Raw genomic sequence first — 57,671 nt, forward strand, 5'->3', positions numbered from 1 at the left:
CAAAGGTGATCAGCAATAAGCTAGTGCGCTTTAAAATCGCTTCTGACTTAGACGTTGCTAGGTCACCGTAGTGACTACGTTGCTTATTAACAAAGCTTGAAATAGCCGCTGCATGGCTAAACGAAAACACAATAATAGGAATCGATAACCAAAGTGTTTTACTAAAGCTACCTAGCTCAGGCAAAGCTGTATCGGGCATTTGCCAGCTTGGGATTAAATACAAAGACAAAAAGAATAAAATACCCACTAGCGGGTACACTAAAATAGCAAAGGCGCGCAGCATTAAGCGTTCACCGCCCATCATTAAGCCAATCATTAGTGCAACTAAAATACCCGATAAAGCAACGCGTGACGGCGACTCCATCCCTAACTGATTGACCATAAAGCTGTCTACCGTATTGGTTAAACCCACACCGTAAATAAGCAAAATAGGAAAAATTGATAAAAAGTATAATAAGGAGATCAGTCGACCCGCGTTTACGCCAAAGTGTTCTTCTACTACATCGGTAAAATCAGCCTCTTTATTTTTTGATGATAATACAAAACGCGCCAAACCACGGTGCGCTAAAAAGGTCATTGGAAAGGCTAAACACGCCATAATAATCAGTGGCCAAAAACCACCAATACCAATATTAATCGGTAAAAATAAAATACCAGCACCTACTGCGGTGCCAAAAAGGCTCAGTGTCCACTGCGTATCGTGCAGGTTCCATTTTGACTTAGACGTGTGTGCGTCTTGTGCTGGTGCATTTGAAAGCGTTGCACCTTGAGATGTTGTCATGTGTGTATATCCATTATTTATCATAATAATTGCGCCGAAGAATATAGTTTTTAACCACACATTTCATGTGTTTTTATGTCTTGGATATAAATTTGTTGTAGCGTATTAGTTACTGACTGTCACGAATATGAAACAGTGTTTAAAAGCTGCGCAGTTAGTGCAGGAATATGCTGCGAAATGCGTGAATAATCAGCAAAGATGCTATTGAAGGAGGGACATACAATTTGAAAAGTTATTTTCAAGCCAATGTGTACTTGGTATGCATTAACCAGCGAATGGTTGGTAAGGGTATTATGAGAATTGAAAATATTTGGCCACTTTCTTGCCCAGTTAATTGATAACTAACAACTCAAAGCGAGTTTTACCCTGTAATATTGAAGCCATTAATCGGAACTTCATAAGAGATTTTTTCTAAACTCCGTTATACTTTCTACAATTTAATCAGCCAACTGAAGTAAATAGGCCGCTAACTGCAATGAGCAAAGACATTCTTTTCCATACTATTTTTGTGCATGAAACCAGTAAAACATGGGTAGTATTTGTTCATGGCGCAGGGGGGAGTTCGGCAATCTGGTTTCGTCAGCTTAAAGCTTATAAAAAAGAATATAATGTGTTGTTGCTTGATCTTCGTGGTCACGGTAAATCAAATGATCTATTACAAAACTTTGTTGATAATAATTACTCATTTAATAATGTCTCTAAAGACATTATCGATGTGTTAGATCATAACAATATAACCAGCGCACATTTTGTTGGTATTTCATTGGGCACAATTCTTATTCGAAATATTGCAGAAATTGCCCCGCAATATGTTTCTAGTATGGTGCTAGGTGGGGCGGTTACTCGTTTTAATACCCGTAGTAATACATTGGTTTATTTAGGCAATACCTTTAAACACTTGTTGCCTTACATGTGGTTGTATCGTTTATTTGCTTTTATTATGATGCCGAAAAAGCGTCATAAAGAGTCTCGACTTTTGTTTATTCGTGAAGCAAAACGCTTGTGCCAAAAAGAGTTTATAAAATGGTTTAAATTAGCCATGGACGTAAATCCTTTAATGCAGTATTTCAAAGAAAAAGACATTGATATACCCATTCTTTACATTATGGGTAAAGAAGAGCATATGTTCCTTGGCCCGGTTAAAGAAATGGTTAAGCGCCATAAAAATAGCGTATTGCAAACCATTCACCATTGCGGCCATGTTTGTAACGTAGAACGCCCAGACTTATTCAATCAACACTCGCTTGCTTTTATAGCACAGCAAAATCGTTAGGGGTTACCGCTTTTAAAAAGTGTTTAATTCATGGTAGGTAATTAGAAAAACTTATAACCGATATTACTAGCAAACTGGAGCAGGTCATTCTTTTGGACTTTTATCGAAAACTAAAAACAAGGCCTTACTCCATGTCATACTTTTTACACATAGTAGAATACCTCGCTTAAATATAATTGGTAATCATTTACACAGTTTGCTACTAATAGATGTTCACAAAATAAGAACGCGCTCATGTGAACTATAAGGATGTAATTTGAGCAAGTTACTAGAATGCAGGGAAGTGTGTGAGAATATGTTTAGTTTTAATATCATTACTTCTTAATGGGTGCTCTCCAATTTGGGAGGAGCAACACTTATAAAGTGTATTACATTGATGATACCAAAAGGTTAGGTTACAGCCTTGATCAGGGCGCATATATTGGGCGACTCGATGAACTAATAAATATTAAATCTAACGAAAAAAATATTTCGGCTTATGCTTGTCCGAATAAGGTTTGTGCTTTTTACTATATTGATAAAGTCAAAGATAACAAGTTTGCTGAACACAACGAATTTGTTTATGGACCATACACAAAAGCTCAATTTTCAGCGATAACTAAAAAATTAGGGTTACCGACTATAAATTCCATCGCTAACAACGCAATTTAATAAAGGCTAAAAACTTTACTTAGATTTTCACAGGCTACAACACGTCCAAATCTTTTAACTAAAACGCCTATTAAGGTTTATAAATAAAGAACTTAAAGAACAAATAAAGGCGGTCAGTATGGATAAAAAGAAAGCCATTGTTATATTATTCGGTATTTTATGGTTTGTGTTAGGAGCTACTTTTTTCATAGGTTTTGAGTCAGTAGAAAAGTTGTTGTTTTGCGTGTTTGTATTTTTCTTTTGTTATAGATATATCTATGCATTTATATTAAAAAGAAGTATTTATGCACCATATACCGGTGAGGAAATTTCTCCTACTGAAGGTAATTTAATAAAGCGGCTCTTTATGCTGATTATAGGCATCGGTGCGTGTACCTATTTTACTTTCTTTATCTCTTAAAAAGCATACTTGACCAAAAGCCTGAACAAACCCTAATAGAAAAGGTTATATTATCACTTGGTATGTTCATAACCTTGCTGTGTTTTAGTGCACTTTATCATTCGTGGACAAGTTCTTGTTTAGTGCGAAATAGCGAGGATGGTTAACGGGTACTTGTTGGGTTCCACTCAACCCAACCTAAGGTGTTTAGGTTTACATCGAGCTGCTCGTGGCTAACAGCTCGAAACTCTTAGCTTTTATTATTCCACCGCACTCACCACAAAATACGGATTCAAATATTCATCTTTGCTGTTATAGACAAGCGGGCTGCCATCGAGCTTAGTCACTTTTGCACCGGCTATTTCAGCAATGGCATGGCCTGCGCCGGTATCCCATTCACAGGTTGGGCCTAAGCGTGGGTAAATGTCGGCACTGCCCTCGGCGACTAAACACAGTTTGAGTGAGCTGCCTTTTGACACCATTTCAACCTCATCAAAGCGTTTTACAAATTCAGCTAAATCAGGAGAGGGGTGCGAGCGACTGCCTACAACACGTATAAGGCCTTTGTTAGGTTTGGTGGTAACTTTAAGCTCGATGCGCTCATCGCCTTTGTCTTTAAAAGCACCAATGGCTTCGGCGGCTATGTACGATACACCTAGCGCAGGGGCATCAACCACAGCTAAAACTGGTTTGCCGTTTTCGATTAGGGCAATATTAACGGTAAACTCGCCGTTCTTTTTAATAAATTCTTTGGTGCCATCAATTGGGTCAACCAGCCAATAGCTGTTCCATGTTTGGCGTACGTCCCAACCAATATCTGCACTTTCTTCACTCAATACAGGAATGTCTGGAGTGAGCTTTTTGAGCCCTGCACTAATGATTTTATGAGCTGCTAAGTCGGCGTCGGTTACGGGGCTTTCATCAGCTTTGTATTCAACGTTAAAGTCTTTGTTGTAAATACCCATAATCGCGCTTCCCGCTTCGCGAGCGAGAATAAGGGTTTCTTCTAGCAGTTCAGTTTGGTTCATTACATGGGCCTATAGTATATGCTGATGTTTTAGATACGTTATCAGTTGAGCTACCGATTGGTCTAGGGTGTTTTTACTGGTATCTAAAATTATTTCAGGATTAACCGGCGGCTGGTAAGTTGAATCAATCCCAGTAAAGTGTTTAATTTCACCGGCGCGTGCCTTTTTATATAAGCCTTTTGGGTCGCGACTTTCACACACCTCAAGAGGGGTGTCGATGAATACTTCGATAAATTCACCCTCATCAACTAACTCACGAACCATGTCGCGCTCAGCTTTAAAAGGAGATATAAACGCAGTAAGGACTAACAAACCAGCATCAACCATTAGCTTGGCGGTTTCGCCTACGCGGCGGATATTCTCAACGCGATCGGCATCACTAAAACCTAAATCTTTACATAAACCATGGCGTACATTGTCGCCATCAAGTAAATAGGTGTGTGCGCCTTGCTGATTGAGTGCTGCTTCTAGTGCATTCGCAACGGTGCTTTTACCTGAGCCAGAAAAACCAGTAAACCATATAATAGCGCTCTTATGATTTTTTTGTTCACTGCGCTGCATTTTAGTAGTGGCGTAATTATGCCAAACAATATTGTTATCCATTTGCTGTGTCTCTTTATGCTATAAGCGCGGGCATTAAAACGGAAATACCAGCGGGATCAAAGTTAGTACGGTAATTGAATAAATAATAGAAAGCGGTAGCCCCATCATTACATAGTCTTTAAGTCGATAGTTACCTGCGCTATAAACCATCAGGTTAGTTTGATAACCAAAAGGTGAAATAAAGCTGGCTGAAGCGCCAAATGCAACTGCCATAATAAACGGCAAAGGTTCTACGTTAAAGCCAATGGCTAGTGAGTAGGCAACCGGGAACGATAGCGCTGCTGCGGCATTATTGGTGATTAATTCGGTGAATAATACGGTCATTAAAAAGATAGCGATAAACGCGCCATAAGGGCCAAAGTCGCCTAGCACTACAAACATGGCGTCTGATATTTGCCCAGCAAGGCCGGTGCCTATCATCAGCTTAGCTAAACCTATGGCACTGCCCACGACAGCAAGTAACTCAATAGGAAAACGGCGCTTTATTTCGCTTAGCTTAATAGTACCACACAGCATTAGGCCAATAAGAAACACTAACAAGCCTTTAACCAGCGGTACTGCACCTAAAATACTTAATCCCAGCACACCCGCAAAGCTTAACAACACAATATTTGATTGCTTTGTACCGAGGTGGGTTTGTAAATCAAGCCCTGAAATATACACAAACTCGCGTTTTAAGTTAGTTAAGTCATAAAAGCTTTTACCAGGGGCAAGAATTAATGAGTCACCCGCTTGTAATCGCACTTGTCCAAGCCCGCCTTGTAAGCGGTCATGCCCACGGCGAATAGCAATAACGGCTGCATGAAATTGTTCTCTAAAGCGGGCTTCTTTTACCGTTTTGCCAATTAACTTAGACGATTGGCTAACGACAACTTCAACGAGGTGTTCTATGTCTTTTTCGTGTTTGTCGTGCACCACTTTTAAGCCATCAAAGCGAGTAAGCAAAGGTACTGACTTTATGTCGCCCACAAACAGCAGTATGTCGTCTTGTTGAATAATATGTTGGGGGGTCACGGCGCAAATTCGGTTGCCGTCACGAATAATTTCAGCCAAAAACAAGTCTTTTAGATCGCGTAAACCGTTTTCCTCTACAGTACAATTTATTAACTTTGAGCCAGTTTGCACTTTCCCTTCTAAATAAAAAGGCACTACCTCTTGGCTATTTTTACCGTTGTCGGGCAGGCATTTTAGCATCACCAAAATAGTAATTAAGCCCACACTAAGAGCGCCTAAACCCACCAAGGTAAAATCAAAAAAGCCCAGTGGCGCCATGCCCGCATCTACTGCAAAGCCATTTACGATTAAGTTAGTAGAGGTGCCAATAAGCGTAATAGTACCCCCTAAAATCGCGGTGTACGACAAGGGCAGCAATAGCTTTGAGGGAGAGTGGTTTGGGTTATCCTTTATGGCGGTAATTAATGAGGCAACTACCGCGGTATTATTAGTAAACGACGATAAAAAGGCAGTAGACAGCCCTAGTTTAGTTACTGACTTAACTAAACTACCACTGGATAACGATTTGGCTAAGCGCTGAATAAGCGTGGTTTTTTCTATTGCTATCGACACTAAAATTAATAACACTAAAGTAATTAATGATGAGTTAGTGTAATTAACCAGCATGCTTTCTAAATCTATTAACCCGGTTAGGTAGCTGGTGCCTATGGCACTAACAAATAACCATGCAGGATTAATACGGGTGCCAAAAAGGCACCCGACTAAAAGCAACATAATGCCTGTTAAAATGAGCTGTTCTACCATGCTTTAAATGTTCCTAACAGGCGTTCATTAACGTTATAGCTTTGAAATATCAAGTGCTTGCCAATGCGGGAAGTGCTTGCGTACAAGGGCATTAAATTCAACTTCAAAGTCGCTGAATTGTCCTGCATTTTCTTCACTTTTCAGTACCTGTTCTATCATTCCTGCTGCAACCGTTAAATTTGATAAGCGGTCAATAAGAATAAACGAGCCGGTTTCATGATTATGATGGTACTGATCGGCTAAAATAGTCTCGGTTAGCTCCAGTGTCACAATTGCAATTTCGTTTAACTGCAATGAATCTGCACTGCCATGCTCTAGCGTGTTTACATCAATAGTGTGGTCAATTTTTGTGACCGTGGCCGAGGTGTTTTTGCTGCCAAGTTTAAGGTTGTAACTTTTACCGAGCACCAATGGTGACTCGTGCATCCACACAATTTTAGCCTGTAATTGGTTGGTTACTTGAGCTTGCGAATTCGCAGGTACAATAACGTCCCCTCGGCTAATATCTATTTCAGTATTAAGTGTCACTGTAATTGCTTGGCCTGCCTCGGCGGTGTCGAGGTTGCCATCAAAAGTAACAATTTCTTTAATATGTGATTTTTTACCTGAAGGCAGTACCTTCACCTCATCACCTACACGTAATTTACCCGATGTCAGCGTGCCTTGAAAGCCACGGAAGTTTAGATTAGGGCGCACCACGTATTGCACCGGAAGACGCGCTTCAAAACCAGTGTCGATTTCAGCGGCTGGTGAGTCTTCTAACAGCTCAAGCAACGGCTTGTCGGTGTAATAAGGAGTATGTGCAGAGCGGGTTACTACGTTATCGCCTTTAAGTGCCGACATAGGCACAAACTTAATATTTGATACGTTAAGTTGCTTGGCAAATTTTAAATAATCGGCTTTAATTTTTTCATAAACGGTTTCATCAAAATCAACAATATCCATTTTGTTAACCGCAACCACGAACTGCTTAATGCCTAATGAGTCACAAATAAAACTATGACGCTTAGTTTGTACCTGCACGCCATAGCGCGCATCCACTAAAATAATGGCAACATCACTGGTTGAAGCACCGGTAACCATGTTTCGGGTGTACTGCTCATGCCCTGGGGTGTCGGCAATAATAAATTTACGCTTAGCGGTTGAGAAATAACGGTACGCTACGTCAATTGTTATACCTTGCTCACGCTCAGCTTGTAGGCCATCTACTAACAATGCTAAATCAAGCTCTTCACCGGCATTACCGACTTTTTCGTTATCTTTATGAAGTGCGGCTAGCTGATCTTCATAAATTTGGTGACTGTCGTGTAATAGGCGGCCAATTAGGGTTGATTTACCGTCATCCACACTGCCACAAGTCAGCATACGCAACAAGCTTTTATCTTGTTGACGTGCTAGGTAAGCGTCTATACCAATTTCTTTTACTTCATTAAATGTATCGTTATTTAGGTTAGACATTAGAAATACCCCTCACGTTTTTTCTTCTCCATAGAGCCTGCTGAATCATGATCAATCACTCGACCTTCACGTTCAGATGACGATGACAGCAGCATTTCTTCAATAATTTCGGTTAGATTGCTGGCGGTAGATTCCACTGCACCTGTGAGTGGGTAACAGCCTAATGTTCTAAAGCGAACCGACTTCATTTGCGGTACTTCACCTTCATTAAGTGGCATGCGATCGTCATCAACCATAATTAAAGTACCATCGCGCTCTACTACAGGGCGCTCTTTAGCAAGGTAAAGTGGCACCATTTCGATGTTTTCTTGATATATGTATTGCCAAATATCTAGTTCAGTCCAGTTAGACAGTGGGAATACACGAATGCTTTCTCCTGGGTTCACTTGGCTGTTATAGGTATTCCAAAGCTCAGGACGTTGGTTTTTAGGATCCCAGCGATGGTGTTTATCACGAAATGAGTAAACACGCTCTTTAGCCCGTGATTTTTCTTCATCACGACGTGCGCCACCAAATGCGGCATCAAAACCGTATTTATTAAGCGCTTGCTTTAGCCCTTGAGTTTTCATGATATCGGTATGTTTACCCGAACCATGAGTGAACGGGCCTACACCCATTTCGATACCTTCAGGGTTTTTGTGTACGATTAAATCAAAGCCGTACTCTTTAGCTAAACGGTCGCGAAACTCAATCATTTCACGAAACTTCCAGTTGGTGTCTACGTGTAATAACGGAAACGGAATTTTCGCAGGGTAAAATGCTTTACGAGCTAAATGCAAAAGTACCGATGAATCTTTACCGATTGAGTAAAGCATAACTGGGTTCTCAAACTCAGCGGCGACTTCGCGCATGATTTTGATACTTTCAGCTTCAAGTTGCTGAAGGTGAGTTAAAGCCATTGTTGGTCGTCCTACTAAAATGATTAAATTAAAATCTGTTAAACTACGCTACGTCTGTAAGCGGTTGAGCAAAGCTACTGATCTGTGCTTTTTCGCCAAACCAGTTTAATTCTTTATGCAGCGAAGCCACTTCACCAATAATGAGTAATGCCGGTGAAATAATATCATATTGTTCAATTAGCTGTGCTAATTGGTCTAACTGTCCGGTAACTACGCGTTGATTTTTACGTGTGCCGTTTTCAATAATTGCCACTGTTGTTGTTGCTTCTCGCCCATGTTTTAATAGCTCGGCTTGAATATGCGGCGATTTAATCACCCCCATATAAATAGCCAGTGTTTGGTTTTTTTGTGCAAGCGACTGCCAATTAAGCTCTTGGCCTTCCTTTTTACAGTGACCAGTAACAAATTGAATAGCTTGAGCATGATCGCGATGCGTTAAAGGAATACCTGCATAGGCACTACAGCCTGCGGCTGCCGTTATACCTGGCACTATTTGGTAATTTACGTTATTGGCTGCCAGTACTTGTACTTCTTCGCCACCACGACCATAAATAAATGGGTCGCCGCCTTTAATACGACATACTTTTTTACCTTGTTGCGCTAAATCAACTAGCATCTTATTGGTATCTTCTTGAGCTACGCTATGATCGCCTAAGCGCTTACCCACACAAATTAAATCGGCATCGCGGCGTACTAACTCCATGATTTCATCAGAAACTAAGTAATCATATACCACCACGTCGGCTTGTTGCATTAGCTGCAATGCTTTTAGGGTGAGTAGCTCTGGGTCGCCTGGGCCTGCACCGACTACGTATACTTCACCTTCAGGCTCTACTTTGGCATCTAGCATTTGCTCTAGTTGTTGCTCAGCGCTATGGGTATCACCGGTTTGGACTTTACTCACTACTGATGAATCAAACACGCCTTCCCAAAACTGGCGACGATCGGCGAAGTGTTTAAAGCGTTGTTTTACTTTGTGACGAAAACCACCGACTAAGTTGGCGAGAGGGCCAATATGCTGTGGAATAAGTGTTTCGAGCTTTTCACGTAAACGCCTTGCTAATACCGGTGCTGTGCCTGCACTTGAAATCGCAATAGTAATTGGGTTGCGATCAACAATAGAGGGGAAAATAAACGTACATTTAGGTTGATCATCCACCACGTTTACAAACACATTACGGGCATTGGCGAGTTCAAATACCGTATTATTAACTTCATCATTGTCGGTGGCGGCAATAATCAAAATTTTGCCATCAAGATGTGACTCTTCAAAATAGGCATCTATTAAAGTAACTTCATTGTTGTGCGCATGTTCTTTTAATTCATCACAAAACCACGGGGCAACTAAGGTTACTGCAGCACGTGCTTTTAAAAACGCGCGGCATTTTCGCAAGGCAACTTCTCCACCGCCAACAACCAATACTGGTTTGTTGTCGAGTTTGGTAAAGATAGGTAAATATTGCACTGAGTAACGCCCCTAAAAAGATAATAAAGTGTTTAACACAAAGGCAGAATATAGCGGCTATTGATAAGTAAAAAATAATTAAATCTTAGTTGATATACTTAAAAGTTATATAAACTGTGTTTTTTAGGTCTAAATCTTATTTAGTAAGGGTTAGAATGCTGTTTAGTATAAAAAACGCGCTTATAGTGTTTGGTTATGAGCTATAGCAAGATTAAGCTATGATGCTTATATAGTTTAAGATTTTTAAAATTTCATGGGCATAAAATGACAAATAATACTCAAAACGCCATGCTAGTTGTTAGTTTAATGGATTTAACCAGTTTAAACACCGATGATAATCAAGCTAGTATTAATGCATTAGTAAACAGTATTGATCTTAAGTTAGGCATACCCGCTGCAGTTTGTGTGTTTAGTGAATTTGTAGATGATGCAAAAATAGCGCTCGCAAATCGGCTATTGAGTCATGTAAAAGTGGCCACAGTGACTAACTTTCCTACAGGTGATGCGCCACTTAATGAAGTACTTAATGAAACACTAATAGCCATAGAGCGCGGGGCCGATGAAATTGACTTAGTCATTCCTTATAAAGCACTTATAAAAGGCGAAGCCGATACAGTACTGGAATACGTGAGTGAAAGTAAAAAAGCATGTGGTAGTCGCGCTAAACTTAAAGTGATTATTGAAAGCGGTGAGCTAAAAACACCTGCGCTTATTGCTCAAGCAACCGAGCTTGCTATTCAAGGGGGAGCTGATTTTGTAAAAACCAGCACCGGTAAAGTCGCGGTTAACGCCACGCTTGAAGCAACTGAAATTATGCTTAATGCCATCAAAAAGTCATCAAAACCAGTTGGTTTTAAGGCCGCAGGCGGTGTGAAAACGACAGGTGATGCCAATGCTTATTTGCAGCTAACAACTGAGATTATGGGGCATGAATATTTAGCACCAGAGACATTTAGGTTTGGCGCTTCCTCGCTTTTAAATGACGTTTATAAGGTATTGCATGAAGCGCAGCAGTGATGCCGAAAAACAACAGCTAGAGCACGATGCAGCTAAGTTGTTTTTGCGTTGCTATGAGCAGCAAACCGGTATTCATATGCGCCACATTTGGCATAATAAACCAAATAGACCCGATGTAAGTTGTTATCAAGAAAATGAGCAACTCGATATAGAAGTAGCGCATTTATATGCCAGCGAAACCGAAGCAATGGCCGTGTTAGGTCGGCCATTATCAATACATATGCAACGTGATTTAGCTGACATGGCACAACAGCCCAGTGAAAACCGACTGCAATCAGCATTAGGACGATTGCTTAAACAAAAAGCGACTAAGCGTTATTACTCAAAACGTACCTGGTTGCTAATTCGTAACGCTAGCACTATTTGGCATAAGAGCGACTTTGAAGCGGCAATAAAAACAATAGTTTTTCCAAATACCCATCAATTTGAGCAAATATGGTTACTGTGTGATTTTTATCGCGGTGAGTTATTACGAGTAGATTAAAAGCGACTAGGGGATAGCCGCTTTTTTATTTAAATTGAATTGTGTTGCTTAGTTAAATTGAAACATGCTGCCTAAGCTTTCAAGCCCTGATTTTTGAGTTTTAGCTAAACATTTTGTGTCATCTAAAGATTTCTTTGTTGTTTCATCGGCAAGGCCTGTTACTTCTAAGCTCTTTTCTTGTTGATATTCGCGTAGTGCTAATACAGTTTGACGGTCGTATTTTACGTCTTCAGTCTCAAATTCTTCATAATTAGGTTGGTTTTTTAAATAGCCTAAGCAAACCAAGTTCATACGAGACATTGCTAAGTCCATTTTTTCATAATGTGGCATTCTATGATTCGGCACATCAACAGCAGCAGCAGGTGCTGCTTTTTTACTAGCTACCTTTTGCGGTGGTGGTGCTGTATAGCCTGCAGCAAGCGTGTTGTTTTGGTTATAGCGATAATAGGTGTCTGGGATTTTAGTTTCTAAAAACTCAACGGCTTTAATTATTACTTCACGTAGTGCTTTTTCTTTTGGTGTATCTGACCAGCCGCTAAGACTCCCTCCAACCAATGCGCCACCAAAGTTTGTTGCTGCGCTGGTAAAGTTAAAATCTTTACTACCGCCTTCAACACTAGTTGCAGCTAAAATACGTGAAGTGCGCGTATCAATTAACCTTAGGTCAATAGCCATATGCGATCCAGAAAAGCCAGCAGAAACAGAGCTAAACACATCACCAATAAAACCGCCCGAACCAACACTTGCACCTGAACTGTCATCATCAAACTCGGTAACCGCTGCAACGACTACAATCTCAGCGCCTTCAATTTCGCCATATGCAGCCCCAGATTGTGCACTCACTCTGCCTGATACTGCTAAATCTTGCTCCGAAAGCACAGCGTCTAGTGCTTGGCGTTCTAATACAATAAAGCGATTAGTGCCAACAAGTGCGGTGGTAAGTTGATCTGCCATACCTTCACCAATTTCTTTTCGCCACCATCTTGAGTTATTTGACTTATCAGTGAAACGTGCCACGGCGATACGTGCTTTAGGACCATTGTATTTTTGTTTACTTACTTCATTAATGTCAGGTGAATTTTTATTTGAAGTGACATTGGTTGAAGTGCTTTGACATGCGCTTAAGCTCGTTATTAATGCTGTGGCAAGTAGCGTTTTTTGTATGGATGAGAGCATAGTATTTTCCTTAATTTATCTGCTTAATTACATTTGTAGTTATTTTTTAGCAATGGCTAATTAAGGTTAATTTAAATAAATCAGTAGCTTAAAAATAGTACTCAGGCGAAAGCTTTGAGTACAGATGCGAAGCTAATGACTTTTACATGTTTGTGCTTCTCTATATTGTTTAGGTGTCACTGTATATTTGGCTTTAAAGCAACGAGCAAAGTAACTTTGAGAACTAAAGCCGGTGTTATCTGCAACTAAGCCTATAGTTAAGTCGCTATCAGCTAATAATTTTGCTGCATATTCTAGACGGGTATTGCGAATGTAATCACTGGGTGTAACGTCAAAAAGAGCTTTCATTTTTAATTGTAGTGCGCGAGGGCTCAAACACATTGCGCTGGCAAACTCTTCGACGCTAAACAGTTCATTTTGATAATTTTCGCGCAAGATTGTTTTTAAGCGTTCTGTAAATGTGTAATCTTTATTTTGCTCTATTTGCGCATCTAAGGTTACAGCATGTACTTGAGCTGATAACTGTTTAACTAAGTGTTTATTTAACGCATCACGAATACCTAATAAGCCATGAATCCGACTCTTTAATAATGATGCTTCAAAGGGTTTACACAGGTAGTCATCGGCCAGTAAATCAAGCCCTTTTATACGGCTATTACTGTCTGCTTTGGCAGAGAGTAATAAAACAGGAATATGGTTTATCGAAATGTCTGAGCGAATAGCGCTTAGAAGTTGATATCCATCCATCGTTGGCATCATCACGTCACTGAGCACCACATCGGGCATTTGAGTTTGGCACAGCAAAAGCCCTTCTTCTCCATTATTAGCGCTCAGACAGGTATAGTCATCACTAAACAGTGAAACCAGTAACTCACGCATTTCCACGTTATCTTCAACAATGAGTAGTTTTTTGTTGTTTTTTAGCGGCATAGTTTGAGAGGACGATAATTGTTTATCCGTTAATAAGTTACTTGATTCACACAATGGCAAAGTGACTGTGAAGCAACTTCCCTTGTTGATTTTACTAACTAATGAAATTTGCCCACCGTATTGCTCTACAAGCTGCTTAACCAGCGCGAGACCTATACCACTGCCTGTTTGGTTGTGTGCTGCAACACGAGTAAAACGTTCAAAAATAAGCGCTTGCTGGTGTTCTTCGATACCAATACCAGTATCAGATACCGTTATAACAACATTATTGTTTGTGTTAGAAAGCGTTAGATTAACGCTTTCATTTGATGGGGTGTATTTAAGTGCATTGGTCAATAAGTTATCAATAATAGATAAAGCATGTTTAGTTTCTAAATTTATATAATTAGGCTGTTGCGTATTGTCTTTAAAGGAAAAACTAATATTTTTTTGAGCAAACAAAATAGCGAAGTCGTCTACTATTTGTTCTATAAAAGGGCTTATAGAATAAGCGGATACATATTCTATAGTCGCACTTGGGCGCTGACTGAGCTGTAATAGCTCATTAATTAAATTAAGTAGGCGGAGCCCGTTACGCTTGATTATAGAAACTTGATGTTGCGCTTGAGCACCGAGTTGTTGCTGTTGTAAGTTTTCTACTGGCGCTAAAATTAAGCTTAATGGCGTTTTAAGTTCATGGCTAATATTATCTAAAAATTGGGTCTTTAGTTGATTAAGCTTTCTTTCTTGTTGAATGAGTTGCTCTGCGGTTTTAGCTCGATAGCGTGACGCTAAAATTAACCATGTAATAATCAAAACTATTATAAGGTAAGCCGCATACGCCAATTTCGTTTGCCACCAAGGAGGCGTTACTGTCAGCTTTAGCACAGTGTGAACTTTGCTCCATTGCCCGTATTGATCGCTTACTTTTAATTGTAATTGATAATTACCTGCACTTAGCTGCGAATAGTTAACTTGTCGTTGGCTTGCATCGGTATAGATAAATTGCTTATCTAAACCACTTAGCTTGTAAGCATACTGGTATTGATTAGCTGATGAGGCATTATTAACGGCGGAATATTTAAAGCCAATGACCCCTTGGCTAGTTGGAAAAGAGAGTTTTTTAGTATGATTTATTAGTTTTGCTGGCTTTTTTTGATCTGTTAGATAGTTTTTTGTTGAACTTGCTTGGTTATAAATTAATAGCTCAGTTAATACTGGGGTTGGGGCTGAAGTACTCAATAGCAGTTTACTAGGGTAAAACTGATTAAAGCCATTGATTCCGCCAAAAAATAGCTCGCCATCAGCTGCTTGAAAAGCGGCACCTAAAATAAACGAATTATGCTGCACGCCGTCACGAGGTAAAAAATGCTGCATAGCTTGATTCGTGGGATTATAGCGAGTGAGCCCTTGGTTACTGCTTACCCATAAGTGGCCTTTACTATCATCTTTAATAGCAAAAATATTATCGTTCAGTAATCCATCATGTTCGGTAATGTAAGAGATTTTTTGTGTTTTTTTATCAAGGCGGTTTAAACCACCAAAGGTACCCACCCATAGGGTATCGTTATTTTGCAAGTGCAAAGAGGTGACCATATTATGGCTTAAACCAGTCTGCGATGTCTGATCCGAGGGGTAATGAGTAAATGATTCATCCGCCATACTTAGATAGTCTAAACCTGCACGCGTCCCGACCCATAATCCGTTCGCATTGTGATCAAAAAGCAGAGTAAATACGGTATTGTTAGCAAGGCTATTTACTGAGTCGTCGTGCTTGTAATGTTGAACCTCTAAGGTGTCGGGATTAAAGCGTGTTAAACCTTGGTTGCTACCTAGCCATAAATTTCCTTTAGGATCGCTCGTTATCGCATAAACACGATCGCTGCTAAGTTGATGACTTTGCGTTGTATAGGCAATAAAATTATCTTCAGCTGGATTGTATTGCAGTAACCCACCGCCATAGGTACCAATCCAAAGTCGCTGTTGGTTATCTTCATGCAGGCTAAATACATTATTATTAGTAAGGCCGCTTTGCAATTTTGAGTTAACTTTATAGCGCTTAAAGCCAGTGTCGGTTTGTTTGTTTAAGCCATCACGCGTACCAACCCATAACTGACCTTGTGAATCTTTAAGTAGAGCGCGAACAAAATTATGACTAATGGTAGTCTCATCATCGCTCAAATGCTGTTGATGCGAAAATTGATTTTGCTTTTTATCATAACGTTGCAAGCCATAGCCATCAGTACCAATCCAAATGACACCGAACTGATCTTGATAAAGTGACAATAGGTAATCATTAGCAAGCCCATTTTGTTGCTGTTTATTGTGCGGTATGTGCTCAAAGTTATTTTTAGATGTACTTTGCTCTGTTTTATAAAATAAACCTTTTCCATAACTTGTCAGCCACATGGTATCGGTGTCGTCAATTAATATATCGGTGATCCATACATCTGTAAATTGAGCAAACTCCGCAAAAACCTCTGTTGTTGGAATAAATAAGCTAAGGCCTTGTTTGCTTGCTAGTAAAAGCTGCCCTTGTGTATTTAAGTGTAACCGCCATAAATTCTTATGGCTCTTTGCTATGTGTTTAAACGTTTTTAGCTCTGGGTTAAATTTAATTAATCCCTCGTTGGTCGCTAACCAGATATTCTGTTGAGCATCTATTACGATATCTTGTATTACGGTATTAGCTTGCTCGGGGCTATTATAGCTAAATGACTCAACTTCATTATTGACTATATTTAATCGTGTTAACTTTCCATGTTCATGGCCTAACCAAATATTATTTAGGTTATCTGACGCCAGTGACCATATACGGTTATCAGTAATCGCCAACTCAGTTTGCGTAGTAAAAACCTTAAATTGACCGGTTTGAGTATCAAGTAAGTTTAAACCATTACTGGCTGTAGAAAACCAGATAGCATGAGGGCCGCCAGCAAGGCAATCGGTGACCCAGTTTCCTGAAATACTAGCCTCAGTAGGGTGAGACTTGAAGCGTTTAAACTCATAACCATCAAAGCGATTAAGACCGCCTTGTGTGGCAAACCAATGAAACCCTTGCTCATCAGTGATGCTGCATGTAATCGAGTTTTGCGATAATCCTTGCTCACTCGAATATGTATCTAAGTGAATAGGGCGGGCAATAAGCATGCTATGAAACAAGCAAAAAATACTTAAAATGAGGGTTTTGAATAGGGTTTGAAGTAAAGGCACTGGCTTCCTTGTGCGAACAGTATTCCTAAAATTGAAACAATCATAAACTGCTTTTTTAATAATGTTAAGTTTGATTTTTACAGCCGTCAGTGAGATTTTAAGTTATGGGTATCTTTTTACTCTTGTGTTAATGAATTGCGTAAGTATAATAGGCATCCACTTTGCAGGGGCGTAGTTCCAATTGGTAGAACAGCGGTCTCCAAAACCGACGGTTGGGAGTTCGAATCTCTCCGCCCCTGCCAATTTTTTACAAAGTGAGTAAAGTCTAGAACTAAAAATCGGTTTAAGTAAGCTTGTTTTTAAGTTTAGATTTTAATGGATTAACCCTGTCGACGTGCAGGGTTGTTGTGTCTGTAGTTAAGGTAATAATATTATGAGCACGAATATAGAAACACCATCGAGTGGGATGGAGTCAGTAAAGTGGTTAGTAGCAATTGCGCTACTTGCAGGCGCAGTCGTTGGTAACCATATGTTTGCAGATCAGTCTGTATTACTACGTGCTATTGGCGTTGTGGTTGCGATAGCTGCGGGTTTAGCTATTGCTTCGCAAACTTTCAAGGGACGTACATTCCTTGCTTTTGCAAAAGAAGCGCGTATCGAAGTACGCAAGGTAGTTTGGCCGACGCGTCAAGAAACAACGCACACGACATTAATTGTAATGGTTGCAACAGTGATTATGGCATTAATCCTTTGGGGATTAGATGGCATTTTATTCCGCGCTGTAGGCTTTTTAACTGGATTGGAGATCTGATCCCATGTCGGATGAGAATAACGAAAAGAAACTACGTTGGTACGTAGTACAGGCTTTCTCAGGTTATGAGAAGCGTGTTGCTCAAACATTATTAGAGCATATTAAAATCAAAGGTCTAGAAGATAGCTTTGGTGAAGTATTAGTTCCTACTGAAGAAGTCGTAGAGATGCGTGCTGGTCAAAAGCGTAAATCTGAGCGTAAATTCTTCCCAGGTTACGTACTAGTACAAATGGATATGAATGATGCAAGCTGGCACTTAGTAAATAGCACTGAACGTGTTATGGGCTTTATTGGTGGCACATCAGACCGTCCAGCACCTATTAGCACCAAAGAAGCTGATCGTATTCTTAACCGTCTACAAGAGAACGCAGAAGCGCCTAAACCAGCAACATTATTTGAGCCGGGTGAAGTGGTTCGTGTTACTGATGGTCCATTTGCAGACTTTAGTGGTGTGGTTGAAGAAGTTGACTACGAAAAGAGCCGCGTTAAAGTGTCGGTACTTATTTTTGGTCGCTCTACGCCAGTTGAACTTGAATTTGGTCAAGTTGAACAAGATAAGTAATTGATTTAAAGCGTCGCGTTAAAAACTTTTAAATTTTTGGCACGAAGCTTGAAAAAGGCCGCTGATTAACTTATAATCAGCGGCCTTTTTGTATTCAGGGAAAACGTTTGTTTAACTGTTTACTAAAAAGTGAGAAACCAATTTTTAAACTGGGAAGCCGCTAGAGTACGCGTCCTCGCGCGCACAAGGCTAAGACCCACCTAATGAGGTATTTATAATGGCTAAGAAAGTTGAAGCTCTAATCAAGCTACAAGTTGCTGCTGGTATGGCTAACCCTAGTCCTCCAGTAGGTCCAGCACTAGGTCAACACGGTGTAAACATCATGGAATTCTGTAAAGCGTTCAACGCACGTACAGAATCTATCGAAAAAGGCGCTCCAGTTCCTGTAGTGATCTCTGTTTACGGCGACCGTTCATTTACGTTCGACATGAAAACGCCACCGGCTGCTTACTTACTTAAGAAAGCTGCAGGTATCAAATCTGGTTCAGGCCGTCCTAACACTGAGAAAGTAGGCACAGTAACTCGTGCTCAACTTGAAGAAATCGTTGAGACAAAGAAACCAGACCTTACAGCTTCTGATTTAGAAGCTGCGGTTCGCACTATCGCAGGTTCTGCGCGTGCGATGGGCTTGAACGTAGAGGACTAAGATAATGGCTAAATTAACTAAACGTATGCGTACTATCCGCGAAAAAGTGGAAGTAACTAAAGATTACGAAATTAACGAAGCAGTTGCTCTTTTAAAAGAACTAGCGACAGCTAAATTCGTAGAAAGTGTTGACGTTGCTGTTAACCTTGGTATCGATGCTCGTAAATCTGATCAAAACGTTCGTGGTGCAACTGTACTACCTAACGGTACTGGTCGTGACGTTCGTGTTGCTGTATTCACTCAAGGCGCTAATGCAGAAGCTGCAAAAGAAGCCGGTGCTGAATTAGTAGGCATGGAAGATCTTGCTGACCTAGTTAAGAAAGGCGAGATGAATTTTGACGTTGTTGTTGCATCACCAGACGCTATGCGTGTTGTTGGTCAACTAGGTCAAATCTTAGGCCCACGTGGTCTAATGCCAAACCCTAAAACTGGTACTGTAACACCTAACGTTGCAGAAGCAGTTAAAAATGCGAAAGCAGGTCAAGTGCGTTACCGCAATGACAAAAATGGTATCATCCATACTACTATTGGTAAGGTTGATTTCACTGCTGAGCAGTTACAACAAAACCTTGAGGCTCTAATTGTTGCGCTTAAGAAGGCTAAACCTTCTCAAGCTAAAGGTGTTTACTTGAAGAAAGTAACTATCTCTACAACAATGGGCGCAGGTGTTTCTGTTGACCAAGGCACTTTAAGCACAGTTGTTGCTTAATTGAGTGTTTACATGGCGTGAAATTTGTACTATAATTTTGCGCCATTTTGCTGATTAATTTAGTTAATCGCAAAGTAAAGAATTCGGGTTGAAGTCCATAATTTCGAAGCGCCTTCGGGCAACGCGATAAATTGGGCTTCCGTCCAAGACCGTAGGCGGCTTCGGCCTTAATATTACCTACGTAGACGGTGTGAATCCCCAGATAGATTTTTCCTAATCTTCTGGCTCTCGCCGTAAAAAGCATCTCCACCTTTATTGGTGGGGAAGAGTAAAACAGGGAAGCCGATGTACGGTAACCCATTAAACCAGGAGTAACACCCATGGCTTTAAATCTTCAAGGCAAAAAGGCAATTGTTGCTGAAGTCAACGAAGCAGCCACTGGTGCTCTATCTGCAGTAGTTGCAGATTCTCGTGGTGTAACAGTTGGTGCAATCACTGCCCTTCGTAAAGAAGCTCGCGAAGCGGGTGTTTGGATGAAAGTTGTCCGTAACACTCTAGCTAAACGTGCTCTTGAAGGAACAGACTTTGAATGCCTATCTGATTCATTTGTTGGTCCAAGCTTAATCGCTTTCTCATCAGAGCACCCAGGTGCTGCTGCGCGTATCTTTTCAGACTTCGCGAAAAAGAATGAGAAATTTGAGCTTAAAACGGCCGCTTTTGAAGGTAATGTAGTAGATGCAGCTATGCTTGCAACTCTACCTACATACGACGAAGCTGTTGCACGCTTAATGAGCGCTATGAAAGAAGCGTCTGCTGGTAAATTGTGTAAAACAATTGAAGCAGTACGTGTACAGAAAGAAGAGCAAGCTGCTTAATTTTAAGCTGTTTAATCCCTTTCGGTGTAAATTTATTTGGACCTTAGAGTCCGTTAATTATTAGGAAATTTGTAATGTCTGTAACTAAAGACCAAATCCTTGACGCAATTGCTGAAATGTCAGTAATGGACGTTGTTGCTCTAGTTGAAGCAATGGAAGAAAAATTCGGCGTAACTGCTGCAGCTGCTATGGTAGCAGGTCCTGCTGCTGAAGCTGCTGAAGAGAAAACAGAATTTGACGTAATCCTTACTGGCGCTGGCGCTAATAAAGTTGCGGCAATCAAAGCTGTACGTGGCGCAACTGGTCTTGGCTTAAAAGAAGCTAAAGCTCTAGTTGAAGCTGCTCCAACTCCAGTTAAAGAAGGTATCTCTAAGGAAGAAGCTGAAGCTCTTGCTAAAGACCTTACAGAAGCTGGTGCTGAAGTTGAGGTTAAGTAATCTAGCTTTTGCTAGGTTCGCTGCCTGAGAAATCAGGCAAGGGCTGGTGATTATTTAATCACCGGCCTTTTTGCGCTATAGAGCGACTATTCTTATAGCGCAAATAAAATCTGATTTATTCTTTAATTTCAACACTTTATAGTTTGCTAGTGTTGAGGTGGGATTAAGTTGGAACAACAGTTAATGTTGTACATCTTGGCATAGATGCCAGTTAAGTCTGTTCTTACAAGAACAGGTCGGGTCAAAGATCAGCAAGCTGAGGAACCCCATGGCTTACTCTTATTCTGAAAAGAAACGTATCCGTAAGGATTTTGGTAAACGTCCACAAGTTTTGGATATACCTTTCTTACTGTCGACGCAGTTAGAATCGTTTAAAAAATTCTTAGTCCCGGACGCTGATGGCGATCATGGTTTGGAAGCTGCCTTCCGTTCTGTGTTCCCAATTAAAAGCTACTCGGGAAATTCTGAGCTTCAATACGTAAGTTATCGTATTGGTGAGCCAGTATTCGATGTAAAAGAATGTCAAATTCGCGGTGTGACTTATTCTGCTCCACTTCGCGTGAAACTGCGTCTTGTAGTAATGGACAAAGAAGCTCCAGGCACAGTTAAAGACATTAAAGAGCAAGAAGTTTACATGGGCGAAATTCCGCTCATGACCGATACCGGTACTTTTGTAATCAATGGTACAGAGCGTGTTATCGTTTCTCAGCTACACCGTAGCCCTGGTGTATTCTTTGATAACGACCGCGGTAAAACTCACTCGTCAGGTAAAGTGCTTTATAACGCACGTGTAATTCCTTACCGTGGTTCATGGTTAGACTTCGAATTTGATGCAAAAGATAACTTATATGTACGTATTGACCGTCGTCGTAAATTACCGGCGTCTATCATCTTACGTGCACTTGAGTACACGAGTGAAGAAATCCTAGATATCTTCTTCGATACTACTGCGTTTGAAATCGCTGACGGTAAGGTTCTTATGGAACTTGTGCCTTCACGTTTACGTGGTGAAACTGCCGCTTTTGATATCAAGAGCGAAGACGGTGAAGTCCTTGTTGAAAGCGGTCGTCGTGTTACGGCTCGCCACATCAAGAGCATCGAGAAAAAAGGCATTAAGCAATTAGAAGTACCACATGAGTACATCATTGGCCGTGTATTAGCGAAGAACTATGTTGATGAGTCAACAGGTGAAATCATTGCTACTGCAAATGACGAGCTAACGCTTGAAATGATGGCTGAATTGGTTAAAGCCGGTCACACGACCATTGATACACTATACATCAATGAAGTGGACAGCGGCGCTTACATGTCAAATACGTTGAATATTGACTCGTCAAGCAACCGTTTAGAAGCACTAGTAGAAATTTATCGCATGATGCGCCCAGGCGAGCCACCGACGAAAGACGCGGCTGAAGCCTTATTTGAGAACTTATTCTTCTCAGAAGAACGCTATGACTTATCAACAGTAGGTCGTATGAAGTTCAATAGCCGTGTTGGTTACGATTCAGACACAGGCCCTGGCACATTAAGCAAAGAAGACATCGTAGCGGTTATGAAAGTATTGATTGCTATTCGTAACGGTGTTGGCGATGTTGATGATATAGACCACTTAGGCAACCGTCGTATACGTAGTGTTGGCGAAATGGCTGAGAATCAATTCCGTGTAGGTTTAGTACGTGTAGAACGTGCTGTACGTGAGCGTTTAAGCTTAGGTGACCTTGATGCGGTAATGCCACAAGATCTTATTAACGCTAAGCCTATTTCGGCAGCGGTTAAAGAGTTCTTCGGCTCGTCTCAGTTATCACAGTTTATGGACCAAAATAACCCGCTATCAGAAGTAACGCATAAGCGTCGTATTTCTGCATTAGGTCCGGGCGGTCTAACTCGTGAACGCGCTGGCTTTGAAGTACGTGACGTTCACGTAACTCACTACGGTCGCGTATGTCCAATCGAGACTCCTGAGGGTCCAAACATCGGTCTAATTAACTCATTGTCTACGTATGCACGTACCAATGACTACGGTTTCTTAGAAACACCTTACCGCAAAGTGGTAGACGGTGTAGTAACTGATGAAGTTGATTACCTATCAGCCATTGAAGAAGGTCAGTTTGTTATCGCACAGGCGAACTCAAACTTAACTGAAACCAATGAGTTTGTAGATGAACTTATTCCATGTCGTCACAAAGGTGAATCAACCTTTATGGGTCGTATGGACCAGCAATATATGGATGTATCACCACAACAGGTGATCTCTGTAGCGGCAGCACTTATCCCGTTCCTAGAACACGATGATGCTAACCGTGCATTGATGGGTTCAAACATGCAACGTCAAGCAGTACCAACATTGAAAGCGGACAAACCGTTAGTAGGTACAGGTATTGAGTTAACACTAGCAAAAGATTCTGGTGTAACGATTGTTGCTAAACGTGGTGGTGAAGTAATGTATGCCGACGCAAGTCGCATCGTTGTTAATGTACATGAAGAAGAGCGCATCCCTGGTGAAGCGGGCATCGACATCTACAACTTAACCAAGTACACACGTTCTAACCAAAATACATGTATTAACCAAAAGCCGACTTGTATGGTTGGTGAACCGGTTACTCGTGGCGATGTGTTAGCAGATGGTCCTTCGACTGACTTAGGTGACTTAGCCCTTGGTCAAAACCTTCGCGTGGCATTCATGCCATGGAACGGTTACAACTTCGAGGATTCAATCTTACTATCAGAGCGCGTAGTTGAAGAAGATCGTCTAACGACTATCCACATTCAAGAACTACAGTGTATCGCCCGTGATACTAAATTAGGCTCAGAAGAGATCACAGCAGATATCCCGAACGTGGGTGAATCTGCACTAGGCAAGCTTGATGAATCAGGCGTTGTATATATTGGTGCTGAAGTTAAAGGCGGCGATATCCTAGTAGGTAAAGTGACTCCGAAAGGCGAAACGCAATTAACACCAGAAGAGAAGCTACTACGTGCTATCTTCGGTGAAAAAGCGTCTGACGTTAAAGACAGCTCTTTACGTGTACCTAACTCTGTAACTGGTACTGTAATCGACGTACAAGTTTTCACCCGTGATGGCGTTGAAAAAGATAAGCGTGCGTTAGAAGTTGAAGACATGCAGCTTCGCGAAGCGAAGAAAGACTTCAACGAAGAGTTCCGTATTCTAGAAGCTGGTGTTTTAGAGCGTGCTCGCAAGTTACTTGTGGCAGCTGGCTTCGATGAAGACAACTTAGCGTCACTGAATGCTGAAAAGTTGCTAACTCAAAGCCTTGCTGAAGAAGACAAGCAAGCTGAACTTGAGCAACTAGCTGCACAGTACGATGAGCTTAAAGCTGAATACGATAAGAAGTTTGAAAACAAACGTCGTAAAATTACTCAAGGTGATGACTTAGCACCAGGTGTACTTAAAATTGTTAAAGTATACTTAGCTGTTAAACGTCGTATCCAACCGGGTGATAAAATGGCGGGTCGTCACGGTAACAAAGGTGTTATCTCGACTATCGTACCAGTAGAAGATATGCCATACGATGACAAAGGTCGTACGGTAGATATCGTACTAAATCCACTAGGTGTACCATCGCGAATGAACATCGGTCAGATCCTTGAAACACATATGGGTCTAGCTGCACGCGGTATTGGTGAGCGCTTAGAAGAAATGATGAAAGAGCAACGCGAGCTTCATGAGCTACGTGAATTCATCAAACAAGCTTATGAGATCGGTGAATCTCGTCAGGTTGTGGATATCGCTAGTTTCTCTGATGACGAAATTCGTCGTTTAGCTGAAAACTTAAAAGGTGGTTTACCGATTGCTACTCCTGCATTTGATGGCGCGAAAGAAGACGAAATCAAAGACATGCTAGAGCTAGGCGGCTACCCTAGAAGTGGTCAGGTTACACTTTATGATGGCCGTACTGGCGATCAGTTTGAACGTCAAGTAACTGTAGGTTACATGTACATGCTTAAACTTAACCACTTGGTTGATGATAAGATGCACGCGCGTTCTACTGGTTCTTACAGCCTTGTTACTCAGCAGCCGCTGGGTGGTAAAGCACAGTTCGGTGGCCAGCGTTTTGGTGAGATGGAAGTATGGGCACTTGAAGCTTACGGTGCTGCTTACACTCTACAAGAAATGTTAACAGTGAAATCGGATGACGTGAACGGTCGTACTAAGATGTATAAAAACATCGTTGATGGTAACCATAAAATGGAACCAGGTATGCCAGAATCGTTCAACGTATTGTTGAAAGAAATCCGCTCACTGGGTATCAACATCGAGTTGGAAGAAAATTAAGCCAATTAGATGCTGCAGTGAACGCTGCAGCATCTGTTATGGCTGAATAGAATGTAGGGACGAGAACATCCGTCCTCAAGATTAACTCCGACAGGAGAGCTAAGGTGAAAGACTTACTTAAGTTTCTGAAGCAACAAAATAAGACCGAAGAATTCGATGCAATTCGCATTGGTCTTGCTTCACCAGACATGGTTCGTTCATGGTCATACGGTGAAGTAAAGAAACCTGAGACTATTAACTACCGTACTTTCAAGCCTGAGCGCGATGGCTTATTCTGTGCCCGTATTTTCGGCCCAGTGAAAGATTATGAGTGTTTATGTGGTAAATATAAACGCCTTAAACACCGTGGTGTGATCTGTGAAAAGTGTGGCGTTGAAGTAACACTCACTAAAGTGCGTCGTGACCGTATGGGTCATATAGAACTGGCAAGTCCAGTTGCGCATATATGGTTTTTAAAATCATTACCGTCACGTATCGGCTTAATGCTTGATATGACGCTTCGTGATATTGAACGTGTTCTTTACTTCGAATCATTCGTAGTAACTGAGCCTGGTATGACAACGCTTGAGCGTGGTCAGCTATTAGGTGAAGAAGAATACCTAGATGCACTTGAAGAGCACGGCGATGAGTTTGAAGCGAAGATGGGTGCTGAAGCAGTATTAGACTTGCTTCGTGAACTCGATCTTGCTCAATTAATTGCAGAGATGCGTGAAGAGTTACCAACAATTAACTCTGAAACTAAGCGTAAAAAGATCACTAAACGTCTTAAGTTAATGGAATCGTTCCACCAATCAGGTAATAACCCTGAGTGGATGATCATGACAGTACTTCCAGTATTGCCACCTGACTTACGTCCATTAGTACCACTAGACGGTGGCCGCTTTGCGACATCTGATCTAAATGACCTTTACCGTCGTGTTATTAACCGTAATAACCGTCTTAAGCGTCTACTAGATTTAGCTGCACCAGATATTATCGTACGCAACGAAAAACGTATGTTACAAGAAGCGGTTGATGCGCTACTTGATAATGGTCGTCGTGGTCGTGCAATTACAGGTTCTAACAAACGTCCACTTAAATCGCTTGCTGATATGATCAAAGGTAAGCAAGGTCGTTTCCGTCAGAACTTACTTGGTAAGCGTGTAGATTACTCTGGCCGTTCTGTAATCACGGTTGGTCCTACACTTAAGCTTCATCAGTGTGGTCTTCCTAAGAAGATGGCATTAGAGCTTTTCAAACCATTCATCTATGGCAAATTAGAACGTCGCGGCATGGCTACGACAATCAAAGCAGCTAAAAAGATGGTTGAGCGTGAAGTAGCGGAAGTATGGGATGTACTAGACGAAGTAATTCGTGAACATCCAGTATTACTTAACCGTGCACCAACACTTCACCGTTTGGGTATCCAAGCGTTTGAACCTGTGCTTATCGAAGGTAAAGCGATTCATTTGCATCCATTAGTATGTGCGGCTTACAACGCCGACTTCGATGGTGACCAAATGGCGGTACACGTACCGCTAACAATTGAAGCGCAGCTAGAAGCTCGTGCGTTAATGATGTCTACAAACAACATCTTATCGCCTGCTAATGGTGAGCCAATCATCGTTCCTTCACAGGACGTTGTATTAGGTCTTTATTACATGACGCGTGACCGCATTAACGCCAAAGGCGAAGGCACCGTATTTAAAGATCCTAAAGAAGCAGAAAAAGCATACCGTAGTGGTAATGCCGACCTTCACGCAAAAGTGAAAGTACGTATTAGCCAATCAGTAGCTAATGAAGATGGTGTTGTAGAAGATACAATCACTATCATTGATACTACAGTGGGTCGTGCAATTCTGTCTCTTATTTTACCTAAAGGTATGCCGTTTGAGTCAATCAACCAAGCTCTAGGTAAAAAGCAAATTTCTAGCTTACTAAATGAGTGTTACCGTCGTCTTGGTTTAAAAGACACAGTAGTTTTTGCTGACCAAGTTATGTACACCGGTTTCCACTACGCAATGAAGTCAGGTGTTTCAATTGGTATCGATGACTTAGTTATCCCACCAGTTAAAGCATCAATCATTGAAGCAGCAGAAGCTGAAGTAACTGAAATCAACCAACAATTCCAATCAGGTCTTGTAACGGCTGGTGAAAAGTACAACAAAGTTATCGATATTTGGTCACGTGTAAATGAGAACTTATCACGTGAAATGATGGCTAACTTGTCAAAAGACACCGTAGTGAATGCGCAAGGTGAAGAAGAAGAGCAACCGTCATTTAACTCAGTGTTTATGATGGCCGACTCAGGTGCTCGTGGTAGTGCCGCTCAGATCCGTCAGCTAGCAGGTATGCGTGGTCTAATGGCACGTCCAGATGGTTCAATCATCGAGACGCCAATCACGGCTAACTTCCGTGAAGGTCTAAACGTACTTCAGTACTTCATCTCAACGCACGGTGCGCGTAAAGGTCTTGCCGATACAGCACTGAAAACAGCGAACTCGGGTTACCTAACGCGTCGTCTAGTAGACGTTGCACAAGATTTGGTAATCAATGAAGACGATTGTGGCACAGAAGATGGCTTAACAATGAAACCGCTTATTGAAGGTGGTGACGTTGTAGAAGCACTTCGCGAACGTGTACTAGGTCGTGTTGTTGCTGAAGATGTTGTTATTCCAGGTACTAATACAGTACTTGTAGAACGTAACATCATGCTTGACGAAAAACTGTGTGACCTTTTAGAAGAGCACTCAGTTGATGAAGTTCGTGTACGTTCTGTTATCACCTGTGATAACGACTTTGGTGTTTGTGCTAAGTGTTATGGTCGTGACCTAGCACGTGGTCATATCATCAACGCGGGTGAATCAGTTGGTGTTATCGCGGCACAATCAATCGGTGAGCCGGGTACACAGCTTACGATGCGTACATTCCACATCGGTGGTGCGGCATCAAGAGCGTCTGCTGAAAATAATGTACAAGTTAAAACTAACGGTACATTAAAACTTCACAACGCTAAGTATGTATTAAATACAGATGGTAAGATTGTTATTACCTCTCGTTCTACCGAAATCACTATCATTGATAGCTATGGTCGTGAGAAAGAGCGTTATAAAGTACCTTACGGTGCGGTATTAACAGTGCAAGACAATGCAGAAGTTCAAGGTAACGACATTGTTGCTACTTGGGACCCGCATAGTCACCCAATCGTTCTTGAGCATAAATCAAAAGTATCGTTCAGCGATATCGATGATTCAAATACTGAAGCACAGACTGACGAACTAACGGGTTTAACTCGCGTAGTTGTTAAAGATCTTGCTAAAGCGAATGCGAAAGAGCCGAAACTTATCATTGAAAGTGATGAGCGTGGCTTGCAAGAAACACGTCTTCCTTCATTCACTACGATTGAAGTAACAGACGGCGCGACTGCAAATCCTGGTGACGTACTAGCACGTATTCCGCAAGAAGGTTCGAAAACTCGTGATATCACGGGTGGTCTACCACGCGTAGCCGACTTATTTGAAGCGCGTAAGCCGAAAGATCCAGCTATCTTAGCTGAAATCACCGGTACGATTAGTTTCGGTAAAGAGACTAAAGGTAAGAAACGTTTAGTTATTACTCCAGCTGAAGGCGATCATTACGAAGAAATGATTCCTAAGTGGCGTCAACTTAACGTGTTTGAAGGTGAGCAAGTGTCTAAAGGTGAAGTTATCGCCGATGGTCCAGAGTCACCGCATGACATCTTACGCCTACGTGGTGTGACTCATGTTGCTAACTACATTGTTAACGAAGTGCAAGAGGTTTACCGTTTGCAGGGCGTTAAGATCAATGATAAGCACATTGAAACTATTATTCGTCAAATGCTACGTAAATGTATCATTCTAGACGGTGGTGATACTGAGTTCTTAGCTGGTGAGCAAATTGAAGTGGCACGCGTTAATATCGCAAACCGCGACCTTGAAGCTCAAGGTAAGATCCCAGCTAAGTTTGAAATCCAGTTAATGGGTATCACTAAAGCATCACTAGCGACAGAATCTTTCATCTCAGCAGCCTCGTTCCAGGAGACAACTCGTGTCCTAACAGAAGCCGCTGTAAATGGTAAGAGCGATGAGTTACGCGGTCTGAAAGAAAACGTAATTGTGGGTCGATTGATCCCAGCCGGTACCGGTTTTGCGTATCATCAAGATCGTATGGCTCGTCGTAAGCAAAAAGACGTTGTTGAAGAGCAAACGGTAAGTGCAGAAGAGGCGACTCAAGCACTGACTGATGCCTTAAACGCGGATTTATCTGGAAATCAATAAACCGAATCTAATCAATAGATTAGAGTTTAGCAAGGTAGTTATCTACTGCCTTGCGAGCGGTTTAGGTTGACAGGTCAATCTTTGCTCATTAAAATTCCGCCACCCATTTACTTGCACGTTTAATACATGCTCGTAAAACAAGGGCGGATTTTTTATTTTTTTCAGTAGTAATTTTAATTTCAGGAGCTATTTAAATGGCAACTATTAACCAGCTAGTGCGTAAGCCACGTCGTAGCAAGGTTACTAAAAGTAACTCAGCTGCGCTTAAAGCGTGTCCGCAAAAGCGTGGTGTATGTACTCGCGTATATACAACTACACCTAAGAAACCAAACTCGGCGTTACGTAAAGTAGCTCGTGTACGTTTAACTAACGGTTTCGAAGTAACTTCATACATCGGTGGTGAAGGTCATAACCTTCAAGAGCACAGTGTAATCCTAATCCGTGGTGGTCGTGTTAAAGATTTACCAGGTGTGCGTTTCCACACTGTACGTGGTGCACTTGACTGTGCAGGCGTAAGCGACCGTCGTCAAGCTCGTTCTAAATACGGTGCAAAACGCCCTAAAGGCTAATTGTATTCCGTTAGTAAGGCCAAGCACTAAATATTATTAATTATTGTTTTGGGTTATTGTTCCAAAAGGACAAACCTGAATAAACCGGAGATACAAAATGCCTAGAAGACGCGTAATAGGTCAACGTAAAATTCTTCCAGATCCTAAGTTCGGATCGGAACTTCTTGCAAAATTCGTTAACATCGTAATGTTAGACGGCAAGAAATCTACTGCTGAAAAAATCGTTTATGGTGCGCTAGACGTGGCTGCTGAGAAATCAGGCAAGTCGCACCTAGAAATCTTTGAAACTGCACTTGATAACATCCGTCCACAGGTAGAGGTTAAATCTCGCCGTGTTGGTGGTTCAACTTATCAAGTACCAGTTGAAGTACGTCCAGTACGTCGCAACGCATTAGGTATGCGTTGGTTAGTAGACGCTGCACGTAAGCGTGGCGAAAAATCTATGGGCTTACGTTTAGCTCAAGAAATCGTTGACGCTGCTGATAACAAAGGCACTGCGGTTAAGAAACGTGAAGACGTTCACCGTATGGCTGAAGCGAATAAAGCATTCGCTCATTACCGTTGGTAATCTGTCCTTAACCTTTAAGAGGATTTTATGGCACGTACAACTCCACTTGAGCGTTACCGCAATATCGGTATTTGTGCTCACGTAGATGCAGGCAAAACCACCACAACAGAACGTGTTCTGTTCTACACAGGTCTTTCTCATAAGATCGGTGAAGTGCATGATGGCGCTGCAACTATGGATTGGATGGAGCAGGAACAAGAGCGTGGTATCACAATCACTTCTGCTGCAACAACGTGTTTCTGGAAAGGGATGGACGCTCAATTTGACGACCATCGCATCAATATTATTGATACCCCAGGGCACGTAGATTTCACTATCGAAGTAGAGCGTTCTTTACGTGTACTAGATGGTGCGGTAGTTGTTCTTTGTGCTTCATCGGGTGTACAGCCGCAAACTGAGACAGTTTGGCGTCAAGCGAACAAGTACGAAGTTCCGAGAATGATCTTCGTAAATAAAATGGATCGCACGGGCGCTGACTTCTTAACGGTTGTAAGCCAGGTGAAATCTCGTCTTGGAGCAACGCCTGTTCCAGTCCAGCTGCCTATTGGCGCTGAAGACGACTTTAAAGGTGTTATTGACCTTATTAAAATGAAAGCCATTAACTGGAATGATAAAGACCAGGGTATGACTTTCTCTTATGAGGCAATACCGGCAGAACTTCAGGAACTAGCCGAAGAATGGCGCTCTCACTTAGTTGAAAGCGCTGCTGAAGCTACTGAAGAACTAATGGATAAATACTTAGAAGGTGAAGAGTTAAGCGAAGCAGAAATTAAAAATGCTTTGCGTCAACGCACATTAGCGAACGAAATTGTTCCCATGACGTGTGGTAGTGCATTTAAAAACAAAGGTGTTCAAGCTGTGCTTGATTGCGTTGTTGAATATATGCCATCACCAACACAAGTGAAACAAATCCAAGGTATCTTAGAAAATGGTACTGAGGAAGAGCGTCCTGCTGATGATAAAGCGCCGTTTGCTGCTCTTGCATTCAAGATTGCAACAGACCCGTTTGTTGGCACTTTAACCTTTTTCCGTGTTTACTCTGGTACTGTTAAACAGGGTGACGCGGTATATAACCCAGTAAAAAGTAAGCGTGAGCGTCTTGGTCGTATCGTTCAGATGCATTCAAACTCACGTGAAGAGATCAAAGAAGTCCACGCAGGCGACATCGCGGCGGCTATTGGTCTCAAAGACGTAACAACAGGTGAAACACTGTGTGATCCGAACTCTATTATTACGCTTGAGCGTATGGAGTTCCCAGAACCAGTTATCTCTGTTGCGGTTGAGCCTCGCACAATCGCTGACCAGGATAAAATGGGTATCGCGCTAGGAAAACTAGCTGCAGAAGATCCATCTTTCCGCGTACAAACTGACGAAGAATCAGGCCAGACTATTATCTCTGGCATGGGTGAACTTCACCTTGATATCATTGTCGACCGTATGAAACGTGAATTCAGTGTTGAATGTAACGTTGGTAAGCCGCAGGTTGCATACCGAGAAGCTATTCGTTCAACTGTTGAAGTTGAAGGAAAGTTTGTACGTCAATCAGGTGGTCGTGGTCAATATGGTCACGTCTGGCTTAAACTTGAACCGATGGATATTTCGGATGATGAAGCCCCAATTTACGAGTTCGTAAACGAAACCGTAGGTGGCTCAGTGCCGAAAGAATACATCCCTGCGGTAGACAAAGGTATCCAAGAGCAAATGGCTCAAGGTGTACTGGCAGGCTACCCATTACTTGGTGTTAAAGCGACTTTATATGATGGTTCATTCCATGATGTGGATTCGAATGAAATGGCATTTAAAATAGCAGGTTCACTGGCTATGAGACAAGGTGCGCTAGATGCAAACCCTGCACTTTTAGAACCAGTAATGAAGGTTGAAGTACTCACTCCTGAAGCAAACATGGGTGATGTAGTTGGCGACCTAAACCGTCGTCGCGGCATGATCGAAGGCATGGAAGATGCACTTGGTGGCCTTAAGCAAATTAATGCTGTGGTACCACTATCTGAAATGTTCGGTTATGCGACTGCTTTACGATCTGCAACACAGGGCCGTGCCTCATACTCTATGGAGTTTTTGAAGTACGCTGAAGCCTCTAAGCAGGTTGCAGATACAATAATTTCAGCTCGCGCTGTTATATGATTTTAGCTTGTCTGGCTCAATACTGAGTCAGGCTTTAATTTCTTTATTAGGAATTTTTTAAGATGGCAAAAGAAAAGTTTGAACGCGTAAAACCGCACGTAAACGTTGGTACAATCGGCCACGTTGACCACGGTAAAACTACACTAACTGCAGCAATCACTAACGTACTTGCAAAAGTATACGGCGGTGTTGCTAAAGATTTCGCATCAATCGATAACGCTCCAGAAGAGCGCGAGCGTGGTATCACAATCTCAACTTCACACGTTGAGTACGATACACCTACTCGTCACTACGCACACGTAGATTGTCCTGGTCACGCCGATTATGTTAAAAACATGATCACTGGTGCTGCTCAAATGGACGGCGCTATCTTAGTAGTTGCTGCGACTGATGGCCCTATGCCACAAACTCGTGAGCACATCCTACTTTCTCGCCAAGTTGGCGTTCCTTACATCGTTGTGTTCATGAACAAATGTGACATGGTTGATGATGAAGAGCTACTTGAGCTAGTAGAAATGGAAGTTCGTGAACTTCTTTCTGAATACGACTTCCCAGGTGATGACTTACCACTAATTCAAGGTTCTGCACTTAAAGCACTTGAAGGCGAAGAGCAATGGGAAGCTAAAATCGTAGAGCTTGCAGAAGCACTAGATTCTTACATTCCAGAGCCAGAGCGTGACATCGATAAGCCATTCATCATGCCTATCGAAGACGTTTTCTCAATCCAAGGTCGTGGTACTGTTGTAACTGGCCGTGTTGAAGCTGGTATCATCAACGTGAATGACGAAGTTGAAATCGTTGGTATCAAAGAGACTACAAAGTCTACTTGTACTGGTGTTGAGATGTTCCGTAAGCTTCTTGACGAAGGTCGTGCTGGTGAGAACATTGGTGCACTTCTACGTGGTACTAAGCGTGAAGACGTTGAACGTGGTCAAGTACTAGCTAAGCCTGGTTCAATCAACCCACACACAACATTCACTTCAGAAGTATACGTACTTTCTAAAGATGAAGGTGGTCGTCATACTCCATTCTTCAAAGGTTACCGTCCACAGTTCTACTTCCGTACAACTGACGTAACAGGTGACGTACAGTTACCAGAAGGCGTAGAAATGGTAATGCCTGGTGATAACGTTAAGATGACAGTAACTCTAATCGCGCCAATCGCGATGGACGAAGGTCTTCGTTTCGCTATCCGTGAAGGTGGCCGTACTGTTGGTGCTGGTGTTGTTGCAACTATCGTTGAGTAATCAACTGTTGTAATGCATTAAGCATTAAAAAAACCCGAGCTTAGTCTCGGGTTTTTTAATGCTTGAAGAAAAGTGATTAGCTATCAGCTTTTAGCTGCTCGGTGCTAATGTAAGCTAAGTAGCCTGAGTTACTATCAACCCCGAGTAGAAGCCAGCGGTTTAAGAACCTCTGAATATCTATAGTTTAATATTTGAGCGCTTTTTTTCACAGGAGGGAATATGACTATACGCTAAAACTCAGTAAAGACATGTCTATTCATTGAATAGCTATCGACTCTTATAGACTATTAGCCTAAGCTAAAAATAGCTTAAATTTACAACAGGAAATGGGCGATGAATAATAAAAATAATTATCCGCAAGGTATATTTTGCTGGGCTGAACTGTGTACTCATAATTGGAAAGATGGAAAAGCTTTTTATACCTCGTTGTTTGAATGGGGGAATGACGACCAGCCAATTGGCGAAGATGAATATTACACAATGCTTCAAAAGCAAGGTGACGATATTGCTGCCATGTACCAAATGCCTAAAGAGCAAGTGGACGATTCCACACCTAGCTACTGGCTTACCTATATTGCAGTAGATGATGTTGATACATGTGCAATTAAGGCGCAAAAGCTAGGCGCGCAAATTATAACAGGCCCTCACAATGTTATGAATGCAGGGCGCATGTTAATGCTTAAAGACCCAACCGGGGCCACCGTAGCGTTATGGCAAGGTAAAGAGCATATAGGATGTCAGCGTCCTTGTGAGCTCGGCACGCCTTATTGGCACGAAATGGCAACGCGTGATAGCGAAGCGAGCCGTCACTTTTATTGCGAATTACTAGGTTGGCAAAGTGAAATAAAGCCTATGGAAGGTATGGATTACACCTTGTTCTTAGTTGCAGGTAAGCCTGTAGCGGGCATGCTACAAATGAATAATGAGTGGCCAGAAGACGTGCCTCCCCATTGGATGATTTACTTTGCCGTGGATAACTGCGATAGCTATGTAAAAAAAGCGGCGATCCTTGGAGGGCAAGTGTGCGTACCTGCTACAGATATCCCTGATGTAGGGCGTTTTAGTGTTATTTGCGATCCTCAAGGGGCTGTTTTTTCTATGATTGAATCGGCAATGGATGATATTAAAGCTTAGTAATTAGCAATGCTTAGGATTAATTTTAGGCTTTAGTATGGTTATTTAGTCGCAGTAATTATGTGCTTTTTTGCTATAATGGCGGTAATTACACCGCCAGTCAGCAAGAGAGTCCAATGGAACTTGAACAAGATAGCAATTTAACCCTCCCTTTATTTATTCTAGATGAGACACTAAGTACCCGTGACTTAGCGCAGCCTGACGTGAAAATTTCAGTTATTTTAAGTGATGAGCTACTGACTCAGCTATGTCAAAACCCCAGTGCTGACAGTAGTATTGGCATAAGCATTACGGACTATGAATTGAATGTCATCAATTCAAGCTTTTCAAGTGTAGTGCAAAGCGAACATGACGCTCAACTAACGCTCACTCAAGGCCCTCTATTAAGCGCTGTAGTGACTACAGTTGATGAGCTGACATTCGTATCACCTCAAGTTGATATGATGCCCACGTTCGATTTGGGCGATGAGGCAGAGTAATGAAAAAGATCATTATAAGTACATTTGTACTGATTATTTTAAGTGGCTGTGCCTACCTCGGAAATGCTCATTATAACGAACTGTTTGGTCCCGAAAAAACACAAGCGCGTATTGTTGACGCTAATAGTGGTGATGGCGCCGAATTTCTTCAACATGTAAAGCCTGTAATAGATACTCGCTGCGTGGTTTGCCATGGTTGTTATGATGCGCCTTGCCAGTTGAAGTTGTCGTCTCCTGAGGGAATAGATAGAGGGCTAAGTAAAGAGCTGGTGTACGACGGTACTCGGTTGTTAGCCTCAACGCCGAGCCGACTATTATTTGATGCAACCACCACTGAGCAATGGCGTGAAAAAGAGTTTAGCCCGGTATTAAACGAGCGAGCACAAAATGAAGAAGCCAATTTAGCCGGTAGTGTGTTATTTAACACGCTGGTATTAAAGCAAAGTTCACCTTTGCCAGAAGATGAAGTATTAGATGAACGCTTTGATTTTTCGCTTAGTCGCAACCAAAGTTGTGCGACCATGGGTGAGTTTGACCAATTAGCGGATGAGCAACCGCATGCGGGTATGCCTTATGGCTTACCAGGAGTGTCGGCTGCTGAATTTCAGCATCTACAAAATTGGATTAAAAAAGGTGGGAAAATGGCGCATATCAAGCCGCCATCAGCTGCTGAGCTTGCAAAGGTAAAAAACTGGGAAGCATTTTTAAATCAAGATGGTTTGAAGTATCAGTTATCAGCGCGTTATATTTATGAACATTGGTTTTTAGCGCACATCTATTTTAGTGATTCGCAATCACCAAACTTTTTTAAGTTGGTGCGTTCAAGCACTCCTCCTGGGGAAGATATTAAGTTAATTAGCGCTCGTCGCCCTTATGATAACCCAAATGTTGAGCGTGTTTATTATCGACTGCTTCACGACCGTTCTACTATTTTGTCAAAAACGCATTTGCCACTTAAGTTAACGGATGAGAAGTTAACGCGCTTATATCAGCAGTTCATCGCACCAAAATACACTGTATCTAGCTTACCAAGCTATGAGCCAGCACTTGCATCAAACCCATTTAAAACTTTTGAAGCACTGCCTATTGATGCTAAGTATCAATTTATGCTCGATGAAGCTGAGTTAATTATTATGGGCTTCATTAAAGGACCTGTTTGCCGTGGTCAAATAGCACTGAACGTGATTAATGACCATTTTTGGGTGGCATTTGCCGATCCTGAAAAAGTGGCGACTCCAGAGGTTGGTAAAATGCTAATGCAACATGAAGACGCATTAGAGTTACCAGCAGCCGAGGAGAGTAATGCGTTACCTATTTCTAACTGGGTAAAATACTCAGTTCGCGAAAAACGCTATTTAAAAGCCAAGGTAGAGCTAGCTAATAAAATGTTCAAAAATGGCGAGCACTTAACTACTGATTTACTGTGGAAAGGGGAAGGGCATAACCAAAATGCGGCGCTGACAATTTTTCGCCATTTCGATAGTGCAACTGTTGTAAAAGGGCTTATTGGCCAGCAACCTAAAACGATGTGGGTACTTGATTATGCATTGTTTGAGCGTATTCACTACTTACTAGTGGCAGGGTTTGATGTGTATGGCAATATTGGCCATCAATTGATAACACGTTTATATATGGATTTTTTACGCTTAGAGGGTGAGCAAAACTTCCTTGCGTTATTACCCGAGTCACAACGCGAAGCTATTAAGCAGAGTTGGTATCGTAAATCACCGCCAAGTCTATCGACCTTTTTCGAAAATAACCGTGAGTTTAGTCAGCCCAGCGGTATTAGTTACCAAACTGATAAGCCACAATCAGAGTTATATGGATTAATTAAACAAACGCTTGAGCCGGTATTAAGTCCTCGTTATGACTATAAAAAAGTACCCGCACCATTAAGTACAATTAACACCATGCCCGCTAAAGCAATTAACTTACTCCCGCAGCTATCGTATGTGTTAGTAAAAGAGCAAGATGAGCACAAGGCTTATACGATTATTCATCATAACGCGCATTATAATATTTCGAGCTTATTAAACGAAGACGGCCAGCGTGCTTATGAAGAAGATACCGTGACAATTGTGCCAGGTTTTATTGGTGATTACCCATCAGCAATTTGGTATTTAAATAACCCGCAACAAGTTGCTGCATTTGCAGAGCAGCTACCGCTTATGCAAGTAGAGGCGGATTATCGGGCTTTAAAGTCTAAGTTTGCGATTCGTCGAACGCACCCTCAGTTTTGGCAATACAGCGATATATTACATCACGTTGCCCGCCAGTATCGAGGGGTTGAATTTGGTATGTTTGATTATAACCGCTTAGAAAATCGTTAATGATATTGTAAGTAGCCCAGCTTTTTAGTTGGGCTTTTTTATATCTAATAATTAGTGAATTAACTAATTAACTTGCTACAGTTAGACTAAAGTGAAAATAAAAAGCAGCTTGGTTTATGTTTAATATTGTAAAGAGTATTCGCAAACGTTATCGGTGGGCATTAATTGCTATTGCCTTGCTGATCAGCGTATCCGCACTACTCATGCAATACGTCTTTTCTGTGCAAAAATACGATGCGAAAATTATCAATATAGCGGGTAAGCAACGTATGCTGTCACAAAAAATAGCGTGGCATAGTAATGCGCTAATTAATCAAACAGCTAACAACGAACAACACCTGAAATCGTTAGCCCACTCACTTGGGTTATTCGAGCAAGGACATACTTTTTTACTCACTAAAAATAAGCAAGGTGAGGCGATTTATTTAAATGCTGCTTTAGTTGATTTATATTATGCCGCCCCAGGTAACCTAGATGCCGAGGTATCTAGTTTTATAAAACAAGCAAAAAAATTACTGACCCAACAAGAACAAGCGAATCCCGTGATGTTTTCTGTGGGCGAGATTGAAGCATTATTAAAAAAATTAGACACCGCGGTGAGCTTATTTGAGCAGCAAGCGGTGACAAAGGTTAATTGGGTAGCCAATATTGAGCTGTTGTGTTGGTTTTTGACTCTAGCGTTATTGCTTCTAGAGTTAAGATTTGTGTTTATGCCAATGGAAAGGCAAGTTTTGCAGACCCTGCTTGAGTATCAACAACAAAAAGAATTTGCCGAGCAAGTCAGTCAGAATAAAGAACATTTTATTGCACGCGCCAGTCATGAGTTTAGAACTCCGTTACAGGGATTAATTAGTTCTATAAATGAATTAAGCATTCCCAGCTCGCAACAACAAATTCAGCGTCAAGCTCAGTATTGTTCTGTTAGGCTGCTAGCGATGTTAGATGAACTTCAAGATTTACAGGCGCTTAGTTTAAACCGTTGGTCATTAAAGCCGACCTCAGACAACCTACTAACAACTTTAAACAAAATACTGGCTGTGTATCAATATGGCTGTACTGAGAAAGGGTTAAAGTTAATTACCGAGTTAGCACCGAACTTAGACTGCGCGGTGATTGTAGATCACGCACGGCTACAACAAATTGTTTCTGAACTACTTAATAACGCATTAAAGTTTACTGAGCAAGGAGAGGTCACCGTCATTGCTACGCTCAATAACCATCAGTTAGAGTTAAGCATAAAAGACAGTGGTTGTGGCTTTAGCCACCAAATTGATCAGCTCGAATTAAACAACAATCAACAAAGTAACCATTTTCAAGGCCTTAGAACAGGGCTTACCCGCGTGCAATATATTGTTAATGCGCTTAATGGCGACATTCGTTTTGAGAATAATCATCCACAAGGCGCCATTGTATTTTTAAGCCTACCATTAGAGATGGACACAAGCGAAACTAAGCCAACGCGCTTGCCTGATGATCTTAAGTGTTTAGTGGTTGAAGATAACCCGCTCAACATGTTAGTTCTAACAAAGTTATTAAGTTCTTTGAATATACAGGTTGAATCGGCTGAAAATGGCAAAGTCGCTTGTGAAATGGCGGCTGAAAATAGCTATGATGTTATATTTATGGATTTAAATATGCCGGTTTTGGATGGCTTTGAAGCCACAAAGCTGCTACATGAAAAAGACAAAACACGACCCATTATTGTGGTTACCGCAAACACTTCTGATAGTGATATAGCTCGCGCTAAAGCTTGTGGAGCAATAAGTCATATTCATAAACCTATAGATCAGCAAAGTATAATAGCGGCACTAAACGATGCTCTTCTAACAGAGGTTGATTAAATCTCACTTGCCTAATTGTTATTTTGTACGTTAATTTGAATTTTTAAGCCTTATTTTGGGATCTAGTGTGCGCTCAATTTTACTTCAGCAATTTAATGGTTATTTATCCACCGGTGGCAGTAATCGCTATTATATTAAGGATTTAACTTGGCAAGTAAAACAGGGGGAACACTGGGTATTGCTTGGCGGCAATGGCGCCGGTAAATCTGCGCTTGGGGCTACGCTTATTGGTGAAGCCAAGCAACAAAGTGGGCAACGCCATAGTACTTTTAATAATCTACAGTTAGTTTCAAGTGATTTACAAAAGCAGTTATTAAGCGCTAATCGCAAAAGTGATAAACCACAAAAAGTAACCGACATACTCTTTTCTGCGCCTGAAATTAATCGCGATTTATGTCAACAGCTAATTACTGCTCTTAATTTTGATGCCTTACTTAATCGTAATTTTACTGATTTATCGACCGGTGAAACACGTAAATTATTATTGATTAAAGCACTGTCTGCTAATAGTGATTTAGTTGTGCTTGATGAACCATTTGATGGCTTAGACACTGAATCGGCTAGGCAGTTAAACCGCCTATTAAAGCAACTGAGTACGCACACTTGCTTTGTGTTTGTACTAAACCGTGTTGATGAAATTCCTGCGTTTGTTGATCACTTTGCTTATGTGAGCAAGGGTCTTTTACAACATAGCTTAGCAAAACCGTGCGCAGCAAAACGAGCCGATTTATTTAAGTTACTGCATTTAGAACATACATCTATAACTATTCCAGATTCACCCGAGCCTACTTTTATTTCAAATGTAAACGCGCCACTCGTTAAGCTTACTGATACGCATGTACGTTATGGTGAACAGACTATTTTTGAAAACTTAAACTGGACGATTAAGCAACACCAACATTGGCAACTTACCGGCAAGAATGGCTCAGGAAAAACCTGTTTATTAAATTTAATCACCGGTGATAACCCTCAGTGTTATAACAATGAGATTGAGGTGTTTGGTTTTAAGCGTGGCACAGGAGAGAGTATTTGGGATATAAAACAGCATATTGGTTATATCTCTAATACCTTGCATTTACAGTATAGAGTGAGTATTTCGGCGCTCAATACTGTTATCTCTGGGTTTTTCGATAGTATTGGTTTATATCAACAAGCCAGCGAGTTACAAATGCGGTTAGCGAAACAGTGGCTGGCATTAATTGGCCTAAGCGATAAAGCAAATTGCACTTTTACTCAACTATCGTATTGCGATCAGCGCTTATTACTGATTGTACGCGCAATGGTTAAACACCCCGCATTAGTTATTTTGGATGAGCCATGTTTAGGGCTTGACGAGGCAAATCGTCAACGCGTTTTACTGCTTATAGAAAAGGTGTGTGCGGCAAAAACGAGTACTGTTATTTATGTAAACCATCATGCAGCAGATGCCATTAAAGGGGTTGAACACACCCTAAAAATGGAAGACTTTAAACCAACTCATTATGAGCAGCAGGCGGCTCATAATGAGTCGATTATATAAGCTTGTTTATAACTGAGTCACTGTGAATCCTTGGTCACGCAGTTGTTTAATTAAGCCATGTTGCTCAACTAAATGCAGAGCACCTACAGCTATAAAAATATTGCCTTGTTCAAGTTTTGGGGTGAGCTGAGTGACCCAATTATTATTACGCTCAATTAGCATCACTTGTTCGCTTTGTTGGCCGTATTGGCTGTTATCAAAACTGGTGTGGTAGTAGCTGGTTAGGGTTTTCATATCGCCCTGCTTCCATGCATTTACTAGAGAAATAAAGTAGGTATTAATATCACTGAGTTGTTCAAAGGTTTCTGCCATCATAGCGTTGCTTAATGACTCTAAACCATTAAACATTTGTAGCTGCTGCTCTATGGTTTCAAGCTCCGCAATTTTAATATTATGCTGTTGGGCATAATCTAATATTTGCTTATCAATGCCATTTTTATCTGAATATCCTGCGTTTTGAAACTCAATTTGCATCATGGTTAACATGACAGCCCAAGGTTTAAAGCTGTTGAACATGGCAATATCAATCGACTTTTTTGCAAAGTAGTCTTTCAGGAGTTGATAATTTTCTGTCGACAGCTCACTCTGTAGTGTACGCCCGTTATTAAGCAGCATATACGGCATAGAGCGTTGCTGCATTTGTAAAGGTGATAGCTTACTAATATCCACTTCAACAACCACTTGCTTGCTGTTACCTAGTGCGTTAGTCACTTTTTGTGGTAGCCCTTTCATGCTGGCATCACCTACATGCACGGTGCCAAATAAATATGAACTAGCGCCTTGTTTTTCTATTTTGAATAGAGCTGGAGCTGCATAGCCATTCACACTAAATGCTAAAAAAACGAACGCCATCAATATATGACTGATACGCAATGACACTTTCATAAAGAATCCTAACCAAGTTAAAGTTGTTTTATAAATACTAACTTAGTTTACTTTATAGGTAACGTAAAAATGCCAGATTAAAAAGCGCTATTGATACCAATTATTGCTGTAGGCCATGTTGCCAAAATTAGTCAAAACGCGTTCACTTTGTTATGAACTCAAGGCGATTCGTGAAAAGCTTCATAGACTGAGAAAAAACACCACCATGACCTACAGCAGCACTAATGCTTTTTTTACCTTGGCTAATTAAGCCCATAAAACAGACCACCAAAGCAGAACGGTGATGAGCATGGCGATAAAGACACTGGCAGAAGCGATGTCTTTAGCTAGGCCTGATAGTTCATGATATTCGCTACCGATGCGATCAACCACCACTTCGACTGCGGTATTGACCAACTCAGCAAATAACACAAACAATAAGCTGGCAATCAATATTAATTTGCTACTTAAGGTAATTTCTTGCAAGCAGGCAAATACGCCTAGCAAACTAAATAAAACCAACTCTTGCTGAAAAGCAGCCTCAAATCGGCTCATCCATTTTAGACCATTAAATGTATGGCTTAAGGTAAAAATTAGGCGCATTAGGCCTTGGCGTTTTATAACGGTTTTATTATTCATATTTTAGCTTCGCTATGGTTAATCGTTTGACATGACGCGAGTAAATCTTCAGAGGTTTGGTAGGTTTTACTCGCAACACCGGTTAAGTTTAAAAGGGTATGAAAAATAGCATCGTGTGATTGCGCTAAAGTGCTATTTAAATTGTTGAGACACTTGGCTGTAATGCGCTGATTATGCTCATCAGCCCAGATGTAAAGAGGCACATGGGTTTGAGCTGTTGGTGCAAATGCATAGGGAAAGCCATGTAAGTACGCACCATTTTCACCGAGCGACTCGCCATGGTCCGACACATACAGTAATTGCTTATCAATATTGGCCGGTAGTGCCTTTAACTGTTCAATAACTTGAGCGTTGATAAAATCACTATAAGCAATTGTATTGTCGTAGGTGTTAACCAGTTCTTCAGCGTTACAGTTCTGAATATCGCTGCGGTCGCAGGTTGGACTAAACTGTTTAAACTTTTCAGGGTAGCGCTTAAAGTAAGTAGGGCCATGTGAACCCATCATATGCAGCACTATAAGCGTATTAGCCTGACTCAAGTTAGCAAGCTTGTGCTTTAGTGGGGCTAGCAACGCTTCATCAAAACAGTATTTACCATCACATAGTCCGGATGCTTTGCTATCAATATTAATGGTAGGTACGCGCGAGCAGACGTTTTTACAGCCACTGTTATTATCAACCCATAAGACATCTGCGCCTGCTTGCTGTATCAAATCAATCACGTTTTGCTGATTATCACTGTCTAAACGAGAAAAATTGGCATGAGTTTGCAGTGAAAACATACACGGTACTGACACTGCCGTGGCCGTGCCACACGACGATACATTATCGAAATAAGTGACATTATGTTTTTGTGTGTATTGGTTGGTATTGCGCTCATAGCCTTGGTAGGAAAAGCTTTCAGCTCGTGCGGTTTCACCTACTACTATGACAGTAACTCGTGTTGTACTTGGCGATGCTAAAGTTGGTGTGGTATCAATATTTTTAAATTTAATATCGCTGTAAAGCAACTGGTCACGTGCATACTTATAGCCACTAGAAAGGTATTGAAATGGAATGATTTCTTTTTTCAATATACGGTTATTTCGACCTGTTGCCGCGTAATCGGCGTAAAAGTTTACTACCACTAAAGCAATCAAAGCACCGCATGCTAGTAACAGTTTAATACGACTGAGTATCTCTTTGTGTGGGCGGGCACAGTTTACGTTTATACGACTCAAAACAAAGGCAGGTAATGCGCCAAAAAGCAGTAAAAAGCCAACAAGTTGCAAGTTTAAATAGCTTAACGCTTCACTAGAGTCCGTCTCTGCTGCGTTTTGTATCATTGAGTAATCAAATACCACTCCATAGTTTAATGAGCTGTAAAGTGCGGCACTTGAGAGCACGAGTAGTAAGTAGTTGATGGGTTTTAATAGCCCTCGAACAGACACCAAAGAAAAAAATATAACTAATAAACACACAAGTAGTAGCGGTACAGAGAATAGAAATAACCACGAAAATGTGTGCAGCGAAGTAATAGCGCTAAACGCACCATGCATAAATGGAATATTAATGATTAAGCCATAATAGCATGCCATTAAAATAACAAATGCATTAGCGCTGCAGTTAAAGTAAAAGCGCTTTTTGGTGTTTGCTTGCGATTGCTTACTGAGTTTGAAAATTGAATTCATAACACATCTCTTTTTAGTGAACGTTGTTATGCTAGGTCGTCACACTTAAGAAACACTTAAGAAGTCAATTTATTTTATTTTGTGAGCTATAAAATACAGCGGTTTGCTAAAAATTAATCAAACCATAATTCACCGTTATAAGAATAGTGAATTTCCTGAGTTGAAATGAAGGGATAAAAAATTCACTTTGTTTAGGTTGTTTGAATTTTAAAACCTAGGCCTGCGTATTTTTATAATTATTTTGGATTGAATTTGATGTTGACTTAGCGCCCTGAGCGCGGTACTAATATAAAAAGACAGCGAAACAAGAGTTTCGTAATTACAGAAATTAAATGGTATTAAATTTTATGCTTAACAATGCACTTAACCTAGTCCTGATTATTATCGTGGTGATTATTCCCGCGAGGGCTTCGTAGTGCTTTAAAAAACTAAGCATTGAAAAGCCCTCCGCACTTAACCGTCCGGGGGGCTTTTTAGTTTTAAGATTAAATTTTAACGGGTTGTCACACAGGAATGAGGATTTACTAATGACAGGCGCAGAACTAACAATTGATTTACTCGCCAAGCACGGCGTAGATGAAGTATTTGGCTACCCAGGTGGTGCTATTATGCCCATCTACGATGCCTTGTATGGTGCGCCTGTAAAACATTACCTCACTCGCCATGAACAAGGCGCAGGGTTTGCAGCTGTAGGTTATGCACGCAGTACTGGCCGCTTAGGTGTATGTTTAGCAACATCAGGCCCGGGTGCTACTAACTTAATTACCGCATTGGCTGATGCCATGATGGACTCAGTGCCTTTACTTGCCATCACCGGGCAAGTACCAACCGCAGCTATTGGTTCTGACGCCTTTCAAGAAATAGACGTGTTGGGTATGTCGCTTTCATGTACAAAACACAGTTATATGGTTGAGCGAGCAGAAGATTTAGCCGAAATATTACAAGAGGCGATGCATTTAGCACAAAGCGGTCGACCAGGCCCTGTTTTGGTTGATATCCCCAAAGACATTCAAATGGCGCAAGTACCTTTTAAACCTTGGTTAGCGGTAGATGAATATTTGCCTCAACTAGATCTAAATCAAGTCGCTATTGCTAACCAACTACTCAGTGAAGCCAAACAGCCTGTTGCCTATGTTGGTGGCGGGGTCCATGCCGCTGATGCGCAAGCGCAGTTAATGCAATTTTTAAATAAAACGCAAATGCCAGCGGTTTCAACCCTTAAAGCATTGGGCAGTGTATTACCTGATTACGAATATGATTTAGGCATGCTAGGTATGCATGGCGGTCAAGCGGCTAATTTAGCGGTGCAAGAATGTGATGTATTAGTGTGTATTGGCGCACGCTTTGATGACCGTGTAACGGGCAATTTAGCTAAGTTTGCTGCAAAAGCAAACGTAATTCATTTAGACATAGATGCAGCCGAGGTCGGAAAACGTAAACCTGTAAAAGCGTCATTAATTGCTGATTTAAAAACTTCTCTCCCTGCACTTGAGTGCGTGGTTACACCAAAAGCGTGGTGCGATCATAGTAAACAAATGAAGGTCAAACACGCGTGGCGCTACGACTACCCTGGTGAAAAAGTATTTGCTCCTTACTTACTTAATCAACTTAGCCAGCGTATGCCAAGCACTAGTGTGGTGTGTTGTGATGTAGGCCAGCACCAAATGTGGGTAGCTCAGCACATGAAGTTTAGCCACCCTTGCAACCATTTGAGCAGTGGTGGTGCAGGCACTATGGGATTTGGTTTACCCGCGGCTATAGGTGCACAGATAGCGCGTAAAGGTGACTTTGTGATCACCGTTTCAGGTGATGGTTCAATCATGATGAATATTCAAGAGCTTGCCACTATACGTCGTAATAATTTACCAGTAAAAATACTGATACTTGATAACCAGCGCTTGGGCATGGTGCGCCAATGGCAAGAACTATTTTTTGAAGGGCGTTACAGCGAAACTAACCTGTCAGACAACCCTGACTTTGTACAACTTGCTGCTGTGTTTGGCATTCCTGGGCAAACAATTACCCATGCCAACCAAGTGGATGATGCAATCACTGCTTTATTAAATAGCGATGGACCTTATATTGTTCATGCTTGTATCGATGATAAAGAAAACGTATGGCCACTTGTTCCACCTGGGGCTGCTAACGATGAAATGATGACGGAGAAAGCACAATGAAACACAGTTTAACTATTGCCTTAAAAAGTCAAAGTGTCGCAATCGAGCGCTTTTTACGTGTGGTGCGTCATCGTGGTTTTGACTTGACTCACTTACAGCTCAATATGGACGATGGTCAATATAATATGGCAATAACGGTTGATAGTGATAAACCAATTTACTTGCTTACTAGCCAGTTAAATAAATTGGTTGATGTGAAACATGTGACGCTACAAAGCTTACAGCAACAGGCTGTATAAAATAAATTTAACGAATTTTACGAATAACCGATTATTTGGTTATTCATCAATTTTTAGAATGAGGAATGCCCGCATTAATTGCGGCAAACACTGAGGTAACTATGGCTAAATTAAGAAGTGCAACCACCACTGAAGGGCGTAAACGCGCAGGCGCAAGAGCATTATGGCGTGCAACAGGCATGACTGATACCGACTTTGGTAAGCCAATTATTGCTGTTGTGAACTCATTTACGCAATTTGTACCGGGGCACGTACATCTTAATCAGCTTAGTGAACTGATGGCTGAAACCATTACTCAGGCCGGTGGTGTACCAAAAGAATTTAATACCATTGCTATCGATGACGGTATTGCCATGGGTCACGGCGGTATGCTTTATTCACTGCCATCGCGCGATTTAATTGCCGACTCAGTAGAGTATATGGTGAACGGCCATTGTGCCGATGCGATGATTTGTATTTCTAACTGCGACAAAATCACCCCTGGAATGATGTTAGCGGCGCTGCGTTTAAATATACCCGTTATTTTTGTATCAGGCGGCCCAATGGAAGCAGGTAAAACCAAATTAGCGAATATCGATATTAAGCTCGATTTGGTTGATGCTATGGTTAAAGGCGCTGATGAATCGGTAAGTGATGCCGACTCTGAGCAAGTTGAGCGTTCTGCATGTCCTACTTGTGGGTCGTGTTCAGGGATGTTTACCGCCAACTCTATGAACTGTTTACTAGAAGCAATTGGCCTTGCGCTGCCTGGTAATGGGACCACGCTTGCGACCCATAAAGACCGTAAACAACTGTATGTTGAAGCGGGTGCACGTATCGTTGATTTATGCCGTGAGTACTATCAAAAAGATAACCAAGACGTACTGCCTCGTGCTATCGCTAATAAAACCGCATTTATGAACTCTATGGTGGTTGATATTGCTATGGGCGGTTCATCAAATACGGTATTGCATTTACTCGCGGCGGCACAAGAAGCCGGCGTTGATTTTGATATGTCACACATTGATGAACTTTCACGTAAAACCCCGTTTTTATGTAAAGTTGCTCCAGCTACAGCGCAATACCACATTGAAGACGTACACCGTGCTGGTGGCATGATGGCGATAGTTCACGAGCTTGGAAAGGCTGGGTTAGTTGATTTATCGGTTAACCATGTTGCTGGTATGACAATGGGTGAACTGGTTAAAAAGTGGGATGCAACCGATCCGAATAACGAAGCTGCGCAAAAGTTTTATCGTGCTGGCCCTGCAGGTATTCGTACCACCAAAGCAATGAGCCAAGATTGTCGTTGGGATGAGGGTGATAACGACCGTGAAAACGGTTGTATTCGTAGTGTAGAACATGCATTTCGCCAAGATGGTGGCCTTGCCGTGCTTTCAGGTAATTTAGCAATAGATGGCTGTATCGTTAAAAGTGCGGGTGTTGTTGATGAAATGCTGCATTTTGAAGGTACTGCTGTGGTATACGAATCACAAGATGACTCTGTAGAAGGGATTTTAAATGGCGAAGTAAAAGCCGGCGACGTGGTGGTTATTCGCTATGAAGGGCCTAAAGGCGGCCCTGGTATGCAAGAAATGCTATACCCAACTAGCTATTTAAAATCAAAAGGCTTGGCAGAGCAATGTGCATTAATTACTGATGGGCGTTTTTCAGGTGGCACGTCAGGTCTATCGATTGGCCACGTATCGCCGGAAGCTGCCAGCGGTGGCGCAATTGCTTATGTTGAAAACGGCGATAAAATTATCATCGATATTGCCACCCGAGAAATTACGCTGGCGTTAAGCGATGAAGAGCTTGAAGCTCGCAAGCAAAAACAACTGGCTCGTGGTAAACAAGCGTATAAACCGCTTAATCGTGATCGTTATGTATCATCTGCGCTTAAAGCGTATGCGCTACTTGCAACCAGCGCAGATAAAGGTGCAGTTCGCGATTTAGCCAAACTGGAGGAGCTTAGCTAGGTATGGTTTCTCAAGAACTCGATTATTTTCGCGCGATTATCCAAGCCAATATGGAGCCTTTAGCCAAGGTGACTGAGGTAAGTGAAATGGCCGAATTGAGTACACGATTAGGTAATCATGTTTGGTTAAAACGTGAAGACCAGCAACCCGTGTACTCGTTTAAATTACGCGGTGCTTTTAATAAATTAAATAAGCTGCCTAAAGGCTCGGTTGTGATCACCGCATCCGCAGGTAACCATGCCCAGGGTGTGGCACTAAGTGCCTCACACTTAGGGCACAAAGCCACCATTGTGATGCCCGTGACCACACCTGAAATAAAGGTTAATGCGGTAAGGGCATTGGGTGGTGAAGTCGTATTGCATGGCCATCAATTTGATGCCGCAAAAGCGTATGCGCTGGAATTAACTGAGCAGCGAAACGGCGTATTTGTACCGCCATTTGATGACCCTGATGTGATTGTTGGTCAAGGTACGGTTGCCCGTGAATTAATGCAACAGCTCAACGATTTAGATGTGGTATTTATTCCTGTTGGCGGCGGCGGCTTGCTGGCAGGTATGGCGGTATATATTAAGTCGCTGCGCCCCGATATCAAAGTGATAGGGGTTGAGGCGAATGAAAGCGCCTGCTTAAAAGCTGCTTTAGTAGCAGGCGAGCCGGTAGAACTCGATCGCGTTGGCAGTTTTGCCGATGGTGTTGCCGTTAAAATAATTGGTAGCGAAACATTCAGACTGGCACAAAAGTTTTGTGATGAAGTAGTTACCGTATCAGACGATGAAATATGTGCAGCCATGCAAGATATTTTTGTATCAACCCGTGCTATAGCTGAGCCTTCAGGAGCGCTTGCAACTGCAGGGCTTAAAAAATGGTCTCAGCAGTCGGGTTTAAAGGGGTTAAATTTAGCCGCTATTTTGTCTGGTGCTAATTTAAACTTTGATCGCTTACGTTATGTGGCTGAGCGCACTGCGCTGGGTGAGAAAAACGAAGCTTTATTAGCCGTGACCATTGATGAAAAGCGCGGTAGTTTTAAGCAGTTTTGTACATCTTTAGGTGGGCGTGCCATTACTGAGTTTAACTATCGTTATGCGGGGCCTGGCGAGGCGCAAATTTTTGTTGGTATTGCGCTACGTCAAGGGTTAGCAGAACTTGAAGAGCTTAAACAAAGTCTAACAGATAACAAATATACCTTTTGCGATTTGTCAGATAACGAATTAGCAAAGCTGCATGTACGCTATATGGTTGGCGGTAAAGCGCCAGAGCAGTTACATGAACGCTTACTAAGGTTTGAGTTTCCAGAGTATCCAGGCGCATTGGCGCGCTTTTTAGATACGCTGGGTAGTAACTGGAATATCACTTTATTTCACTACCGCAATCATGGCGGGTCAATGGGGAATGTATTAGCAGGCTTTGCTATTGAACCAAGCCAATATGAGATGTTTAATGAGCACTTAAATCGGCTAGGTTACAGTGTCCAAGACGAAACCGATAATCCCTGTTTTACTCAGTTTTTAACTACCCAACCTCAAGCAGAAAAGCTTGAAAAAATCGCTCTAGCCTAACTCTATCCTAAGCAAGCATCTTATCCCGATGCTTGCTTTATTAGCTGTTTTACATATAGTTATAATTAATTATCATGTTTATGGAAGCCTGCTTTGCTACTTAAAGGAATAATAATTAGCATCTGCTTTTTTTGTAGCCAGTTAATGGCGCAGGAATCAGTCACGTTACAATTAAAGTGGACGCACCAATTTCAATTTGCTGGCTATTACATGGCCAAACAAAAAGGCTTTTATAATGAGGCCGGTTTAGACGTCAATATAGTTCCTGCCGATCCAAAACGGCCAAATAGTTTTGGTGCGGTAGAGCGAGGAGAGGCGCAATTTGGTGTAGCACATTCAGGTATATTAGAACGCCGTATTGCCGGTGAACCCTTTGTAGCCATGGCTGCCATATTACAGTTTTCTCCTTACTGTTGGATGGTAAAAGAAACTTCAGATATTTTTCATGCTCGTGATTTTATTAACAAGCGTGTAAGTGAAGTCAGCAAAGAGAGTAATTCTGAGTTACTAACTATGCTTAAGCGCAGTGGTACTGATACCGAAAAACTGGCTGTTTACAAAGGCGATGAATTGCAACAAGCATGGATGGAAAATAAATTAGATGCCATAGAAGTGTATGTTACCGACCTACCTTATCATATGGATCAGCAAGGGGTTGCTCATAGACTTATATGTCCACAACGTTATGGGATGGATGTATACGCGGATATTTTATTTACCAGCGATAGTATGGTTAAGTATCACCCCGATACGGTAGAAAAGTTTTATCAAGCAAGTTTAAAAGGGTGGCGCTACGCGGTAATGAATATGGATGAAGCCATTGCCATAACCCAACAGTTTTATGCGCCTGATCGCAGTTTTCATCAACTGGCATATGAGGCTGAGGTACTTAAAGACTATATTGCTCCACCGAGTACTACTGTGGGTAATATGTCGATGGCTAAATGGCGTTTAATTGCTGACTTATATGAGATTGATCAAACAAAGTTTGATGAAGTAAAAGCTGATTTTATTTATAAATATAAAAAGCAAGAAACACTGCAGCTTTCTTGGATGCTAATTGCGGCTATTATAATAAGCATTATTTCTATCCCTCTGTATTTACGTTTAATACTTAAATCGGCTAAACAAAAGCGGGTATAAGGTTAAGCAATTCCCTTGCTCTGCGAGGTTAAAAAAATAACCGCTTAATTAGGTGCTATTGTGCTGGTATAATTAAGCGTCTTTTTTATATCCTAAGCTGTTATGACCTTAACTGAGCAATTTTCTGCCCTCAACTCTTTGCTAATGAATACTCGCTTGTATTGGCAGTGTACTGCATTTGATTTTGACGCTTTACCTTGGCCTGAATTACATGCTCCTTTGAGCGCTTTATCCGATCAGGCGGTTGCTGAATTAGACTCTGATCAAGAGCAGCTCTATCAGTTTTTTTCATCCTATATTCCCGCTGTTGAGCAACTTAGCCGATTAGTTTCATTACCTGCCATTACCAACACTCGGAAGGAGTACCCATTTTGGATCAGTAATGGTATTAAAGGTCGAAAGTTTACTCAGCTACAAGATTTTGTTGGCGCATTGCCCACTAGTAATCAGCCTGTATTAGAGTGGTGTGCAGGTAAAGGCCATTTAGGGCGAATGTTAGCTTTTAATGGTGCGCAGAGTGTACACAGCGTTGAGCTACAATCTCATTTGTGTGAACAAGGGAAAAAAAGTGCACAGCAGCAGGGACTTGCAATACAATTTAGCCAAGCCGATGTACTTAAGGATAGCATTCAGGATTTTTTTAGCCCACACACTCATGCCGTCGCTTTGCATGCCTGCGGTGCGTTACACCAAACTTTTATGCATCAAGCCAGTGCAGCAAAAGTACCACAAATTAGCTTTTCACCTTGTTGTTATCATTTATTTACTGATAATAATTACCAAGCGATGAGCGAGCATGCTCAGCAAAGTCGATTAAACTTAACTCACAGAGATTTAAAGCTCGCCCTGCAAGAAACTGTTACAGCTCCTTCGCGAGTAGGCAAAGTGCGAAAAACAGAAGTGGAGTGGCGACTCGGATTTGATGCCTTAAGAAAGTCACTTACTGGTGAGTTAGGGTATGTCAGCGTCCCTTCAGTGAATAAAGCGATATTTTCAGATTCGTTTGCAGCATTTTGTAACTGGGCGGCAGACAAAAAAGCCTTAAAACTGCCAAAAGATATTGATTACAATAAGTTTTTATTGATTGGGCAGGCGCGAAAAAAAGTAACAGAGCGAGTTGAACTGGTTCGACATGTGTTTAGAAGAGCAATAGAAGTTTGGCTTGTGCTCGATCGTGCTTTATATTTGCAGCAGCAAGGCTATGACGTCAGTGTTAATACATTTTGTGAGAAGCAATTAACACCCCGTAATATTTTAATTTTAGCCAGTTTAAAAACGCCCTCAACCTAAAAGAGATGTAATGAGAAATTTAAATAACTTACTAGAAAATAATAAACGCTGGGCATCTAGAACGAGCGAAGCGAACCCTGAATTTTTCAAAATTTTATCGATGCAACAAAACCCAGAATACTTATGGATAGGTTGCTCTGATTCACGGGTGCCAGCTAATCAAATTGTTGATTTATTACCGGGTGAGTTATTTGTGCACCGTAATGTTGCCAACGTGGTTGTACATACCGATCATAATTGTTTATCGGTTATGCAGTACGCGGTCGAAGTATTAAAAGTAAAACATATTATGGTTGTTGGCCACTACGGTTGTGGTGGTGTGCAAGCGGTACTAAACGAGGACCGCTTTGGCTTTATTGATAACTGGCTCCGCCACGTTGGTGATGTAAAAGAAAAACACCTAGAGCAACTTAATGCTCTGCCAGAAAAACAACGTCTTGATCGTTTAATAGAGCTTAATGTGATTGAGCAAGTGCGTAACGTATCTCGCACTAGCATTGTTCAAGATGCATGGTTAAGAGGCCAGGAACTCACGGTGCATGGTTGGGTATATGGCTTAGAAAATGGTCATTTGCATGACTTAGAATCGGTAGTTAGTTGTGCTGAAGAAGAGTGTGAAAGCTATAAAAAAGCAGTACACCATGTACTAAATAAATCTGCGGACAGTCACCTTTAATATGGCCAAAACGGCGCTAATAATCGGCAGTACCGGCTTAGTTGGCAGCCAGTTATTACAACAGCTGTTAGCATCTTCTTGCTATTCAAAGGTAGTGAGTTTATCGCGCCGCCAATTAGATTTTTCTCATCCTAAATTAATTAGCCATGTTATTGATTTTGAAAATTTGACGCATCATGTTGAATTGTTCAAAGGTGACGTATTCTTTTCTTGCTTAGGGACCACATTAAAGCAAGCGGGCAGTGTGGCTGCACAACGTAAAGTTGATTTTGAATACCAATTTATTTGTGCGCAAATGGCGGCCAATAACGCTGTTCCGCATTATTGTTTGGTATCGTCAAGTGGCGCAAATGCGCATAGTATGAGCCGTTATTTAAAAATAAAAGGAGAGCTTGAGCAGCAGGTGAAGCAGCTTGGCTTTGCACGCTTGAGTATATTGCAACCGTCTTTATTAGTCGGCGAGCGTTCAGAGCTTAGAATTGCAGAAAAGCTAGGTGAGGTGGTACTTCCACTGCTAACGCGTTTTGGTATCCTCAAACGGTATAGACCCATTACCGGTGAGCAAGTAGCTAATAAATTGCTGAGGGTAAGCATAGAGCAGCAACAAGCAACGGGTTATTATGTGCTGGACGAGCTATTTGAATAACTGAGTGATTAGCGCCATAAAGCAGGTTCGTCTATGGCGTTATATTTATTATTCAGCGTCTGTTTTTGCCGATAATTGCTGTTCAAGTATTGCCACTTTTGCTTCTAATTCAGTTAGCTTTTCACGTGTGCGGATCAGCACTTGGCTTTGAATATCAAACTCTTCACGGCTTACAAAGTCCATTTCGGCAAGCTTATTTTGTAACACTTGCTTAGTTTTACCTTCAAGTGTGTCAGCCAGGTTTTTTACACCTTGTGGCATGTTATTAGTGATCTGTTTCGCAATTTCTTCAAGTTTTGCTGGGTTAATCATAGTCGTCCCTTGCCTGTTGCCTAAAATGATAATAACTAATATTACCTTATTGGCTAGGCGTATTGTAGTGATTACGTTAAAATTGCCCGTCTTTTTGCAATCAGCTGGTCGTTATGAAACTCAATCCTAAACAAGATGAAGCGGTAAAGTACATTAGTGGTCCTTGCTTAGTATTAGCCGGCGCAGGCTCGGGTAAAACGCGAGTTATCACCAACAAAATTGCTTACTTAGTACAAAAATGTGAGTATCAAGCGCGTAATATTGCGGCGGTTACCTTTACCAATAAAGCGGCTAAAGAAATGCGCGAGCGGGTTTTGCAAACCTTGGGAAAACAAGAGTCTAAAGGTTTATGGGTGTCTACCTTTCATACGCTTGGGCTTGAAATCATTAAAAAAGAGTTAAAAACACTGGGTTTTAAACCCGGTTTTTCGTTGTTTGACGACCAAGATACGAATCAATTACTCGGTGATTTAACCGAAGACGAGCTTAAAAAAGACAAAGACTTACTAAATCTACTTAAAATGCAAATTGGTAGTTGGAAGAATGAGCTTATTTTACCAGAACAAGCTATTCGCGAAGCCAGAGAGCCGCAAAAGGCATTGTTTGCTCAGTTGTATGCGCGTTATCAAAATCAATTAAGAGCGTATAACGCGCTGGATTTTGATGATTTAATTATGATCCCCACGCTGCTTTTAAGTAGTAATGCCACATCACGTGAGCGATGGCAGCAGCGTTTTCGTTATTTACTGGTGGATGAATATCAAGATACCAATACCAGCCAATATCAATTAGTGAAATTGCTGGTAGGCGAACGAGCACGCTTTACTGTGGTGGGAGATGACGATCAGTCAATTTACTCTTGGCGTGGTGCTCGTCCACAAAACTTGGTGTTATTAAGTAAAGATTACCCTGGGCTTCGATTAATAAAACTAGAACAGAACTATCGTAGTGCTGGGCGCATTCTTAAAGCGGCCAATATCTTAATTGCAAATAACCCCCATGAGTTTGAAAAAAAGCTCTTTAGTGAGTTGGGCTATGGTGAGCAAATTAAAGTCATTGGCTGTCGTGATGAAGAACATGAATCAGAACGTGTGGTCGCAGAGATTATTTCTCATAAATTTATGAAACGCACCAGCTATAAAGATTACGCTATTTTGTACCGGGGTAACCATCAAGCGCGGGGCTTTGAAAAGTCGTTAATGAGTAACCGAATCCCGTATAAAATTAGTGGTGGAATGTCGTTTTTTTCACGTTCTGAAATTAAAGATATCATGGCTTACTTACGTCTTTTAGTGAATCAAGATGATGACAATGCTTTTTTAAGAATTGTGAATACCCCACGTCGTGAAATTGGTACAGTCACGCTTGAAAAGCTTGGCACCTTAGCTAATGAAAAACACCAAAGCTTATTTGCGACCTGCTTTGATAACGACTTAGGATACAGACTAAAAGGACGTGGTTTAAATGCACTAGCTGGGTTTGCCCGGTGGGTGGTTGAGCTTTCAGATAACGCAGTGCGCAGTGATACACTGGAGGCGGTGAAGGATTTAGTGCGTAATATTAATTACGAAGCTTACTTGTATGAATCATCGCCTAGTGCCAAAGCCGCTGAAATGCGGATGAAAAATGTGTCCGAGCTGTATCGCTGGATAACAGACATGTTAACAGGCGATGCCGATAATCCGCCAATGACACTGGCTGAAGTAGTTAGTAAATTGACCCTTCGGGACATGCTAGAGCGAAACGAAGAAGAAGATGAAGCTGATGCCGTGCAATTATTAACTTTGCATGCCTCAAAAGGACTCGAGTACCCCTATGTATTTATGGTCGGTATGGAAGAAGGATTGTTGCCACATCAAGTAAGCATTGATGAAGATAATGTGGATGAAGAGCGCCGTCTTGCCTATGTAGGTATTACCCGCGCGCAACAAGAGCTGACTTTAACCTATGCTAAAATCCGCCGTCAGTTTGGTGAAACATCACAAACAGAGCTCAGTCGATTTGTGCAAGAGTTACCGCAAGATGACTTAGCCTTTGAAAACAAAAAAGCGCCTAACACCCAAGCTGAACGTATGGAAAAAGGCCAAGCTCGGGTTGCAAATTTAAGAGCAATGCTGAAAAAGCCACAATAAGATGTGTTTAGCGCTATTTTAATTCTGAGTTTTTAAGTGTAGCTGGTATAGCGCTGGTTAGTGGGTGCTGTTTAGCAACGAATAGGTTTATGCCGTGTTTATCTAAAAGAGCTCTAAAGTTTAATATTGATGGGCCTTTAGCTATCACTTTTATCTGTTTAAGCTTAGTAATAGCCAACACCCCCTGCAACTGTAAATCGTAGCTTTCTTGTTGTAATACTCGTTTACTGAAGGTGGAGCTAAGGAGTAAATAATCACACTCTACTTCAGTCACCAAATTAAGCTCGCATTTGTCTTTTGCGAAATTGTTTAAGCCAATCGAATGACCGAGTTTTTTAAGCTGTTTTAAGTTCTCTAATTGCTGTGCGCTGGCATAACGCAGCTCCTGCTCATCAAACAACAAGCAAAGCTGTTCATTGTTTACCGGTTGTTTTAGTGTAGCTTTTAGTAAAGAAAATTCATGCTCTTCTAACAGTAAACTGGAGCAAGGCAATAGCGCAACGGCTATCTCTGCATTTTGTGCTTGTTGGTAAGCTTGTTGGATGAGTTGTAGTTCAACTTTGGTATGTTGTTCTTTATCATTCGCAAATTTCTTTAAAATATCAAAACTGGTAAAGCCAAGGACTGGGTGTTCACCAAAAGCCTCAAATAACGATGCACTCTGATAATGCTCATCCAAGGTGATAATATCTGAGCTACGAAACGTCATAGGCAATACATCAAGGTGATGTAATGTTTGTGACTCATGTTGCAACATAGGCTCAGTGAGCAGTGGATGAAATAACTCAAAGCGGTTTTTACCTGAATTTTTAGCATAATACATAGCAGCATCGGCGTCGCGAATGATTTCATCGGTATGTTTATAGCTTTGCTTTGAATAGGTAATCCCAATACTGGCACCACTTTGTACACAAACGCCTTTAGTACAAAACGGCTTTTGCATAATTTTAATTAT

General features: G+C 41.5%; 45 protein-coding genes and 1 tRNA gene (2 of these 46 only partly in view). 32 read left to right on the plus strand and 14 right to left on the minus strand.

What is annotated here, in order from left to right:
- Positions 1-781, minus strand: partial view of an aromatic amino acid transport family protein gene (locus FLM47_RS01110; RefSeq protein WP_138623552.1) — the 5' portion only. It extends 491 nt beyond the left edge of the window; 781 of the gene's 1,272 nt are visible here — the first part of the coding sequence; the start codon lies at positions 779-781; the stop codon falls past the left edge of the window.
- Positions 782-1,256: 475 nt separating this feature from the next.
- On the opposite strand from FLM47_RS01110, the gene FLM47_RS01115 reads away from it, so the two are divergent.
- From FLM47_RS01115 to FLM47_RS01125, 3 genes are all read left to right on the plus strand, one after another.
- Positions 1,257-2,054 carry an alpha/beta fold hydrolase gene (locus tag FLM47_RS01115; protein WP_178954637.1) on the plus strand — a complete coding sequence of 266 codons (798 nt, stop codon included), beginning with the start codon at positions 1,257-1,259 and terminating at the stop codon, positions 2,052-2,054.
- Between the two features lie 363 nt (positions 2,055-2,417).
- A complete protein-coding gene (locus FLM47_RS01120) occupies positions 2,418-2,705 on the plus strand; it encodes a hypothetical protein (RefSeq protein WP_178954639.1) in 288 nt (95 codons plus the stop codon).
- A 118-nt stretch (positions 2,706-2,823) separates the two neighbouring features.
- Positions 2,824-3,105, plus strand: a complete 282-nt coding sequence (locus FLM47_RS01125) for a hypothetical protein (protein WP_008468821.1) — start codon at positions 2,824-2,826, stop codon at positions 3,103-3,105.
- 239 nt (positions 3,106-3,344) lie between these two features.
- On the opposite strand, the gene cysQ is transcribed toward FLM47_RS01125, so the two are convergent.
- From cysQ to cysG, 6 genes are read right to left on the minus strand one after another with little or no spacing between them, the layout of a single operon-like run.
- A complete protein-coding gene (gene cysQ, locus FLM47_RS01130) occupies positions 3,345-4,112 on the minus strand; it encodes a 3'(2'),5'-bisphosphate nucleotidase CysQ (RefSeq protein WP_178954641.1) in 768 nt (255 codons plus the stop codon).
- Between the two features lie 9 nt (positions 4,113-4,121).
- Complete coding sequence (gene cysC, locus FLM47_RS01135; protein ID WP_178954643.1) at positions 4,122-4,715, minus strand: adenylyl-sulfate kinase; 594 nt, start codon at positions 4,713-4,715, stop codon at positions 4,122-4,124.
- A 33-nt stretch (positions 4,716-4,748) separates the two neighbouring features.
- Entirely contained in the window at positions 4,749-6,473 is a 1,725-nt protein-coding gene (locus tag FLM47_RS01140) for an SLC13 family permease (protein ID WP_178954644.1), read from the minus strand.
- Positions 6,474-6,506: 33 nt separating this feature from the next.
- Positions 6,507-7,931, minus strand: coding sequence for a sulfate adenylyltransferase subunit CysN (gene cysN / locus FLM47_RS01145; protein WP_178954646.1), 1,425 nt, complete (start codon positions 7,929-7,931; stop codon positions 6,507-6,509).
- Positions 7,931-8,830, minus strand: coding sequence for a sulfate adenylyltransferase subunit CysD (cysD, locus tag FLM47_RS01150; protein ID WP_008108450.1), 900 nt, complete (start codon positions 8,828-8,830; stop codon positions 7,931-7,933). The genes cysN and cysD overlap by 1 nt, the downstream gene beginning before the upstream one ends.
- A gap of 43 nt (positions 8,831-8,873) precedes the next feature.
- Complete coding sequence (cysG, locus tag FLM47_RS01155) at positions 8,874-10,295, minus strand: siroheme synthase CysG (protein WP_178954648.1); 1,422 nt, start codon at positions 10,293-10,295, stop codon at positions 8,874-8,876.
- Between the two features lie 264 nt (positions 10,296-10,559).
- Here cysG and deoC point away from each other — a divergent pair, with 264 nt between their 5' ends.
- Entirely contained in the window at positions 10,560-11,312 is a 753-nt protein-coding gene (gene deoC / locus FLM47_RS01160) for a deoxyribose-phosphate aldolase (protein WP_178954650.1), read from the plus strand.
- A complete protein-coding gene (locus FLM47_RS01165) occupies positions 11,296-11,796 on the plus strand; it encodes a hypothetical protein (protein ID WP_138606661.1) in 501 nt (166 codons plus the stop codon). The genes deoC and FLM47_RS01165 overlap by 17 nt, the downstream gene beginning before the upstream one ends.
- A 48-nt stretch (positions 11,797-11,844) precedes the next feature.
- Here FLM47_RS01165 and FLM47_RS01170 read toward each other — a convergent pair whose 3' ends face one another.
- On the minus strand, positions 11,845-12,972 hold the full coding sequence (locus tag FLM47_RS01170; protein WP_178954652.1) for a CsgG/HfaB family protein: 1,128 nt from the start codon (positions 12,970-12,972) through the stop codon (positions 11,845-11,847).
- Positions 12,973-13,104: 132 nt separating this feature from the next.
- Complete coding sequence (locus FLM47_RS01175) at positions 13,105-17,094, minus strand: two-component regulator propeller domain-containing protein (RefSeq protein WP_178954654.1); 3,990 nt, start codon at positions 17,092-17,094, stop codon at positions 13,105-13,107.
- A gap of 165 nt (positions 17,095-17,259) precedes the next feature.
- On the opposite strand from FLM47_RS01175, the gene FLM47_RS01180 reads away from it, so the two are divergent.
- The 18 genes from FLM47_RS01180 (at position 17,260) to FLM47_RS01265 (ending at position 41,414) form a co-directional block, all read left to right on the plus strand.
- Positions 17,260-17,336: transfer RNA gene (locus FLM47_RS01180), tRNA-Trp, on the plus strand.
- Between the two features lie 131 nt (positions 17,337-17,467).
- A complete protein-coding gene (gene secE / locus FLM47_RS01185) occupies positions 17,468-17,845 on the plus strand; it encodes a preprotein translocase subunit SecE (RefSeq protein ID WP_054202752.1) in 378 nt (125 codons plus the stop codon).
- A 4-nt stretch (positions 17,846-17,849) separates the two neighbouring features.
- On the plus strand, positions 17,850-18,407 hold the full coding sequence (gene nusG / locus FLM47_RS01190) for a transcription termination/antitermination protein NusG (RefSeq protein ID WP_008108460.1): 558 nt from the start codon (positions 17,850-17,852) through the stop codon (positions 18,405-18,407).
- Positions 18,408-18,624: 217 nt separating this feature from the next.
- The gene (gene rplK, locus FLM47_RS01195; protein WP_008108462.1) at positions 18,625-19,053 is read left to right on the plus strand and encodes a 50S ribosomal protein L11; all 429 of its coding nucleotides are present in this window, start codon (positions 18,625-18,627) and stop codon (positions 19,051-19,053) included.
- A gap of 4 nt (positions 19,054-19,057) precedes the next feature.
- Positions 19,058-19,762 carry a 50S ribosomal protein L1 gene (rplA, locus tag FLM47_RS01200; protein WP_010392122.1) on the plus strand — a complete coding sequence of 235 codons (705 nt, stop codon included), beginning with the start codon at positions 19,058-19,060 and terminating at the stop codon, positions 19,760-19,762.
- A 320-nt stretch (positions 19,763-20,082) separates the two neighbouring features.
- Positions 20,083-20,577: a 50S ribosomal protein L10 gene (gene rplJ, locus FLM47_RS01205; RefSeq protein WP_008108464.1), complete on the plus strand. Its 495-nt coding sequence runs from the start codon at positions 20,083-20,085 to the stop codon at positions 20,575-20,577.
- 74 nt (positions 20,578-20,651) lie between these two features.
- Complete coding sequence (gene rplL / locus FLM47_RS01210) at positions 20,652-21,014, plus strand: 50S ribosomal protein L7/L12 (RefSeq protein ID WP_008108465.1); 363 nt, start codon at positions 20,652-20,654, stop codon at positions 21,012-21,014.
- Positions 21,015-21,282: 268 nt separating this feature from the next.
- Positions 21,283-25,308 (plus strand): DNA-directed RNA polymerase subunit beta, encoded by a 4,026-nt coding sequence (gene rpoB / locus FLM47_RS01215; protein ID WP_010392125.1) that lies wholly within the window; start codon positions 21,283-21,285, stop codon positions 25,306-25,308.
- A 104-nt stretch (positions 25,309-25,412) separates the two neighbouring features.
- Complete coding sequence (gene rpoC, locus FLM47_RS01220) at positions 25,413-29,585, plus strand: DNA-directed RNA polymerase subunit beta' (protein WP_178954656.1); 4,173 nt, start codon at positions 25,413-25,415, stop codon at positions 29,583-29,585.
- Positions 29,586-29,779: 194 nt separating this feature from the next.
- On the plus strand, positions 29,780-30,154 hold the full coding sequence (gene rpsL / locus FLM47_RS01225) for a 30S ribosomal protein S12 (protein ID WP_002958885.1): 375 nt from the start codon (positions 29,780-29,782) through the stop codon (positions 30,152-30,154).
- A gap of 97 nt (positions 30,155-30,251) precedes the next feature.
- Positions 30,252-30,722 (plus strand): 30S ribosomal protein S7, encoded by a 471-nt coding sequence (gene rpsG, locus FLM47_RS01230; protein WP_010392135.1) that lies wholly within the window; start codon positions 30,252-30,254, stop codon positions 30,720-30,722.
- Between the two features lie 27 nt (positions 30,723-30,749).
- Positions 30,750-32,864 (plus strand): elongation factor G, encoded by a 2,115-nt coding sequence (gene fusA, locus FLM47_RS01235; RefSeq protein ID WP_010392137.1) that lies wholly within the window; start codon positions 30,750-30,752, stop codon positions 32,862-32,864.
- Between the two features lie 62 nt (positions 32,865-32,926).
- Positions 32,927-34,111: an elongation factor Tu gene (tuf, locus tag FLM47_RS01240; protein ID WP_109875886.1), complete on the plus strand. Its 1,185-nt coding sequence runs from the start codon at positions 32,927-32,929 to the stop codon at positions 34,109-34,111.
- Between the two features lie 333 nt (positions 34,112-34,444).
- Positions 34,445-35,245 (plus strand): VOC family protein, encoded by an 801-nt coding sequence (locus FLM47_RS01245; protein WP_178954658.1) that lies wholly within the window; start codon positions 34,445-34,447, stop codon positions 35,243-35,245.
- A 116-nt stretch (positions 35,246-35,361) separates the two neighbouring features.
- Positions 35,362-35,724 carry a hypothetical protein gene (locus FLM47_RS01250; RefSeq protein WP_178954660.1) on the plus strand — a complete coding sequence of 121 codons (363 nt, stop codon included), beginning with the start codon at positions 35,362-35,364 and terminating at the stop codon, positions 35,722-35,724.
- Positions 35,724-38,054 (plus strand): fatty acid cis/trans isomerase, encoded by a 2,331-nt coding sequence (locus FLM47_RS01255; protein ID WP_178954661.1) that lies wholly within the window; start codon positions 35,724-35,726, stop codon positions 38,052-38,054. The genes FLM47_RS01250 and FLM47_RS01255 overlap by 1 nt, the downstream gene beginning before the upstream one ends.
- A gap of 116 nt (positions 38,055-38,170) precedes the next feature.
- Positions 38,171-39,895, plus strand: a complete 1,725-nt coding sequence (locus FLM47_RS01260; RefSeq protein WP_178954663.1) for a response regulator — start codon at positions 38,171-38,173, stop codon at positions 39,893-39,895.
- Positions 39,896-39,962: 67 nt separating this feature from the next.
- Positions 39,963-41,414 carry an ATP-binding cassette domain-containing protein gene (locus tag FLM47_RS01265; protein WP_178954665.1) on the plus strand — a complete coding sequence of 484 codons (1,452 nt, stop codon included), beginning with the start codon at positions 39,963-39,965 and terminating at the stop codon, positions 41,412-41,414.
- 6 nt (positions 41,415-41,420) lie between these two features.
- On the opposite strand, the gene FLM47_RS01270 is transcribed toward FLM47_RS01265, so the two are convergent.
- The 3 genes from FLM47_RS01270 to FLM47_RS01280 form a co-directional block, all read right to left on the minus strand.
- On the minus strand, positions 41,421-42,299 hold the full coding sequence (locus FLM47_RS01270) for a TraB/GumN family protein (protein WP_178954667.1): 879 nt from the start codon (positions 42,297-42,299) through the stop codon (positions 41,421-41,423).
- A gap of 246 nt (positions 42,300-42,545) precedes the next feature.
- Entirely contained in the window at positions 42,546-42,917 is a 372-nt protein-coding gene (locus FLM47_RS01275) for a diacylglycerol kinase (RefSeq protein WP_010390346.1), read from the minus strand.
- Positions 42,914-44,587: a phosphoethanolamine transferase gene (locus FLM47_RS01280; RefSeq protein ID WP_178954668.1), complete on the minus strand. Its 1,674-nt coding sequence runs from the start codon at positions 44,585-44,587 to the stop codon at positions 42,914-42,916. The genes FLM47_RS01275 and FLM47_RS01280 overlap by 4 nt, the downstream gene beginning before the upstream one ends.
- Before the next feature lie 527 nt (positions 44,588-45,114).
- On the opposite strand from FLM47_RS01280, the gene ilvG reads away from it, so the two are divergent.
- The 8 genes from ilvG to FLM47_RS01320 all read left to right on the plus strand — a co-directional run bounded on the left by ilvG (position 45,115) and on the right by FLM47_RS01320 (position 54,272).
- Positions 45,115-46,764, plus strand: a complete 1,650-nt coding sequence (ilvG, locus tag FLM47_RS01285) for an acetolactate synthase 2 catalytic subunit (protein WP_178954670.1) — start codon at positions 45,115-45,117, stop codon at positions 46,762-46,764.
- Positions 46,761-47,003, plus strand: a complete 243-nt coding sequence (ilvM, locus tag FLM47_RS01290) for an acetolactate synthase 2 small subunit (protein ID WP_178954672.1) — start codon at positions 46,761-46,763, stop codon at positions 47,001-47,003. Before ilvG ends, ilvM begins: the two co-directional genes overlap by 4 nt.
- A gap of 101 nt (positions 47,004-47,104) precedes the next feature.
- Complete coding sequence (gene ilvD / locus FLM47_RS01295) at positions 47,105-48,961, plus strand: dihydroxy-acid dehydratase (RefSeq protein WP_178956826.1); 1,857 nt, start codon at positions 47,105-47,107, stop codon at positions 48,959-48,961.
- A gap of 2 nt (positions 48,962-48,963) precedes the next feature.
- Positions 48,964-50,517, plus strand: a complete 1,554-nt coding sequence (gene ilvA, locus FLM47_RS01300) for a threonine ammonia-lyase, biosynthetic (protein WP_178954674.1) — start codon at positions 48,964-48,966, stop codon at positions 50,515-50,517.
- Between the two features lie 144 nt (positions 50,518-50,661).
- Positions 50,662-51,660 carry an ABC transporter substrate-binding protein gene (locus tag FLM47_RS01305; protein ID WP_178954676.1) on the plus strand — a complete coding sequence of 333 codons (999 nt, stop codon included), beginning with the start codon at positions 50,662-50,664 and terminating at the stop codon, positions 51,658-51,660.
- Positions 51,661-51,762: 102 nt separating this feature from the next.
- Positions 51,763-52,950, plus strand: coding sequence for a methyltransferase (locus tag FLM47_RS01310; protein WP_178954678.1), 1,188 nt, complete (start codon positions 51,763-51,765; stop codon positions 52,948-52,950).
- 10 nt (positions 52,951-52,960) lie between these two features.
- A complete protein-coding gene (gene can, locus FLM47_RS01315; protein WP_008112739.1) occupies positions 52,961-53,626 on the plus strand; it encodes a carbonate dehydratase in 666 nt (221 codons plus the stop codon).
- 1 nt (position 53,627) lies between these two features.
- Positions 53,628-54,272: a short chain dehydrogenase gene (locus tag FLM47_RS01320; RefSeq protein ID WP_178954680.1), complete on the plus strand. Its 645-nt coding sequence runs from the start codon at positions 53,628-53,630 to the stop codon at positions 54,270-54,272.
- Between the two features lie 48 nt (positions 54,273-54,320).
- Here the strand turns inward: FLM47_RS01320 and FLM47_RS01325 are convergent, their stop codons facing one another.
- A complete protein-coding gene (locus FLM47_RS01325; protein ID WP_008112735.1) occupies positions 54,321-54,584 on the minus strand; it encodes an accessory factor UbiK family protein in 264 nt (87 codons plus the stop codon).
- 113 nt (positions 54,585-54,697) lie between these two features.
- Here FLM47_RS01325 and rep point away from each other — a divergent pair, with 113 nt between their 5' ends.
- Positions 54,698-56,716, plus strand: coding sequence for a DNA helicase Rep (gene rep, locus FLM47_RS01330; protein ID WP_010390360.1), 2,019 nt, complete (start codon positions 54,698-54,700; stop codon positions 56,714-56,716).
- A gap of 13 nt (positions 56,717-56,729) precedes the next feature.
- On the opposite strand, the gene FLM47_RS01335 is transcribed toward rep, so the two are convergent.
- Positions 56,730-57,671: the 3' portion of a diguanylate cyclase domain-containing protein gene (locus tag FLM47_RS01335; RefSeq protein WP_055012279.1), read on the minus strand. The gene runs 1,623 nt beyond the window's last position; 942 of the gene's 2,565 nt are visible here — the last part of the coding sequence; the start codon falls outside the window, past its right edge; it ends in the stop codon at positions 56,730-56,732.

Origin of the sequence: Pseudoalteromonas sp. Scap06, assembly GCF_013394165.1 — a bacterium.
Lineage (GTDB): Bacteria > Pseudomonadota > Gammaproteobacteria > Enterobacterales > Alteromonadaceae > Pseudoalteromonas.

What these genes read in the sequence shown, in the direction of transcription:
- FLM47_RS01115 (WP_178954637.1), top strand. Translation starts at nt 1,257, where the DNA reads ATGAGCAAAGACATTCTTTTCCATACTATTTTTGTGCATGAAACCAGT.
- secE (WP_054202752.1), top strand. Translation starts at nt 17,468, where the DNA reads ATGAGCACGAATATAGAAACACCATCGAGTGGGATGGAGTCAGTAAAG.
- nusG (WP_008108460.1), top strand. Translation starts at nt 17,850, where the DNA reads ATGTCGGATGAGAATAACGAAAAGAAACTACGTTGGTACGTAGTACAG.
- rpsG (WP_010392135.1), top strand. Translation starts at nt 30,252, where the DNA reads ATGCCTAGAAGACGCGTAATAGGTCAACGTAAAATTCTTCCAGATCCT.
- FLM47_RS01250 (WP_178954660.1), top strand. Translation starts at nt 35,362, where the DNA reads ATGGAACTTGAACAAGATAGCAATTTAACCCTCCCTTTATTTATTCTA.
- FLM47_RS01275 (WP_010390346.1), bottom strand. Translation starts at nt 42,917, where the DNA reads ATGAATAATAAAACCGTTATAAAACGCCAAGGCCTAATGCGCCTAATT.
- FLM47_RS01165 (WP_138606661.1), top strand. Translation starts at nt 11,296, where the DNA reads ATGAAGCGCAGCAGTGATGCCGAAAAACAACAGCTAGAGCACGATGCA.
- cysC (WP_178954643.1), bottom strand. Translation starts at nt 4,715, where the DNA reads ATGGATAACAATATTGTTTGGCATAATTACGCCACTACTAAAATGCAG.
- FLM47_RS01170 (WP_178954652.1), bottom strand. Translation starts at nt 12,972, where the DNA reads ATGCTCTCATCCATACAAAAAACGCTACTTGCCACAGCATTAATAACG.
- rpsL (WP_002958885.1), top strand. Translation starts at nt 29,780, where the DNA reads ATGGCAACTATTAACCAGCTAGTGCGTAAGCCACGTCGTAGCAAGGTT.
- FLM47_RS01280 (WP_178954668.1), bottom strand. Translation starts at nt 44,587, where the DNA reads ATGAATTCAATTTTCAAACTCAGTAAGCAATCGCAAGCAAACACCAAA.
- FLM47_RS01140 (WP_178954644.1), bottom strand. Translation starts at nt 6,473, where the DNA reads ATGGTAGAACAGCTCATTTTAACAGGCATTATGTTGCTTTTAGTCGGG.
- tuf (WP_109875886.1), top strand. Translation starts at nt 32,927, where the DNA reads ATGGCAAAAGAAAAGTTTGAACGCGTAAAACCGCACGTAAACGTTGGT.
- ilvD (WP_178956826.1), top strand. Translation starts at nt 47,105, where the DNA reads ATGGCTAAATTAAGAAGTGCAACCACCACTGAAGGGCGTAAACGCGCA.
- can (WP_008112739.1), top strand. Translation starts at nt 52,961, where the DNA reads ATGAGAAATTTAAATAACTTACTAGAAAATAATAAACGCTGGGCATCT.
- rplL (WP_008108465.1), top strand. Translation starts at nt 20,652, where the DNA reads ATGTCTGTAACTAAAGACCAAATCCTTGACGCAATTGCTGAAATGTCA.
- FLM47_RS01305 (WP_178954676.1), top strand. Translation starts at nt 50,662, where the DNA reads ATGGCGCAGGAATCAGTCACGTTACAATTAAAGTGGACGCACCAATTT.
- rplA (WP_010392122.1), top strand. Translation starts at nt 19,058, where the DNA reads ATGGCTAAATTAACTAAACGTATGCGTACTATCCGCGAAAAAGTGGAA.
- ilvM (WP_178954672.1), top strand. Translation starts at nt 46,761, where the DNA reads ATGAAACACAGTTTAACTATTGCCTTAAAAAGTCAAAGTGTCGCAATC.
- FLM47_RS01320 (WP_178954680.1), top strand. Translation starts at nt 53,628, where the DNA reads ATGGCCAAAACGGCGCTAATAATCGGCAGTACCGGCTTAGTTGGCAGC.
- FLM47_RS01310 (WP_178954678.1), top strand. Translation starts at nt 51,763, where the DNA reads ATGACCTTAACTGAGCAATTTTCTGCCCTCAACTCTTTGCTAATGAAT.
- FLM47_RS01245 (WP_178954658.1), top strand. Translation starts at nt 34,445, where the DNA reads ATGAATAATAAAAATAATTATCCGCAAGGTATATTTTGCTGGGCTGAA.
- rplJ (WP_008108464.1), top strand. Translation starts at nt 20,083, where the DNA reads ATGGCTTTAAATCTTCAAGGCAAAAAGGCAATTGTTGCTGAAGTCAAC.
- rep (WP_010390360.1), top strand. Translation starts at nt 54,698, where the DNA reads ATGAAACTCAATCCTAAACAAGATGAAGCGGTAAAGTACATTAGTGGT.
- ilvG (WP_178954670.1), top strand. Translation starts at nt 45,115, where the DNA reads ATGACAGGCGCAGAACTAACAATTGATTTACTCGCCAAGCACGGCGTA.
- FLM47_RS01255 (WP_178954661.1), top strand. Translation starts at nt 35,724, where the DNA reads ATGAAAAAGATCATTATAAGTACATTTGTACTGATTATTTTAAGTGGC.
- ilvA (WP_178954674.1), top strand. Translation starts at nt 48,964, where the DNA reads ATGGTTTCTCAAGAACTCGATTATTTTCGCGCGATTATCCAAGCCAAT.
- FLM47_RS01260 (WP_178954663.1), top strand. Translation starts at nt 38,171, where the DNA reads ATGTTTAATATTGTAAAGAGTATTCGCAAACGTTATCGGTGGGCATTA.
- FLM47_RS01325 (WP_008112735.1), bottom strand. Translation starts at nt 54,584, where the DNA reads ATGATTAACCCAGCAAAACTTGAAGAAATTGCGAAACAGATCACTAAT.
- cysQ (WP_178954641.1), bottom strand. Translation starts at nt 4,112, where the DNA reads ATGAACCAAACTGAACTGCTAGAAGAAACCCTTATTCTCGCTCGCGAA.
- fusA (WP_010392137.1), top strand. Translation starts at nt 30,750, where the DNA reads ATGGCACGTACAACTCCACTTGAGCGTTACCGCAATATCGGTATTTGT.
- deoC (WP_178954650.1), top strand. Translation starts at nt 10,560, where the DNA reads ATGACAAATAATACTCAAAACGCCATGCTAGTTGTTAGTTTAATGGAT.
- rpoB (WP_010392125.1), top strand. Translation starts at nt 21,283, where the DNA reads ATGGCTTACTCTTATTCTGAAAAGAAACGTATCCGTAAGGATTTTGGT.
- rplK (WP_008108462.1), top strand. Translation starts at nt 18,625, where the DNA reads ATGGCTAAGAAAGTTGAAGCTCTAATCAAGCTACAAGTTGCTGCTGGT.
- FLM47_RS01270 (WP_178954667.1), bottom strand. Translation starts at nt 42,299, where the DNA reads ATGAAAGTGTCATTGCGTATCAGTCATATATTGATGGCGTTCGTTTTT.
- FLM47_RS01125 (WP_008468821.1), top strand. Translation starts at nt 2,824, where the DNA reads ATGGATAAAAAGAAAGCCATTGTTATATTATTCGGTATTTTATGGTTT.
- cysD (WP_008108450.1), bottom strand. Translation starts at nt 8,830, where the DNA reads ATGGCTTTAACTCACCTTCAGCAACTTGAAGCTGAAAGTATCAAAATC.
- cysN (WP_178954646.1), bottom strand. Translation starts at nt 7,931, where the DNA reads ATGTCTAACCTAAATAACGATACATTTAATGAAGTAAAAGAAATTGGT.